The following is a 57,231-nucleotide window of genomic DNA, read 5'->3' on the forward strand; positions in this document are numbered from 1 at the left end:
TTGACAACGAACTCTTTGTTTGATCCAGCGCAGTATTTTCTTCACAAAGTTGATTGAAAATTGACCAGCAATCCCTATATTGCATGTGATACAACCTGTAACAGGAGGGCGTATGAACTGGCAAAAATTGAATCCGTGGAACTGGTTTCAGCATGAAGATGCCGAGCAGTCGTCGGTTCCGGTACAGCGAACTCAAACTGCGGAACCTTCGAATGCACCGCTGCATCCGATGCTGCAGTTTCATCAAGAGATGAACCGTTTGTTTGATGATGCCTTTAAACACTTTGGCACACCATCTTTGTTTGGCAGCAGTCCGCTACTGGGCGGCAACGACTGGTTTAAACCCAGTCTGGACTTATCCGCCAGCGATCAGAACTACTGCATCCGGCTGGAAGTACCCGGTTTGCAGGAGTCCGATCTGGCCATCGATCTGCAGGGTGATGTGCTGACCATCAAAGGCCAGATCAAGCAAGAGCAGGAAGACAAAGACCGGCACTTCTATCGCAGTGAACGCCGCTACGGCACCTTCCGCCGTACCCTGGCCCTGCCAGCCGATGCCGATAGCAACAGCATCGATGCCAGGCTAAAAGACGGCGTGCTGAGCATTACCATGGCGCGCAAAGAAGGCAGTGCTGATGGGGTAAAGCAAATTCCGATTAATCGGTAAACACCCATACAGAGACCGGCCTGTGTCTGGACGGTCTCTGTCTATTTTGTGTGGTCATAATGAAGCTGCAGTTGAGCTACACTGATAGACACAGTATGCTCAGTTTTTTACAGCAGTGGAGTGGTGCAATGTTAAATATCCAGATCGATAATCCGGTACTGGAAGCCGATTTAAAGCGGGCCTTTGGAGACAATCCGCAATCTGTTGCCCGGGCTTTTGCCGAGTTTGTACAGGCCAGAAAAATTAGTGACGATATCAAGGTGTCTGAGGCACAGTTAGCGCAAGGTCAGGGCATAGAGCTTGCCGATGTTTTTAACAATATCCGTGCCAAGTATGAATAAACGAACCTTGGTATTTTCTCCCAGGGCCATGGAGCGTCTGACTCAAATCGCAGACTACCTTTCTGAACAAGGCTTGCCCAATGCCTTTGTCATTGACTATCTGAATCAATTTGAGCTTTGGCTGCAAAAGGTACTGGTTCAGTTTCCAGACTCTGGAACCCCGATGCCAGAGCATGGCAAAAACATCCGGAAGATTTGCTATAAGCACTACAACTTTGTGTACCGTGTGACAAAGCAACACATTGAAATACTTACGGTGTATCGGGAAAACCTGCCTTAAAATCAGTTCTATCTCATGTCAGGCACCCTGCCTAATCCAAGCACTTGCATTTCCACCAGACTGCCGTAAAGTGGTTTTAGGAACACCAATGAGCAGCACAGGAGGTGGCATGCACAAATCCGAGCAGCAAAGCCGGTTGCGTTTTATCGAGTTTATCTTGTACTGGGAAGGAAAAATTCAAAACAAACAGTTGGTGGCGCAGTTTGGCGTCAGCCGCCAACAAGCCTGGCAGGACTTACAGCGCTACGCCGAACGGGTGCCAGCAAACCTGCAAGCACTGCAGCAAAACAAACCGTACCAGGCAGCCGCCAACCTGCAACCCACCTTGTTTACCCCCGACATCGATCATTATCTGCGCTGGGTGCAGCACCCCGCTTGTTTCGAGCAACCGGGCGAGGCTAAATCTAGCAACAGTGCCACCCTGCAGCTACCGCCCCGTCAGGTCAGTGCCGGCCTGATCCGTGTACTGGTGCAGGCGCTACGCGAACAGCAACGGGTTGAAGTGGATTATGTGTCCCTGACCAACCCAGACCGCGAAGGCCGCATTATCAGCCCGCATACCCTAATCAACACCGGCCTGCGCTGGCACCTGCGTGGCTGGTGCGAGAAGCACCGCGAGTACCGCGACTTTGTGCTCAGCCGTTTTCGTGGTGAAGCGGAGTTACTGGGCCCTGCCGAGAAAACCGGAGCTGACGATAGCGCCTGGCATACCGAAATCACCCTACAGCTGGTACCCGACCGCAGGCTCAGCCCCGAGCAACAAGCTGTGCTGGTGCACGACTACCAAATGCACAACGGCCAGTTGCAACTGACCACCCGCGCCGCACTGGCGCAATACCTGCTGCAGCAAATGCAGGTGAACGTAAAAACGCTGGACGCCATCCCCGAAGCCCAGCAGCTGGAGCTTGCCAACTTACATGACATAAAGCCCTGGCTATTCAGCTGATTTATCCGGTTTTTATCACAGAACCGTTAAGTCAGTTTACGTGGGTTTCTGTACAGTGGTTGTGTTGGTTGGGGGAGGGGGTAGAGTGAAGGAGACTAAAATAATGTGCTATGCGAGGAAGCTATGAGCCCTGAACAGCCTCTCTGGCAAGAAATTCTGGGTGGTGAAAGCAAAACTCTGGAGCTAAAAGGGCAGTTGCCCAAGGGAAACCAGCTTGCTAAAACCCTGATTGCCTTTGCCAACAGCAGTGGTGGCAAGTTGGTGTTGGGGGTGAATGATCAGCGACAGATTGCAGGTGTCCAGACCGACGAGTTCGAACTGATGGACCAGATTGCGTCCATTGCGCATGATCAATGCCATCCCAGTCTGATGCCCACTATTTATCTGGAAACCCTGCAGGGAAAAACGCTGGTGGTGATTCAGGTTTATCGGGGCAGTCAGCTGCCCTATCACCTCAGGGCCAAAGGTCGCGATGCAGGCACCTATATTCGTCTGGGTGCAACCAACCGTCAGGCCAGTCTGGAAATGATTCACGAGCTGGAGCGCCAGCGTCTGCACCAGAGCTTTGATGAACAAACTGCCTGGGACGCCTCACTACAGACGCTAGAACTGGCTCCGTTACAGCGGGCTTTTGAACAAGCGGGCAAGCCCTTAAGCACCGCCAGGATGCGTAGTTTGAAATTGATCCGAACCGAGCAGGGGCAGGATTATCCCAGCCATGGCCTGATGATCCTGTTGGGCCAGTACGAACAGGTGGAAATCAAGTGCAGTCGTTTTAAAGGCACCAACATGACAGTATTCCTGGATAAAAAGGAATACCGGGGTGATCTGTTTAGTCAACTGGAAGGCTCGGAAGCCTTCATCAAAAACCATCTGCATCTAAAGGCAGAAATCCATGGTCTGCAGCGTACCGAAACCTATGAAATTCCCATTCCGGCCATCCGGGAAGCGCTGGTCAATGCCGTGGTACACCGTGATTACAGCAACGCTGGACGGGACATCAAAGTGGGTATCTACGATGATATCGTCAACATCGTCTCCCCCGGTGGTTTGCCCAACGGCCTGACTTTGGGTGATGCACTGGCCGGGCGTTCGGAAATCCGCAACAAAGTCATCGCCCGGGTTTTTAGGGAGCTGGGCTACATCGAGCAATGGGGGAGTGGTATGGCCCGCATCCGCGATCTGTGCCAGCAGGCAGGTAGCGACGCCCCCACCTTCGCGGAAACTGGCGACTTTTTCGATATTGAGTTTCATCGTACGGAAGCTGCCGCAACGGGTGGCTCAATAGGTGGTGAAATAGGTGGTGAAATAGGTGGTGAAAAAGTAGTGCAAGCTAAACTCACCCATCGCCAGCAGGCTGTGTTGGCATTGATAGAGCAGAACCCACGCATGACCCATCAAGAGATGGCTGCTCAACTGGGTATTAACGCATCTGCGTTGCAAAAACACCTCAACAAATTGAAAGCAGCTGGTGCTATAGAGCGCATCGGCGGCACTCGTGGTTATTGGAAGGTAAATGTATGAGGAAGTCCATGCCGAAATCCGTCATTCAGGCTGCTGCCCGCAAAGCGCTGATAGCTGCTGATCCGGGCTACTACTCCTGGCCGGATGCTCAGCAGGAGCAGTTTCGCGCTACCATGGACAAACAGGTGCAAAACCGGGTGGACGCCGTGTTACTCAAAGCACTGCTCGGTATCGACTGCACGCCAGATAATGCCAACGCAATCTGGCGTGATCTGCCATTATCAAAGCTTAACCTGCTGAACTGGGCCAAGTTGCTGACGTGTGGTATTGGCGACTGCTATCTCTTTCTGAACGAGCCCATGGCCAAGAATACCAGTCTACTGGACTTTACCACCCTTTATGATTACGACTACAACGATCACCTGTTTCAGGAGCAAGCCAACAAAGCGCAATTGCCGGATTATCAGCCGCGTGACTACTACGCCTTTCGTTTTGCCCGCTGGGCGCGGCTGATTATTGACGGCGACTTTCATTACGCCACCCTGTATTCCCTAGCCGGTTATTTAACCGATGCAATAGACGATCAAGGCAGTGATCGGATCCAAAGCCTAATCCCGCATGAGTATGTTGACGGCAAAAACCATGGCAAGGCAGAGCAGGGTGGTTTTCTCTGGGACATCGAAGTTCAGGCCAATGGGTTGGAAGCACAGCTGGATGAACTCAAACACCGCTGGCATCACTACCAGCAACAGCGCTGGCTGGAACTCAGCCAGGCCCACTGTCAGCAAGCCCCGGTCATGTACTTCCAGCCGGTGGATCACTATGGCGATCCGCATCTCAACATTATTTTCAACAACGAAACAGCCCTGGAAAAAGTGCGCTGGCGTCACTTTCTGGCTGATTGCAAAGCCTTGCAAGGGAACCGCGCTGGGCTCGACGAGCTGGCCGCGCAGGAACTGGCAAAAGCCGAACAATGGTTGCAGCAAACCCACCAGGACATTATGGCTAACTTTGATCCCAAAGTGGTCAGGCTGAGGAAGAAGCGCAAAATCGTGATGGCGCCTGGGGCGTTGGATGATTTGTTGAAGGGGGATGAGGATGAATAAGTGCGGGAGTCATTTTGATGACATTGGATAAGAACAATCGCAAGCTCGGAGTGTTTGATACAGCCAGCACGGTTGTGGGGCTGCTAGATCAAGATTACATCTCATTGACCGATATGCTGAATGCTGAAGACAACGACTTTATTATTTCTGACTGGCTGAATAACCGCAATACGGTCGAGTTTCTGGGGATCTGGGAGTCTGTTCATAATCCAGATTTTAATGATAGCGAATTCGCCATCATTAAAAGTCAGGCGGGCTTGAACAGCTCCATAATTAGTGTGAAAGAATGGGTTGCCAAAACCGGCTCTATCGGCCTGATGACCAAGGCTGGCCGCAATGGCGGCACTTATGCCCATCCAGATCTTGCATTAGAATTCGCTAGCTGGTTAAGCCCAGTGTTTAAAATCTATTTTATGCAAGAGCTCCAACATCTGAAGAATGCTGAACAGCAGCAACTGGGCTGGGATACTCGCCGCTGCCTGGCAAAAATAAACTATTGGTTGCACACCGATGCTATCAAAGAGAATTTGATCCCACCGGAACTCAGCTCCCGGCACGTCAATCAGGTATACGCTATGGAGGCAGACGTTCTGAACATGGCGTTATTCGGTATGTCCGCCAAACAATGGTGCAACGCAAACTCGGATAAGCAAGGCAATATCCGCGATGACGCCAATATCTCCCAACTGGTTTGCCTGACCAATCTCGAAAATCTCAGTGCTGTTTTTATCAATGAAGGGCGCTCACAAAGCGAGCGGCTGACCCGGCTAAACCAAATTGCGATAACGCAGATGAACATTCTGGTGGCAGATCATCGGGCTGGGCGGTTAGAAAAAAGTGCGAAAAGTGATAGTTAATCTCTGGGCTGGTTAGGTTGGCTCGATAAGTCAATATTGGAGAATTAAGAATGCAATTCATAGCTCACCCAGCTAAAAATGGCTCTAATCATCAGAGCATTAAGACACATTTAACTGAAGTCAGTGAGTTGGCAGCAATCTATGCTGGAAAAATCGGGCATGGTAAAGCGGGAGCTTTGGTTGGTGTCTTGCACGATCTCGGTAAGTACAGCAAAGCATTCCAGGATTATATGCAGCTGATTATCCGTGAATTGGGCGCTAATTATGATCCTGATCTTGATGACGTTGATTCAAAAAGTCTAAAAGGCAAGATTGACCATTCATCCGCCGGTGCGCAGTGGGTTTTTCAAAATATACTTCCGATTGCGCTTAAAGCGTTTCCTGATAAAAACTCCACAGATCAACAGTTGTCTATTGCCGTAGTGCAAATTTTGGCTTTGTGCATTGCCTCTCACCACAGTGGTTTGATTGATAATTTGCCTTCAGAAAATGGTGCTGGTTTCCTTGCCAGAATAAAAAAAACAGATGAGCAAACTCATTTAAAGGAGTGTATCCAGGTTGCTGATACTGTAGTTATTAGTATGGTTGAAGCTATAGCAACAGCTGCATTTATTAACGATATGGTCAATAAACTTAAGCTGATAGTATCAAAGGATTTAGCAAATGGCAGTGATATCGTCGCTGCTTTCAATCTTGGCTTTTACACCAAGTTTTTGTTTAGCAGCCTGATTGACGCTGACAGGGTAAACAGTGCTGATTTTGAAAACCCAAATTATAGCCTGTACCGGCATTTAAAACCGGATTGGGCGTTAGCTTGTCAACGTATGGAAGCTTTTGTTACCACGTTGAAAGTCAGAAACACCGTAGACGATATACGCAAGCAAATCTCAGATAATTGCTTAAAACGCGCTGATGATGCGCAAGGTATCTACAGCCTTACAGTTCCTACTGGTGGCGGTAAAACCTATTCCAGCTTGCGTTTTGCTTTACACCACGCCAAAAAACATCAACTGGACCGGATTTTTTATATTATTCCATACACCTCAATTATTGAGCAAAACGCTGAGGCAATAAGAAGTGTATTGCAGCGTGATGATGATCCAAGACCATGGGTGTTAGAGCATCACTCAAATTTAGAGCCGGAGCAGCAAACCTGGCATAGCAAGTTGGTAAGTGAAAACTGGGACGCCCCTATCGTGCTCACCACTATGGTGCAGTTTTTGGAAACATTGCTAAGCGGTGGTACCCGTGGTGTCAGGCGGTTACATCAACTGGCCAACAGTGTGATTGTATTTGATGAGATCCAAACCCTGCCAATTAACTGCATTCATTTGTTTAATAACTCGCTTAATTTTCTGGCGGAGCATTGCAAGACAACGGCGGTGCTTTGCACCGCAACACAACCCTTGTTACATCAGGTCCAAAATGAACATAAAGGTAGGCTTAACCTGCCTGAAGGCAATGAACTTATGCCTGATATAGGCGAGTTGTTTCAGCAGCTCAAACGGGTAGAGATCCTGGACAAAACAACAGTCGCTGGCTGGTCTTTAGAAGAAATCACCGCGCTGGCGCTTGAGCAAATGCAGTTAAAGACAAGCTGCCTTATTATTGTAAATACCAAAAACTGGGCGCAGGCGCTGTTTAAATCTGCACACCAGACACAGCAAGTTGATACAGAAGCCTTAATCCATCTCAGTACTGCTCAGTGTCCTGCACATCGTAAGTTATTGCTTGCTAAGGTACGAAATCGTTTAGATGCCGGTTTGCCGGTACTGTGTTTTAGCACTCAACTAATTGAGGCTGGGGTCGATGTGGATTTTGCGTCAGTTATCCGTTTTCAGGCCGGGCTGGATTCTTTAGCGCAGGCCGCTGGTCGCTGCAATCGCAATGGTCGGCTGCACACAGCACAGGTTTATATCGTTAACCCAGACAAAGAAACCATTGATTTACTGCCAGACATCAAGGTAGGTCGTGATACCACAAAGCGGATATTTAACGAGTTTAAAGGTCAGGATTTCCTAAAACCGGAAGTCATGCAGCAGTATTTTCAGTATTACTTTTTTGATCGCAGTAAAGAAATGAGTTATCCGCTAAAAGCAACAGCTACAAATGGCGCTAATAATTTGCTTAACCTGCTAAGCGTCAATGCACGAAACCCTTATGGCAATACACCGCTGACTTTGCATCAGGCTTTTATGACAGCAGGTAAAGCCTTTAAAGCGATAGACGCACCCACACAATCACTAATAGTTCCGCATGGTGAAGGTAAAGCACTAATAACTGATCTTTGTGCTGTAAACAAAAAATTTGATGCGGCTAATTATTACAAATTGCTGCGTAGGTCACAGAAATACAGCGTTAATCTCTTTCCAAATGTCTGGGAAAAACTTCAGCAGCAGAAAGCTATTTACGAGATAGCTGATGGGGAGGGGGTCTACTACCTTGATGAGCGGTTTTACAGTGAAGATTTTGGCGTCTGCACAGAACCTTGTGCAGAGCAGCATAACTTTGTTTTCTAATTGAAAAGGACATAACAATGGCGACAAAACCAATGAAAAACAGCATTAGTTTTCGTCTGCGAGGGCGCTATGCATTATTCACCGATCCGATTACTAAAATAGGCGGTGAAAAATGCTCTTACCATCTGCCAACTTATGAGGCATTAAAGGGCGTTCTAAAATCGATTTACTGGAAGCCTACGCTAACCTGGTATGTCGACAGAGTAAGAGTGATTAAACCACTTCGCACCCAAACAAAAGGCACTAAGCCGTTGAACTGGGGCGGAGGCAATAGCCTAGCTATTTACACCTTTTTGCATGATGTTGAATATCAGGTTGAAGCGCATTTCGAGTGGAATGAGCACCGGCCAGAGCTTGAACAAGACAGAATTGACGGCAAGCATTTTAGTATTGCGACACGGATGCTGGAAAAAGGTGGGCGGCAGGATATCTTTTTGGGTACCCGTGATTGTCAGGCCTACGTTGAGCCATGTGAATTTGGAGAAGGTGCTGGTGCTTACGACGATATTGACGAGTTGGGCTTTGGTTTAATGTTTCACGGCTTTGACTACCCTGATGAAACCGGCGTTAATGAATTACATAGCCGGTTTTGGCACGCCACGATGAAACGCGGCATTGTTACTTTTCCCCGGCCGGAAGATTGCCAGATCAGGCGCTTTGTGCGCGAGATGCAGCCCAAGGAGTTTGTGCTTGATGTAAATCAACAGGCTGTAGATGAGCTGGAGGCAGCATTATGAGCTGGTTAGCACGTCTATATGAAACCTATGAGCAGGCGCAGCAGCTTTCGGCAGATTTACCGCAGGAACAGCAGTTAATGCCGGTTAGCCATACCCCGCAGAACGCTCATATTAATATTGTTATTGACGGCAATGGTGCTTTTCTCCGGGCTTCCGTACTGGAAAAAACACAATTGGTTTTACCAGCGACAGAGCAGTCAGCAGGCAGAGCAAGTGGGTTAGCACCACATGCTCTGGCAGACAAGATTCAGTATGTAGCAGGTGACTATGAGCAATTTGGTGGTTTAAAAAAGGCAGGGTTTGAGCTTTATTTTGAACAACTTAGCGGATGGTGCAATTCTGAATTCGTTTTACCCGCGATTAGTGCTATCCACAGGTATGTTGGTAAGCGAACTGTTGTTGCTGATCTGCTGCAACATGGCGTACTGCACGCCGAGAACGGTATTTTACTTACAAAGTGGCAATCTTCGGCAGAGGCACCTTTGTTATTCAAAGTTTTACCAAAGGAAGCAGGTTCATTGGATCAAGGCTCTGCATTGGTGTGCTGGACGGTTGAAATGCCTGGCATTGCACAATCAAAAACCTGGCTTGATCCGGCCATTCAGCAAAGCTGGATTAATTTTGACAGCTTAAATGGAGGTGAGCCGGGATTATGCCTGGTAAAAGGTGAGCAAACTGTTTTAGCATCAAATCATCCGGCGAAAATAAGGCACAGTGGCGATAAAGCCAAATTAATTTCTGCCAATGATAGCAGCGGCTTTACCTTTAGAGGCAAATTCACTGACAGCAGCCAGGCTGCGGCAGTTAGTTTTGATGTGACCCAAAAAGCACATAATGCATTGCGCTGGTTACTGGCACGGCAAAGCTTTCGCAATGGCGATCAAACCTATGTCAGTTGGGCAGTATCGGGCAAAACAATACCCAATCCATTCTCTGATCCCTGGGATCTATTAAATGCTGAAACCCTACCCGAAAAAGATCACTCGCTGGATCTAGGTCAAAGCTATGCGCTAAACCTGAAAAGTCATCTAAAAGGCACCGGTAAGGGTGAGCTGGAGCGCAACGAGAGCATTTGTATTTTAGGACTGGATTCTGCCACACCTGGCCGGATGGGAATTATCTATTACCGTGAAACGATAGCAGAAGAATTCTTAAGCTCGCTGGAGAAGTGGTACCGGGATTTTGCCTGGCCGCAGCGGCATAAACTAACGTCGAACGTTGCAGGTAAAAGCAAGCCCATAGAGAAAATCATTTGGTCTGCCAGTGCCCCTGCGCCTTATAAAATTTGGGATGCTGTTTATGGCGACGTTTTAAAAAGCACAGATTCACTGAAGAAGAACCTTACTGAGCGCCTGCTACCTTGCATTGTTGAAGGTCAGCCCCTGCCGATAGACATTGTTACCTATGCCATTAAAAGGGCAACTAATCGTTTAGCCTACAAAAGTGAAGATTCATGGAAGTGGGAGCAAAACCTCGGTATTGCCTGCGCGCTTTATAAAGGTTTTTGCAAACGCACACCTCATGTTAAATATCAAAAGGACTATGCCATGGCATTAGATGAAACCAGTACTTCGCGGGATTATTTATATGGCCGCTTACTAGCGGTAGCAGAAAATATTGAATCCTATGCACTTTACAAAGCGGGTGAAAAGCGCAACACCACGGCAGAGCGATTAATACAACGCTTTGCCGACAGACCATTTTCTACTTGGCGTAATTTAGAACTGGCATTAACGCCCTATATGCATCGTTTGCAGAATGTCAGCCCCGGCTTTTTAAAGTTACGAAAAGACCTGCTGGATAGCATTCAGTCGGCTTTCGATACAACAGAATTTAAATCAGATAAAGCGTTAAGCGGTGAGTTTTTACTGGGGTTTCACTGCCAGCGCTTAGTACTAAACAGTAAAAAAGACGCGGCAGACACCGCAGAATAAGGAAAACCACATGAGCTTACAAAATAAAATCGATTTCGCCATTATTTTCTCAGTAAAAAACGCTAATCCAAATGGCGACCCGTTAAATGGCAACCGCCCGCGCACAGACTATGATGGTTTTGGCGAAATTACCGACGTATGCTTAAAGCGCAAAACCCGCGATCGCTTACAAGATGCTGGCCAGGCTATTTTTGTTCAATCGGACGAGAAGAAAACCGATGGCTACCCAAGCCTGCGTGCCAGAGCTGAAGGCGTATTAGGCAAAGATGCACTTAATGCCAAGAAAACAAAACCAGAAGATGCTGCAAAGCTGGCCTGCGAAACCTGGTTTGATGTTCGTGCCTTTGGTCAGTTATTTGCCTTTAAAAGCGAGCAAAAAGACGGTGTATCCATTCCTATCCGTGGCCCTGTGAGTATCCATTCAGCTTTTAGTGTCGAGCCAGTAAGCATTACCAGTACGCAAATTACCAAGAGTGTTAGCGGTGATGGTGATGGCAGTAAAAAAGGTTCAGATACCATGGGCATGAAGCACCGGGTCGACCAGGCCGTTTATGTTGCTTATGGCGCTATGTCACCGCAGCTGGCAGAGAAAACCGGCTTTAGTGATGCTGATGCAGAGATTCTTAAATCGATCCTGCCAAAATTATTTGAAGGCGATGCATCCTCTGCCAGACCAGAGGGTTCTATGGCGGTCGAGAAGGTGATTTGGTGGCAGCACAATAGCAAGGCCGGTCAATACTCATCCGCAAAAGTACATAGAACCTTAAGTGTAAACCCTGACGGGAGTTACCAACTGAGCCTGTTGGATGGGCTTACGCCAGCAGAAATTGACGGCTTCTAAGCCCTTTGCACCAAAGCCTGCAAAAAGCAGGCTTTGGCCAGACTCTGGTTGTTATGGGCAGTAACTGTTTACTGATAACTCAGGTGCAAGTATGACCGAACCCAGGCTGATCCCAATTTCTGCATTACAGCATTATGCCTTTTGCCCACGCCAGTGTGCGCTCATTCATACCGAACAGGTGTGGGCAGATAACTTTTTGACGGCTCAAGGTAATGTATTGCATGAGCGGGTCGACAGTGGTGAGCCAGAAAGTCGGCGGGGTATACGCTATGAACGCGGTGTGCAGGTATCCGCACCAAAGATTGGCCTGGTTGGCAAACTCGACTTGGTTGAGCGGGAGCAGGCCACCGGCAAGCTGTTCCCTGTCGAGTACAAGCGCGGTAAGCCCAAACCAAGTGACTGGGATGAAATACAACTTTGTGCACAAGCACTGTGCTTAGAAGAAATGACTGGGCAGAATGTGCCAGAAGGCGCACTGTGGTATCACCAAACCCGTCACCGGCAAGTAATTACCTTTAGCGCTGAGTTACGACAGCGTACTTTGCAGGTAATAGCCGAAGTTGCTGCAATGCTGGCATCAGGCCAAACACCCAAAGCAGTTTATGGCAAGCATTGCCTGGCATGCAGCCTGTACGATTTGTGCAATCCTAAGTTGATGCAACAGGATACAAGTACTGCTTATACACAGCAGCTTTTCGCAACGGATACTGCCAATGAAGAAACTCCAGAATAGCCTTTACATCAGTACCCAAGGTGCTTACTTACACAAAGAACGGGAAACCCTGGTGATCGACATTAATAAACAAAAAGCGGCGCAATTCCCTATCCATGGGATTGGCGCTATTTTTTGCTTTGGCAACGTCATGGTGTCGCCCCAAGTGATGGGCTTTTGTGGTGAGCGTAGCGTCAATTTGGCCTTTTTCACCGAGTACGGCCGTTTTCTTGCCAGGGTGCAGGGCAAGCAAAGTGGCAATGTGCTGTTACGGCGCGAGCAATACCGCCGAACCGATTCCGATCCGGTCAGTATCGCCAGAAACATTGTGGCCGCCAAAATTCAGATGCAAAAGCAGGTATTGCAGCGGCAACAGCGCAATCATGGTGCTTCAGCCGCACTTTCCGAGCAAGTCGCTGCGCTAAACTACATTTTAACGAAGCTTCAGCACTGCACCGATTTAGACGCAATTCGCGGCTTTGAAGGCGATGCCGCTTCGCGTTACTTCTCTGTTTTCGAAAATCTCTTTACCAATCAGGAAACTGGTTTCACGTTTTCTGGCCGTATCCGGCGTCCACCAACCGATCCTGTGAATGCCTTGCTGTCATTCTTATATTCAGTGTTGGGCAATGATGTAAGTGCGGCTTTGCAAGGGGTAGGGCTTGATCCGCAGGTTGGCTTCCTTCATCGGGAGCGGCCAGGCAGAGACAGCCTGGCGCTGGACTTATTGGAAGAGTTTCGTGCATTTATCGCTGACCGGCTGGTGCTCACCTTAATTAACCGGCAGCAAATAAAAGCATCCGACTTTGTGCATGAAATTGGCGGTGCTGTGAAGCTGAAAGATGATGCCCGTAAACTGGTATTGCAGGAGTATCAGCGTCGTAAGCAACAAAGTATCCGCCACCAGTTTATTGGTGAGGAGGTCGAGATTGGTTTGTTGCCTCATATTCAAGCCATGTTGCTGGCGCGTCACTTACGAGGTGATCTTGCGGAATATCCGGCATTTTTCAGCAAATAAAAGGGAAGCCAGCCTATGATGGTGTTAATTACCTACGATGTTTCTTTTGATTCAGACGATGGCAAAAAGCGACTCAGACAATTGGCGAAGCTGTGCCTGGATTACGGTACCAGGGTGCAATACTCGGTGTTCGAATGCGATATTGATCCTGCACAATGGGTGCAATTTAAGGCAAAGTTATTGGCAACCTTTGATCCAGACGTCGACAGCCTTCGATTCTATATGTTGGGGAAGGGATGGCGGAAAAAGGTAGAGCACCATGGTGCAAAGCCAGCACTGGACTTGTTTGCTGATACTCTCATTATTTAACCGCTAACCCAGAGTGCTCTTTAAAAGCCCAGCAGATTAGCGGCATATCCAAGTCATTGATAGTATTTAATATTGGCTGGGGATGCCGTTTCCAGTTACTTTCGGTTGTAGTTTTTCGCGACGTTAGCGCTTACTCGCTATTCGCGGTAGACTAATCATGCCTTTGCAAAAAGGCGGTCGCACCCTTCGCGGGTGCGTGGATTGAAACCTGTTGACGCTGTTATTATGCGCAAGGATGCAAAGTCGCACCCTTCGCGGGTGCGTGGATTGAAACTCATGCGACAGGATTAGAGACTACGATGGCTATGGTCGCACCCTTCGCGGGTGCGTGGATTGAAACTAACGTTTACTTTGCCCAGGGATACCGCGGATAAGTCGCACCCTTCGCGGGTGCGTGGATTGAAACGCCGCCCCGACTTCCAGTTAGAAGGTATTGCTGCGTCGCACCCTTCGCGGGTGCGTGGATTGAAACTCGCATTTTTGCTATCCAGTCTGATTCTATTTCGTCGCACCCTTCGCGGGTGCGTGGATTGAAACCATGAGAACCATATTTGAGAGCCTGGCGCACGAAGTCGCACCCTTCGCGGGTGCGTGGATTGAAACGTGTAGATGGCTCTTGCGGCGCATTAACGACACAAGTCGCACCCTTCGCGGGTGCGTGGATTGAAACACATGAGCCGCGAAGATGCGTGGCTTGCCACAATGTCGCACCCTTCGCGGGTGCGTGGATTGAAACCGGCGTGTTAAGCTCAAAGGATATCTGCGCTGGCGTCGCACCCTTCGCGGGTGCGTGGATTGAAACAGTAACGCCGCAAGTCGAGGCTGCTATTGCCAGCGTCGCACCCTTCGCGGGTGCGTGGATTGAAACCCTAACCGCCTTGATGATTTTGAGCGGGACGAGTAGGTCGCACCCTTCGCGGGTGCGTGGATTGAAACGTGCAGGGTCTTTTTCTGGTGGTGGTAGTGCAATGTCGCACCCTTCGCGGGTGCGTGGATTGAAACTCTAACGCACCTAAATCTGGACCTATATTAGCTTGTCGCACCCTTCGCGGGTGCGTGGATTGAAACAACAACACCATGCGACACTAAATAATTTGGTCTGGTCGCACCCTTCGCGGGTGCGTGGATTGAAACAGAATCCCCTATTCTCAGATTACAGATAAGACAAGTCGCACCCTTCGCGGGTGCGTGGATTGAAACAGCTTATCAGCGCATTAGCCCCGACCACGCGCCCGTCGCACCCTTCGCGGGTGCGTGGATTGAAACTCATTCTCAATGGTACGTCTACGGTGAACAAGTGGTCGCACCCTTCGCGGGTGCGTGGATTGAAACCACAGCATCCTGATTGGTCTAGTCTAACGGAGTCGCACCCTTCGCGGGTGCGTGGATTGAAACTAAACTTCCGCAACATTGGCGTTAGTTCATTTGAGTCGCACCCTTCGCGGGTGCGTGGATTGAAACACGCTATAACGCTGTGACCATCCGGTTCCCAAACCGTCGCACCCTTCGCGGGTGCGTGGATTGAAACTGCTATAAACACCGATTGGAAAGCTATTGGTGCTGTCGCACCCTTCGCGGGTGCGTGGATTGAAACAGCTTATCCAGCGCCAGGCTCGGCAGCTCAGGCCGTCGCACCCTTCGCGGGTGCGTGGATTGAAACCCCGACGCCGTTGTGCTTGATAAAGACCCCGAGTCGCACCCTTCGCGGGTGCGTGGATTGAAACCCGTCCAACTTGGCCCGACTTCCAACGGTCGGGAGGTCGCACCCTTCGCGGGTGCGTGGATTGAAACAACCTTATCATTTAACGTGGTTTGTAAGTTAGGTAGTCGCACCCTTCGCGGGTGCGTGGATTGAAACGAGCTGCCAAAAGCCGTAGCCGAAGAAATGCAAAGTCGCACCCTTCGCGGGTGCGTGGATTGAAACAAAGCTTTACATCGAAAACACCACCGCAGAGCAGGTCGCACCCTTCGCGGGTGCGTGGATTGAAACAGACTGGGTTCCTGATGGATCCTGATTTGGAGTGGTCGCACCCTTCGCGGGTGCGTGGATTGAAACTAAGGGGGCGTTATGTACGTACCTACAGCAGTACGTCGCACCCTTCGCGGGTGCGTGGATTGAAACGATCAAAGGCCGCGCGTTGATGCGCTTTCGGCTTGTCGCACCCTTCGCGGGTGCGTGGATTGAAACATAGGTTCCTAATGCCATATCCCACTTCACTATTGTCGCACCCTTCGCGGGTGCGTGGATTGAAACACGCATTATAAAAATGATTTTTATGTGCAAGACCGGTCGCACCCTTCGCGGGTGCGTGGATTGAAACGTCTTTTCTGGCTTTGCCCAGGCGCGGAGCCACGTCGCACCCTTCGCGGGTGCGTGGATTGAAACAGGGCGGCCAGCTCCGTTTCATAACTTCTACGGGGTCGCACCCTTCGCGGGTGCGTGGATTGAAACTCCGGTATCGCCAAAGGTGACATACACGACAATCGTCGCACCCTTCGCGGGTGCGTGGATTGAAACAGTGCAGAACCCGCTTGCGCGAAGTTGCCTTTCAGTCGCACCCTTCGCGGGTGCGTGGATTGAAACAGGAGGTGTTATGATTTCGGTGACGCCACAGGTCGGTCGCACCCTTCGCGGGTGCGTGGATTGAAACAGGCTCTGGCAACTCGCATTCATCGACCCAAAACGTCGCACCCTTCGCGGGTGCGTGGATTGAAACGGTGGGCTACACAGTTGATTACGCTGCAGCGCTAGTCGCACCCTTCGCGGGTGCGTGGATTGAAACGACCAACAAACGGCAATCCAAGTCCAACCACCGCGTCGCACCCTTCGCGGGTGCGTGGATTGAAACCCTTGCAATAGTTTCGTCCATGTCGTCAAGGATGTCGCACCCTTCGCGGGTGCGTGGATTGAAACGTGAAACCATGGAACACACTGCAGGCGCAGGGCGTCGCACCCTTCGCGGGTGCGTGGATTGAAACAGGGTATTTAGGGAAATACTTTGCATCGGCGTTGTCGCACCCTTCGCGGGTGCGTGGATTGAAACCTCAAACCTTACCTGAAGCATTGCGGCTACCTCTCCAGATTTCCATCCCGCCTACATGTTGAATGTAGCATGGCGCAATGCTGCTCAAGTCTAAGCTTTGTTGAGTGGTACGGTGTACTTCGCTAGGAAGTCATCAAAATGATCGGCGATCTTTGTTACTGCATCCTCACTTCCATCTTCCTCGCTTGGAAATACCAAAACCACTGGTGGATCGTCGGGTTTAAAGCGGTAATCCAAACAGTAGCGGACTCCTCCGCCGTTGTCAGCGAACTGCAAAAGCCTATCTCCGTATCCCCAAGCTTCCAGTTCGCTGACATTGACCTTATGCCCTGCATCACTGTCTAGAAATACATGGTTGAAACAACGGAACCCCGGTTGATATCCGGATTTCAACCTAACTCTCAGGTTCATTGGGCTCCAGCCAGCCCCAACTAGAAGTAACTGCCTGTAGGTAAAAGGAAAGCTCACTTTTAAGATTGCCTCCGCGGCGTTAATATCAGCCTCCGAAGGAAGATCTTCGTAAAGGTACTCTTCAAGTTGCAGGTTTTTGAAAGTAGTATAATTCATGGACGACCTCCTCCCCATATTTCCATTCCACCTACGTGCTGGAAGCGACCATGCAGGTCAGCAGAAACCAATTGCATCTTCCCAGCATCTTGGTGATGGTGCCAGGTTAAATCGGGTGGGCTTGTAGTCTTAGCTGGTGTTGCACTACCGTAGTAAAGTGATGCTTCATTCGAATTGAAGCATCACTTTTGTTCAATTATCTAGCGCACTATATGGTTTAAACTTTAAGCAGCCATCGCCATGCTAATAGGCAAGTTACGGATAGCTTCGGTTCGGTTCAAATCATACTCATTTAGCCTCACGCTGTAGCAATTACCCCGGCACATCCAAAATCCGCAGCGCCATTTGCAGATGCTCGGCGCAGTGCACACCGAGATCGGTAAGGTAGCCGCCGTCTGGCTGGGTCAGCAAGCCTTTGTGGTGCAATCGGGCGATGGCGGCTTTGGTGGCTTCGTCGGCGTCTTTGTGGACTTTCAGGCCTTCGCGCACACTGTCGAGGTTGTACAGGTTCAGAATACGGATTTCGGCATTGAGTTCGGGGGTAATAGGCATAGCGCTTCCTTGGTTCTTATTCTTCTCCAACCTTAGTTGGTTTTGCTGGTTTTACCATGCCGAAATGAAAAAATTTAGCGTTTTGCCGACAGTGCCTGCCCCAGGCTTACGAAGTAGCGAAACCAGTGTGTGCTGAGTGATCGCAGTAGCTCTGCATCCGGATAGGCGCCGGCTTTGGCCAGCTCGCTCTGGCGGGTACCGCTGACCAGAAAGTGGTTCTTCAGTGGTTGGGCTTGCAGCATGGCCTCAAAAGCGCGGGCGCACAGCTCCTCTGGTTGCGACAGATACAGCTGATTACGGGCGCGATCCAGGGAAGCGCAGTGCACAAACCAGCTGCTGGGCTGGCTGCCATCTGGGGATAGCAGCAAGGTTTTAAAACCATCCAACAGCAATTGGTTTAATGGGTGGGGCTTGATGCGCTGTGCGTGCAAAAAGCAGCGGCTGGCAAAGTCTTGATTGCCGGCACCCACGAAAACCTTACCGGCGATGTAATGATCAAAGGCAGGCCATTCATGCGCCAGGCTACCGGCACCGGCGTTTTTCGCCAGGGCTAAAATACGGCCTCGTGGTTGGTAATGAGCGCAGACACCGGGCTGACCGCCAATGCCAAAGGTCAGTGTGAGGGTTTGGTTCAGCGACAGCACCTGCTCGGGTACCTGCAGTAGCTGCTGCAAATCGCACAGCGCATCAAAAAACAGGTTGGCAGCACGCTGCTGTTCTTCAGCCGTCACCCAGCGACCGATGCGAATACCACGAAAGCCAAACAACTTGACGATATCGGTGAAGCTGACGTCGGCCCCGGCCCGGTGATTGGGGCCATTGCGGTAAAAAGACTGGTCCAGTCGCTGCATCGGTTATGGTTGCCAGCTGTGCGCTTGCAGCAATGCCAGAGGGATCTTGCTCAGTGCTTCCTGATGGCAACTGGCAAGCATTAAAGGCGGTGCCACACCGGCATCCTTCGCTTCCAGCCAACGGCTGACACACAGGCACCAACGATCACCGGCTTTTAAACCAGGGAACTGAAACAAGACTCTGGGGGTGATGAGATCATTGCCCTGCTGCAGGCTGAAATCCAAAAACGCCTGGGTCACTTCGGCACACAATAAATGTTGCCCTCTGTCCTGCGCAGCATGGTGGCAAAAACCATCGCGGGAAAAGCCGGTGGCAGGTTCGAAGCAGCAGGCTTCAAGGGGTTGGCCGAATACGTTAAGAGCATTAGAGGTCATGCTGGTTACTCTGATTGACTTTCGATGCTGTGGAGTATGCATGCGTGCATCGAAGCGATCACTTTGCGTATCGATTAGCTATACTGAAAAACACGGCCGCGATGTGAGAATAACCTATGCTTCATGATGCAGCGCTAAAGGTTCTTGGGCAAACAACCAGTTTAGTCGAAAAGTTGCAGCACATACATGACTATTTAAAGCGCCATCATCCCTTTATTTCCCGGATTGCCATTGCCTTGTACGATCACAGTACCGACATGGTGCGCACCTTTATTTACAGTGGCGAAAAAACGCCTCTGAATCATTACCATGCCAGGCTATCGAGCTGCTATTCGCTGCAGCAGCTGGCCGAGCAGCGAAAAGCCAGGCTGGAGCAAGACTTATCGGTTTTTAACGGCAGCCAGCATCTGCATGCGCAGCGAATATACGCGGCTGGCTTTCGGGGCAGTTACACCATTCCAATGATTTGGGGCAATGAGTTGCTGGGTTTTTTATTTTTTAACAGCCAGCAAATCAACGCCTTTGATGATTTTTCCATTGAAAACATGGATGTGGCAGGCCATTTGGTCACGCTGATGCTCTACAACGAGCGGGCGCAGATAAAAACCTTATCCGCTACTCTAAAATCTGCCCTGGATTTAACCCACAGCCGTGATCCGGAGACTGGGGCTCATCTGGAGCGAATGTCGCGTTACGCCCGTCTGATTGCAAGGCATTGTGCGGATGCATTTCATTTGGACGATCACTTTATTGAGCATGTTTTTTTGTTTGCGCCTTTGCATGATCTGGGAAAAATGGCGATTCCGGATAAGGTGTTGCTTAAGCCTGGCCCTTTGACCGAAGAGGAGTTCAACGTGATGAAAACGCACTCTGAAGCTGGCCTGGCGATGGTGGATAAACTGATGGAGAACTACGGCCTGTCCGGGTTAAGCCATTTGAGTGTGCTGCGCAATATTGTGATGCATCATCATGAAGCCATGGATGGTAGCGGCTACCCCAGTGGCTTACAAGGCGATGCCATTCCGATAGAAGCACGTATTGTGACCGTAGCGGATGTGTTTGATGCGCTCACCAGCCGACGGCCTTACAAAGAAGCCTGGACAAACCAGCAAGCATTTGAACACCTGCAGCGTTTGTCCGGCTCCAAGCTCGATGGGCGCTGTGTGCAGGCCCTTTTGGACAACGCTGCGGAAGTGACGCAGATCCAGGCGAGTTTCAACGACAATGTGTTTGGTTAAGGCAGCTTAGCAGCGCACCGACACCACCGAGTTTTCCACGCCAAGTGGCGTGGGCCGGTAGCCATCGGCCTGCCAGTCGTTGTCGTAATGCTCGTTGCCGGCCTCATCCAGCAGGCAATAACGGAATTCAAAGTCGTCCTGCTGATCGGTCGGCAGTTCCAGTACGGTTTTGAAACTGCCATTTTTAAGTCGTTTCAGTGGCTCTTTTTGCCAACCCTGGGCTTCGCACAGCAAGTAAGCACTGCTGGCTTCTTTAGCGGCTTCGGCCGGGATCTCAAAAGTCACTTTCACCACAGGGCGGCTTTTCAGAAATTGTTTCTTCAATGGCATCGGGAGCTCCTTGGTGCAACAGTTCATCAGGCCCTGCTGCCTGGCTTTGGTGCAAAAGGCACCATCAGCAAGCAGCGACAACAGCTTTGCAGTTGGTTTTAACCGCTACTGGCAAGGAATACAGAAACTGTGCCAGCTTGGCAGCTGCTGGCTATGCTGCCAGCGCAGCATGACAACAGCGTGACAAAACCCGGCCAGATGGCCGGGCTGATTAAGCATAGCAGAGACTCAGCGCAGTGGGGTGGCGTGAGCAGCGCCGCGGAACACGGCATTGATGTACAACAGGTGCATGCCATCGACATAGGCGCGGAAGTTCGGCTCCTGGGTAAAGGCAATCACCTGGCCGCGGCCGCGTGGCTGGACCATCAACAGCGGTTTGTGGGCAATTTGCAGCCGGTTTTCATCCCAGACAAAGCCACCGGCCAGCAGCTCATCCGGGCCTTTGAAACTGACCACATTGCGCCCGTCGTTGATGCGCAGCGGCTGGTACACCTGATTGCCCACATAGATGCTGCGCACCGTCGGGGCGATGCCGGCGGTTAGCCAGTGGTTCTGATCCACCCTGGCATTGGCCAGGAAGCCCGGCACCCAATCGGGATCGACCCGGTAGGGCTCCAGCATTGCCTGCAGCTCCTGCTGCTCGGCCAGCAAACGCCCTGGCACCCGTGGCTCGTCCAGTGGCTTTTCCTGCTCACTGATGCGGTATTCCCGCTTACTGGCCAGCAAAGGTTGTTCGCCTTCCAGCAGCCACTCTGTGGCATTCCCCAGGGTGATCAGCACACCACCGCGCTCGACAAAGTGGCGCAGATTGTTCTGGCCGGCCTGGCCAAGGGCGGCGCTGTAGCCAGCGCGGCTGGTCGCCGGCAAAATCAGTACCTGGTAATGGCTTAAATCGGCCGTGCGCAACTGGGCGGGTCGGATCGCCGTCACCGGGTAGCCGATGCCTTGCTCCAGCACAAAGCGGGCACTGCCGGCGCTTAACGGGTTGGTGGGTTCGTCCCAGACCATGGCTACTTGTGGTGCATGCAGGGTTTTGACATTCATCGAGCCAAAGTTGGGGCCATCCAGCACCCAGCTGCTGTCAATGCCTTCCACCAGAGCGCCGCTCTCAAGTGCCAGCTGCTGCACCAGCTCGGTGAGTTCGCTGGTGTTATCGGCCCGGCTGAGTATCAAGGTACCTGCCGGGTAGCGCTTGCCATTTTGATGGGTAAATGCCAGATCACTGCTGCGCAGATGCAGGCCTTGTTGCAGCGCCCGGCTCATAAAACGGGCACTGGCCATATCGCCCCAGGGCACCAGATAGCCAAAGCGTGCATCCGGCTGCTTCACGCTGCCAGGCAGCACTGTCTCTGGCCCGACACGGCTGCTGCTAACCCGAACCGCCCGGTTGCAGCGATCAAGCTCCAGGTTGTACATCAATGGCAGTGACCAGGCGGTGACGTCGTAAATTTGATCGGGCAGGTTGTTGGCGCGCCGCTCTTCCTGGCGGGCAATAAAAGCGCTGTCCATCGGCACCGTATCATCCAGCAGGGTGCGGATCAGGTGGTAGCTCGGCTGGTTGGTGTGCACGATGTAGGCACCGGGCTGGTAACTGTTGCCGCAGGCCCGAAAGCCTTCCGTCGCCTGGTCGACTTCAATGCCATGCTGGGTTAACACGCCCATCAGCTTCTGATGGCCCGCTGCATCCCGTTGCGCCGGGAAAATGTAACTGCGAATGCCGTCCTTTTCGCCTTGCTGGCTGGCCGACAGGCGGTACTGGTAGAAGTTTTGCAGCAAGGTATTGGCCTCGCGGCTGGCGGTTTCCAGCGTGGCTTTGAAGGCCACAAAGTTGCGCTGGACCCCATCGGCGAAGGTCAGGATGCTGCCATCGCGTTTGCGGAACTGATGACCGCGGGCTGATGCCATTTCATAGGTCATGGCGATGCTGCCGTAATACAGTGGCCAGCTGGCGCCATAGCCAGGGTAGAAGGCATCAAAAATTTCCCGGGTAAAGTAGTCGTAACCCAGCTCATCAAACCAATGGGCGTTGTTCTGGCCAATTTTATGCAACACAGCACGTTGCTCTGCCTGAATATGGGGGTTGTAGGGTTCGGCTTCCGGGCTGAAGTAATAGCCCATGTCGCCGCCCATTTCATGCGAGTCGACAAAGATCAGTGGATACATCTGCTGCATGGCCTGGACGCGACCCCGGATTTCCGGCTGTGTCAGTGAAATCCAGTCGCGGTTCATATCGAACAGGTAGTGGTTGGTGCGGCCATTGGGCCAGGGTTCATTCTGCTCGGCCGACAGGCGATCGCTGGAGTGCGCCAGGCCAACGGTGGCGTAGTAGCGGCTGACAAAGCGGTGGTGGCCATCCGGGTTTTGCAGCGGATCAATGTACACCAGGGTATTGGCCAGAATGGCCTGGGTGCGTTCACTGCGATCAGCCAGCAAGTGGTAGGCCAGCGCCATGGCGGCATCGGCCGGGCTGATTTCATTGCCATGCAGGGTGCTGGCAATCCAGACGCTGGCAGGCAGCCGTTGCAGCAAGGCGCGGGCCTCGGCGGTGGGCAAGCTGCGCGGATCCGCCAACCGGCGCATATCGGCTTCAATCTCATCAAGCCGGGCAATATGGTCTGGGCTGCCGATCACCGCATAAAATAACGGCCGGCCTTGCCAGCTGGTGGCATAAGGCACCAGCCGCACCTGCTCAGGATGATCCTTGGCCAGCTGCTCAAAGTAACGGGCAATGGCGGCGGGCTCTGAAATACGCGCACCCAGCGGGTAGCCCAGTACCTGCTCTACTGAAGCGACAGCAGGATTGTGGTCGCTGCCTGGAAAGTGGGGCGTAGGAACTGGCTCGGCGGCAAAGGCTGGTAAACAGCAAGCCAGCAGCCAAAGCAGCGGGCGACGAAAGTTTGGCATTGATTTCTCACAAAGAACATAAATTATTATTACCTTAAATGCAGAGCTTGGTACCGGCAAGGGCCGGTCGAAGTGGTTGCGATAAATACAGGCCGGGATGCGGCTGATGTCAGCTGCCTGTGATCAAGGTAGAAGGAAAAAATGAGTCACTGCGCAACGAAAGTCAGCTATCTTTAACTGCATGAGGCAGAAACGATAATTCAAACCACAAGCCTTGTGTATAGGAGACGCGGATGAACTTTTTTTCAACAGTTGCTGGCCGTTTGCTGACGATACCACTTTTGGCTTTAATCGGCTTTTTGTTGTTGGCCTCCGTCGCGCTAAACGCACTCAACCGCAGTTTGGTGGAAGGACGTGAAGCCCGGGTGATGGCTATTATTGAAGCAGGCTTGCATCTGGTGCAGCATTACCAGCAGTTGGAAGCCCGTGGCGAGCTCAGCACAGAGCAGGCGCAGCAGCAGGCATTGCAGGCCATTAAAGCCATTCGCTACGATGGTACCGAGTACATCTGGATCAACGACATGGGGCGGCCCATCCCGCGAATGATCATGCACCCAACCGTACCCAGCCTGGATGGTACTATTTTGGACCGACCCAACTTTATGCACGCTACCCAGATGCGTAGCAAAGATGGCAGTCGCTCACAACGGCTGGATAATGCCAACCTCTTTGTCAGCTTTGTCGATGCGGTCAATCGTTATGGCTCGGGCTTTGTCGAGTACGAGTGGCCCAAGCCCCTGGCTGGCGGTGGTGTGACTGAGGAACGTTACACCAAGCTGTCCTTTGTCGATCGGGATCCACAGTGGGGCTGGGTGCTGGGCTCGGGTATTTACATTGATGATGTCAAAGCGGCGTTTTGGGCCGTTGCTGCCCGTATTGCCCTGGTGGTGGTGCTGATTATCGCGGTGACCGTGGGGTTATCCCTGTACATCCGGCAGTGGCTGCTGGCGCAATTAGGCGGGGAGGTGGCTTCTGCCCGGGCTCTGGTGCGCCAGGTGGCCGGCGGTGATTTCCGAGCCGAATTTGCACTGAAGCCGGGCGATAACAGCAGCTTGCTGGCAGCATTGAGTGGCCTGGTGCAGCGATTGCGGGACATCATCCGCCAGCAAACCGAGATGGCGGAGCAATTGGCTGAACAATCGGAAATGCTGGATGAGACCAGCCAGCAAACCCAGCAGATCTTGCAAAGTGTGATGGACCAGACGGCGCAGGTGGCAACCGCAGTCAGTGAAATGACCGCTACCTGTGAGGACATGGCACGCAATGCCGCTACAGCAGCGCAGTCAGCCCGGGAGGCCGATCAGCAAACCCGCTCTGGTACCAAGGCGGTGGAAGACACCATTTTGGCGATTGAGGCCTTAAAACAGAAAATTGAGCAGGTCGGTGAAGTGATCCAGCAGTTGTCCAAGCGCAGTGAAGAAGTGGGGGCGGTCACCGATGTGATTGGCAACATTGCTGAGCAAACCAATTTGCTGGCATTAAATGCCGCCATTGAAGCAGCCCGGGCGGGTGAAATGGGCCGTGGTTTTGCGGTGGTGGCCGATGAAGTACGTACCCTGGCCAGCCGCTCACAAGAATCAACACAAGGCATCAATCAGCGTATTCAGGACATCCAGCACGACTCCGAACAAGCGGTGCAGTCGATGGCCTCCAGCCAGCAGGAAACAGAGCAAACTATAGAGCGTTCGCAGCAGGCTGGTAAAACCCTGGCGCAGATCAATCAGGCGGTGTCCAGCATCACCGATGTCAATGATCAGCTGGCCAGTGCGACCGAAGAGCTGGCCACAGTATCTGCCACCATCAACGAAAATATGGAACACATCGCCAATGCGGTGCAGGATACCACCGCCAAATCGACTGAGTTGTCTGGCGCCAGCCAGCAATTGCGCAGCATGGCAGCACGAATGAAGGCATCGTTGCAGGGTTTTAAGCTCTAACGCTGGTTTTGTGGCTGGCAGCCTGTAGTGGTTACAGCTGCCAGGCCCGGAAATTAAGGCCTTTCATTTTGTCGTGATTGAGAATCTGCAGCGCTTTTTTCGCTGCACTACGCTTGACTGCCACATAGGCCCATAAATCATGCAGCTGAATTTTACCAACGTCCTCAAAGGCGATTTGCTGATCGCGGGTTAAAGCACCGACAATATCGCCGGGGCGCAGTTTTTGCTTTTTACCGCCCTGGATCTGGAGGGTCACCATCTCGGCTTTGGCCGGCGCTTGTTCCAGTAAGCTCAGGGGCGGCAGAGGTTGTAGCTGGATAGCATCGCTCAGCGTGTCCTGCAGCAGGCTTAATTTGTAGTCATCTTTGTTATCGGCCAGGGTAACCGCCAGGCCTTTAGCTCCGGCGCGGCCGGTGCGGCCAATGCGATGGGTGTGGGTGTCGGTGTCGTGCGCCAGCTCGGCATTGATCACCAGGTCCAGCTCACTGATATCCAGGCCACGGGCGGCCACATCGGTCGCCACCAGAATACGGGCGCTTTTGTTGGCAAATTGCAGCAGGGTTTGATCGCGGTCTTTCTGCTCCAAATCGCCATGCAAGGCTTTGGCACTAAAGCCCTGTTGCTGCAGGGCATCGGCCAGTTGCTGGGTCACCCGTTTGGTGTTGCAGAACACCACGCAGCTGGCCGGTTGCAACTGCTGCAATACCAGCATCACCGCTTGCTCACGGGTACTGTTGTCAAGGGCATAAAATTGCTGCGTGATGCTGCTTTCTTGTTGGCTGCTGCTGACCGACACCCTTACCGGTTGCTGCATCAGACTGGCCGCCAGTTGTTCAATTTTGTCCGGATAAGTTGCGCTGAATAACAGGGTTTGCCGTTTGGCAGGCATGGCCGCTGCGATTCGGGCCACCTCGTCCAAAAAGCCCATATCCAGCATGCGATCGGCCTCATCCAGCACCAGCATCCGCAGCTCGGATAAATCCAGCCGCTGCTGCTGCAGATGATCCAGCACCCGGCCGGGCGTGCCGACAATAAAATGAGCACCATGCTCCAGCGATAGGATCTGGTGTTTGCTTGGCACCCCGCCACACAAGGTCAGTACCTTGATGTTGTGAATGCTGCGGCCGAGGGTTCGCAGTTCTTTCGCGACCTGTTCGGCCAGTTCACGGGTAGGGCAGAGCACCAGCCCCTGAATACGGAAGCGTTTTACCTGCAGGGCACTGAGCATACCCAGCGCAAAAGCGGCAGTTTTACCCGAGCCGGTTTGCGCCTGGGCAATCACATCCTTGCCGGCCAAAATAGCCGGCAGGCTTTGCTGCTGAATGGGGGTCATCTGCTGGTAGTTCAGCTCCTGCAAAGTAGAAAGCAGGGCTGGGGCTAAGGCAAGTGTGGCAAAATCGGTAACAGGCATAAGTTCTGGCTCCGTGACGATGGCAAAGAGCCAGCGGTTATTTTTTCGGCTGCCAGTATAGCAGATTGCATGCCTTCACAGCATGGCTTTTAAATGCGCCACCACACTGCGCCCAAGCGAGCTTAAATCGTAGCCGCCCTCCAGCATCGACACGATGCGGCCATGGCAATGACGATTCGCCAATTGCTTTAACTCCCCGCTGAGCCAGGCGTAGTCGTCTTCTTTCAGTAAAAACTGCGACATCTCGTCTTCAGCATGGCCATCAAAGCCGGCGGAAATAAATATCAGCTCGGGGGCAAAAGCCTCCAGCGCGGCAAACCAGCGCTGCTGCACCGCCGCGCGCCATTGCTCACCCTTGCAGCCAGCTGGCAGTGGCAGATTCAGTATGTGTTCGCTGCTGGTGTCATCGCCGCTGTTCGGGTACAGCGCCTGCTGATAGGACGAGCAAAACAGCACCCGATCGTCGTGACGGAAAATCGCCTCGGTGCCGTTGCCATGGTGCACATCAAAATCCACAATGGCTACCCGCTGCAGTTGGTACTTATCCAGTGCATAGCTGGCGGCAATGGCGATGTTGTTCAGCAGGCAAAAACCCATCGCCTGATCGGCGGTGGCGTGATGGCCTGGTGGCCGTATGGCGCAAAAAGCCTGTTGGTTGTCGGCCTGCATCACTTCGTCCACAGCCTGGATGCCGGAGCCTGCGGCCAACAGGGCTGCCGGCAGGCTTTTGGGGGTCATGGTGGTATCGGGATCCAGCCAGATCTGGCCCTCACTGGGCGCTTTGGCAAAGAGCTCGTCAATATAGAGCTTGCTATGGGCCCGGTACAAATCGCTGACCTCGGCCGGGCGGGCATCCACTTGCTTGATCACATACTCAAGGCCAGAGCGCACCAGCTGATCATTGATGGCATGCAGCCGGGCCGGTTGTTCCGGGTGCTCCGGATCCGGGTTGTGCAGTGCGCAGCGGGCATGGCTGAACAGGGTCAGTGGCATCAGTTACTCCTTGGTCTTTGGTCGCAACGTCAGTTTCAGCGTGATTTCACCCGGCTCATCGGCTGGCAGCCGGACAAAGCCGGCTTTTTCAAATACGCTGAGCATCGGCTGGTTATCGGCCCGCACATAGGCCAGCATGGCGTCCAGGCCGCGCGCTTTGGCAATGGCAATCATTTCATCCAGCAGCCGTTTGGCCATGCCCTGGCCCTGGTATTTTTCCCGGGTGACAAAGGCGACTTCGCAGCTGTTGGCTGCAGGCAGCAGGTAATAGCGACCCACCGCCTGAATCTGTACCGCCGAGCCTTTTTGCCGCACGATGCATAGCGCCAAATCTTTCGATTGATCGACACTGACCAGGTTGCAGGACTTTTCCCGGCTCATCTGGGTCGGCACGGCGTTGTAGCGCAGTTGCAGGGTTTCTTTGGTGTGCGAATAGAAAAATTCCTGCAAGCGCCGTTCATCGGATGGATTGAGCGGTCGTAAATCAAAGTGTTCGCCGCCAATAATGAGCTCCTTAAAACCCACCTTGCCAAGCTCCGGCACTTCGACCGGGGTTTGCTGCTGGTAATGCGGCACCCAGTAATGCTCGCGTACTTTTTGCAACAACTGGTGGCGAAACTTGGGGTGGGCAACCCGGATCAGCTCCAGCGCCCGCTCGCGGATGCTTTTACCACGCAGGGAAGCCACGCCAAACTCGGTGACCACATAGTGCACGTGGGCCCGGCTGGTCACCACACCGGCGCCTTCGCGGATATGCGGTACGATGCGCGACGTTTTACCATCTTCGGTGGTGGACGGCAGGGCGACTATGGGTTTTCCGCCCACACTCATGGAAGCCCCCCGACTGAAATCGACCTGGCCACCAATGCCGCTGTAAAACTGATGCCCTATCGAGTCTGCCACTACCTGGCCGGTTAAATCGACCTCAATGGCGCTGTTAATTGCCATCATCCGTTCGTTGCGGGCAATGTTGGCCGGGGAGTTGACGTATTCGCTCGGGTAAAAGCCAATATGCGGGTTGTGATGGACAAAATCGTACAGCGCTTTACTGCCGACGCAAAAGCTGGTCACTACTTTGCCCGGATGAAAGGTTTTGCGCCGGTTGGTGATCACGCCCTTTTGAATCAGTGCCATAATGCCATCGGTGATCATATCGCTGTGTACACCGAGGTCTTTGTGATTGCCCAGGTACTTCAGTACCGCAGTGCAAATGCGGCCGACACCGAGCTGTATGGTGGCACCATCCTCGACCAGCAACGCAATGTACTGGCCGATGCGCTCACTGACCTCGTTGTCGCTATCCACTTTTGGCAGTTCGGGCAGTGGCTGCGCACATTCAATACTAAGGTCAATCTGGTCACGGTGAATAAAGCTTTGGCCATAGGTCACCGGCATCAGCGGGTTCACCTGGGCAATCACAATTTTAGCGGCTTTGGCAGCAGCGGCGACGACATCGACCGACACCCCGAGCGAATGGTAGCCATGTTGATCGGCCGGGCTCACCATAATAAGCGCCGCATCCAGGGGCAGAATGTCGTCGGTAAACAGATGTGGGATATCCGACATAAAGCAAGGGGTGTAATCGGCACGCCCTTCGGCCACTGCCTGACGGATGGTATCGCCGCCAATGAAGAAGGTATTTACTTTAAAACGGTGCTGCTGGTCCGGGTTGGCCCAGGCATTGTCAGACAGGGTGAGTAATTGAACAATTTCAATGTCATGCAGCTGACGGCCATGGGCTATCAGATCGTCCATCAGTGCGCCTGGCACAGCCGCATGCGAGCCAATAAAGATGCGCTGGCCGGATTTGAGGTACTGTTTCCAGTCGATACCAAGGGCTGAGGGCATAAGGGCTCCTGTTTTTTGCAGTATCCATCAAGTGGCAGTAGGTCACCATTCGACTTTAGGTTTAGGTCGACTTTAGGCGATTGCCATCGGCAGCTCAAGCCAACTGTGGTAGGCTAGGGACTATGATACGCATCAATCAACAGTTAGAACTGGCCGACGACGAACTGGAGTGGCAGTTTATCCGTGCCAGTGGCCCGGGTGGCCAGCATGTCAATAAAACCTCAACCGCGGTGCAGCTGGTGCTGGATATCCGAGGCAGCTCGCTGCCGGATTGGTTGAAACAACGGTTGCTGAACCGGGCCGATCACCGCATTACCCAAAGCGGCAAGATCTTAATCAAGTGCCAGCAAAGTCGCAGTCAGGAGCAAAACCGGGAACAGGCACTGGCGCAGCTGATCCAGTTGCTGGCAGTAGCCTCGGTGCAGCAGAAAAAACGCACCGCCACCAAGCCAACCTATGGCAGCCAGCAACGGCGCATTCAGCAGAAAAAGCAGCGTGGTGCCACCAAGGCGCTGCGGCAGGGTAAGCCGCAGCTGGATTAGGGGGGGTTACTGGGCGCTGAGCTGCCGCACCTGATAGCCGCGTGCTTTCAGCAAGTCCAGTACATTGTCCGGGCCTGCCAGGTGCAAGGCGCCCACCAGCACAAATTCAACTTGCGGGGTTTGCAGCATGGCATCGATTTGCTCAACCCAGTCCTGGTTGCGCTCGGTGAGCAGGCGTTGGTAAAAGCGCTGGCCAACTTCGGTATCGTGCATTTCGCTGACCAGTTCGGTCAGAGCCTCGCGATCGCCGCTGCGCCAGGCCGCCAGCGTTTGCTGCATAAACTGTTCGGTTTCATCCAGCTGGTCCAGGTTTTGCGCCACCCAGTCGTCTTCATAGCCGTCTGAGATGGAAAACAACAGGGAAAATTGTTGCTCCAGGGTTTCCAGGTAGCCTTTGCTTTTGCCGTCTTGTGCACCTTTGGTGTAATAGTACATATCGACACCTTCGCCCGCCATGCCCAGTTGTTGCAATTTGAGCTGCAGCATTTGGATCAACACAAAGTCCGGCTTGAACGGGGCCAGTGCCTGAGTATCCACACCAAGGTCAGCAGCAGACTGTCGCAGGCGCTGGTAGCTTTCCGGGCTTAGTACGGAGTTCAGGGTACGGCCATCTTGGTACATGGCATAGCTAAGCACCATAGGGCCAATGCTGGGATCTGCCATTTGGGCTAAATCGACTTCAAACACTAGTTTTTCTGCTTGCTGGTAGGCTTTATCAAATTCAGCCGGGAGAGGAAATTCACTGGCTGGCAGCAGGTGGACGGTCCCACCAATAAACAACTGATGCTGGTCGTTGCTGACTTGCCAGACAGCACTTTGCGCTAGCAGTGCCTGGCTGCAAAACAGCAAGCCAACGGCAAGCAGTCGGGTAATCGTAGGTGTAAACATTGGACGCTTCCTTAGACAATAAAAGCATTATCATAATGATAAATTGCCGATAACAAAAGCGCTGTCTGACTGCGAAAAGGCAGAATGTCGCTGCTGCGGTAAGCTATCATGCTTGAGTACAGTCTGGCTTAGTATTAGGGTGGGTATTTATTAGGCAGTGTGGAGAGAGTCATGGAGCATTATGCAGCTTTAAGGGCCAATGTCGGCTTACTGGGAACTCAGCTAGGCGATTTGATCCGGCAGCACTTAGGGGATGATGTTTACCAGCGTATTGAGCAAATTCGCCAACTTTCCAAAGAAGCGCGGGCTGGTGACAGTGGTCGTGAGCAGCAATTAAAACAGTTGCTGCAATCGCTAAGCGATGAAGAGCTGTTGCCGGTTGCCCGTGCTTTTGCGCACTTCTTAAACCTGGCTAATCTGGCCGAGCAGCAGCACAGTACCAGTCAGGAAGTACTGGCGGAAGATCCTCAAGCTGCACCCTTGCAGGCAATGCTAAGGCATTTGCAGGCGGCCAGGTTAAGTCCGGAAGCAATCGCCACAGCCGTGGATAAGCTGGCGATAGAGCTGGTGTTGACAGCACATCCGACAGAAGTTTCTCGGCGCACCGTGATCCACAAACTGACAGAAATCGCCGATTGTTTAACTGCGCTGGAGCAACAACGTGCTGATTGCCAGCAGCAGCGGCTGCGAGACCGTATGCAGGAGCTGATTGCTCAGCTGTGGTTTACCAATGAAATTCGTGAGCAGCGACCAACCCCGGTGGACGAAGCCAAATCTGGTTTTGCCATCATTGAGAGCTCACTGTGGCAGGCGGTGCCGGCCTTTTTACGCGAGCTGGACAGCTGGATGCGTGATGCTGCTGGTCAGGCGCTGCCGCTTGCGGCCACGCCGGTGCGTTTTGCCTCCTGGATGGGCGGGGATCGCGATGGCAACCCTTTTGTTACTGCCAAAGTGACGCGGCAGGTTCTGCTGTTAAGCCGCTGGAAAGCCGCCGATTTGTTTATGCAGGACCTGGATGTGCTCAGCAAAGAGCTGTCGATGAACCAGGCCAACGATGAGTTGCAGCAGCTCAGTGACGGCGCCTTTGAACCCTACCGGGCAGTACTCAAACAATTGCAACAACAACTGGCCTATACCCGTGATTGGCTGACCGAAGCGCTGAACCGGGACCGGCTGCAGCGCCCAGCCGATCTAATCTGGCAGCAGGAGCAATTGCTGGAACCTTTGCTGCTGTGCGATCGCTCCTTGCGTGAATGTGGCATGGCACAAATTGCCGATGGCCGGCTGCAGGATACCATTCGCCGGGTCTATTGCTTTGGGGTGACGCTGTTAAAGCTCGATATCCGCCAGGACGCGGCCCGCCATACCGGGGTATTCAGCGAGCTGACCCGCCATTTGGGGCTGGGTGATTACGCTGCCTGGAGTGAAGACGACCGCCAGGCGTTCCTACTGCGTGAGTTGCCCAATCGCCGGCCGCTTTTTCCAAAGCAATGGCAGCCATCCGAAGAGGTACAGGAGGTACTGGATACCTGCGAGATGGTGGCACGCCATGGCGAAGAGGCTTTGGGCACCTATGTGATTTCGATGGCGGGCAAGCCGTCGGATGTGTTGGCGGTGCAGCTACTATTAAAAGAAGCCGGCATCGGTTTTGCGATGCGGGTGGCACCTTTGTTTGAAACCTTAAGTGATTTGCAGCAGGCACCGGATTGCATCCGACAGTTGCTGGCGATTGACTGGTACCGTGGTTACATTCAGGGCCAGCAGGAAGTTATGATTGGTTATTCGGACTCGGCCAAGGACGCCGGGGTGCTGGCTGCCTCCTGGGCACAGTACAGCGCCCAGGAGGCCTTGGTGCAGGTCTGTGCCGATGCTGGCGTGCAGCTGACTCTGTTCCACGGCCGTGGTGGCACCATCGGCCGCGGTGGGGCGCCGGCCCATGCCGCCATTTTGTCGCAGCCCCCAGGTTCCCTGGATGGTGGTTTCCGCGTGACCGAGCAGGGCGAGATGATCCGCTTTAAGTTTGGTTTACCCAAGCTGGCTGAACGTAGTTTGAGTCTGTATGCCAGTGCTGTGCTGGAAGGTATGCTGTTGCCACCTCCGGTACCCAAAGACAGCTGGCGCCGGGTGATGACGGAGCTGGCTGAAAGCTCTTGTCAGGCTTACCGGGCTATGGTTCGCGAGCATCCGGATTTTGTGCGTTATTTTCGGGCGGCAACACCAGAGCAGGAATTGGGCCAGTTGCCGCTGGGCAGCCGGCCTGCCAAACGCAACCCCAAAGGTGGGGTCGAAAGCTTACGTGCTATTCCCTGGATCTTTGCCTGGTCGCAAAATCGCCTGATGCTGCCGGCCTGGCTGGGCGCTGGCAATGCCTTGCAGCAGGTGCTTGATCGCGGTGAGCAAAAGGTGCTGGCTGACATGCAGCAACAATGGCCGTTCTTCGCTACCCGTTTATCCATGCTGGAAATGGTGTTTTTAAAAGCCGATGCTGCTATTTCAGCTTACTATGATCAGCGCTTGGTGCCCACTGAGCTGCATGGGCTTGGCGAGCAACTGCGTCAGCAGCTGGCGCATGATCAGCAATTACTGCTTAGCCTGACGCAGCATCGTGAGCTGATGGAAAATGAAAGTTGGATCCGCGAGTCCATTATGCTGCGCAACACCTATGTTGATCCGCTGCATTTACTGCAAGTGGAGTTATTGCACCGGCAAAGAAACCAGTCCGGGCAATTGAGCCCATCAATCCAGCGGGCTTTGATGGTGACCATAGCCGGTATTGCGGCGGGGATGCGGAACTCAGGCTAACCGGGCCCGCCCCGGGACGGCATCAATGCGATTCCGGGGCCTTGGTTCACGACTCAAACAATTCTTGCAGCACCTGGCGGTAATTGCGGGACATTTGCAGCAGTTGGCCGCTTTTTAGCACCAAAGTGGCATCGCCCTTGTCGCCGGGCCGCAGCTCAATGATGTCGCTTTTTCGTACCAGAGTGCAGCGGTGCACTCTGGCAAAGATGGCCGGGTCCAGTTGTTGCTCCAATCGGGTCATGGTTTCGCGTAGCAGATAGCTGCGTTCGTCGTTTTGCAGATGAAACTCGACATAATTACCTGAGCTGCCTACCCAACTGATATCGTTTACCTGAATGATTTTCACCCTGCCAGGATCGCGGATGATGATCTTTTCCTTATAGCCAGACTTTGTCGCCAACTGCTGCGAAATGTGCTGCAGTTGTTGCCAAGTCAGGCTATCCCGTTGTTGCAGCTTGTGGCGGCAACGACTGAGCATCTGCAAAAAACGCTCATCAGTAAAGGGTTTTAACAGATAGTCCTGGGCCGATAATTCAAAGGCGGTGACAGCGTGCTCGGCATAGGCAGTGCAAAATACCACCACCGGTGGGTGCTCCAGTTGTTGCAGCAGTTCCAGCCCATCCATACCAGGCATATCTATATCCAGAAAGAGTAGCTCAGGTTGCAACTGCTCGATGGCTTCCAGCGCTTGCTGTCCATTCTCTGCTTCAGCAACAATATCCATATCAGCTTGCTCGGCCAGCAAATAGCGAATGCTGGCGCGGGCCAGCGGCTCATCATCGACAATCAGGCAGCGATAATTCATCGGGTAACTCCAGCGTCTTTTGTATCCAGTTGCATTGGAAAGCGCAGCGTAGTGCTGTATTGATCCGGCCCACTTTGGCCATGTTGTAAGTTGGCGCAGGGGCCAAAGAATGCCTGTAAGCGGGCGCGAGTGTTGCTCAGTCCAATGCCAAAACCCTGTCGTGGGTTATGCGATGCATAACTGTTCCGCACTCGTACCATCACCATTTGCTGCTTAGGCTCCAGGCGGGCCCGGATCGCAATCACGGTGGTGGTACTGACCAGCTTGCTGCTGTGCTCTATGGCATTCTCAAACAAAGGTTGCAACAACAGTGGCGGCACCAGACAGTTGTCCAGTTGTTCATCCAGTTCAATATCCAGCTGCAAACGCTCACCAAAACGTAGCCGCTGCAAGGCAAAGTACAATTCCATAAATTGCCACTCATGCCGCAGTGGCACTGCTTCTTGTTGTTGGGTCTGCAATACAAAGCGCAGCAGCTGACTAAGCTGGTTGGTCGCTTGTAAGGCTTTGGCTTTATCTTCGGTGCGGATCAGGCTGACAATGGCATTTAAGGTATTAAATAAAAAGTGCGGGTTTAACTGGGATTTGAGTGCTTGCAACTCAGCTTTTAACAAGCCTTTTTCCAGTTGCTGTGTGCGAAGTTGGCTTTGATGAAAGCTGCGGTAATACTGCAGCAGGAAACAGGCAGTGACGGTACCCAGATACACCCCCCAGTGAATATGGAAGGGATTGGCGAAGTACCGACTGAATGCATCAGCAAAACTCAGCTGTTGCTCCGGATTGAGCAGCCAGAACACATAACTGACAATCAATAACCAGTTCAGTGCCAGAAATAGGACCGCAGCAATGATTTGTGTCAGCAGAGATTGCCAGCGTTTGGCATCATTCCAGGGATAATGCTGGGTAAAGAGCACAATAAAAGGCGTTAGCAGTGCCCAGACCAGCCAGTTGGGAGCGACCCTGGCAAACACCAGGCTCCAGTCGCGTTGCACGCCCATACTGAGCAGGGAGTGGTAATTATGACTGGTGGCAATCAGCGTGACCAGCAAATAAGCCAGGCTCGCCAGTAAAAACCAACGTAGTGGGGGTAGCCAGGACAGGCCAGCTGTCTTTACAGAGGATCGCTTCATCAAATTACTTTACGCAAAAGCCAGCAGGAATGGAATTCTGTTTCGCACCGCTACGCCACCATTTCAGCCCTGGCAATTAAGTCAGCCGCCGAACCGCGAAAAACGTTCATGACGTGATGCCCCCATTCGATCACGATGCAGCTCCCTTTGGTGGAATAGCACTAGAGCCGGGGAACTCTCAGGTTTAGTTTCTGCAGGCAGGTGCGAATACGGCACCCCAGCTGGACAAGCATTTGTCTGCAACCATGGGAGAATTACATGAAAAGCTATAATAAATTAACGCTGGCAATCCGTACGGGATTGCTTACTTCTGTAGCCGCCAGCCTGAGTCTGGTTGCTGCGCCTGCGCTGGCGCAAGAGGACAGCGAAGCCAGGGTCGAGCGTATTGAGGTCACAGGTTCACGCATCAGGCGGACCGATTTTGAGAGTTCAGTACCGGTTACTGTTATTTCTGCGGAAGAAATTCGCCTCACCGGCGCTACCAACGTGGCTGATGTACTGCAAAAAACGCCAGTTGCAATTGCGGGCACGGATCAGTCCAATTCGACTTTTTCACTGAACTCATCAGGCTTAAATACCACAGCTCTGCGCAATGCAGGTACAGCAAGAACACTTGTGTTGGTTAACGGGCGCAGGTTTGTCTCGGGCTCAGCACCATCAGTGGGCTATGCAGTCGATTTAAACATGATACCGACATCCACGATTGAACGAATTGAAATCCTGAAAAGTGCCTCTTCGGCTGTGTATGGTTCTGATGCTGTAGCTGGCGTTATCAATATTATAACTAAAAGTGATTTTGAAGGTGCAGCTTTAAATGTACAGGCTTCACAGTCGGCAAAAAATGATCGTGAGCGGTTAGATCTTGACTTGACGGTCGGAAGTAGCTGGAACTCTGGCTCAGCATGGTTTTCATTTGGCTACCATGACGATCAGGGGATAGATGGACCAGACCGCCCAGACCAGACGACTGATATGGCTTTGGTTAATGGTGAGTGGGTGCCGGTTCTATCTTCATATGCCCCCATTGGATGGTTAAATACTGGAACAGGTAAGCCAAATTTTCGTGGTGATGGTGAGGTATTTACTAGCGATGATCAGTACGACCGAGGCTCACGTCGTCAGTTAATTATTCCTTTGGAACGAAAGTATTTTGCTGCTAATTTGCAGCAAGAGCTAAGTGATAGCGTGAACTTTTATTCTGAATTTAATTGGATGCAGGTCGACTCATCATCGCGCTTTGAGCCAACGCCTCTCAATGTTCTGGATATTTGGCTAAAATCACGTGGTGGTGAGGGTGGTCATGATGTTGAAAGTTCACTCATTATGCCTCAGTTACTCAAAGACAATTTATTGGCAAATGATATCACCGACCTGAATCAACTTTCTGCGTTTGGACGGCGGTTAACTGAATTCGGTGACCGAGGTTCAGATGCAACTCGAACTTCATCCAGATTTGTTGCCGGCTTAGATTGGTTTATCAATGACAACTGGCGTTTAGATACCCACATCAATTGGGGGCAGACCGTGTCCAACCAGTTTAGCTGGGGCGAGCTGAATATGGATCGTGCGCTTTTTGCGCTTGATCTGATTGAGCGGGATGGTGAAATTATCTGTCGTGATCAAACTGCTCGAATTCAGGGGTGTGTTCCATTTAATTTATTTGGCGAAAATACCATCTCATCCGAAGCCGTTGAGTATCTATCTGCACCTTCAAAAACCATTGGGCTGGTTGAACAGCGTGTTATTGGTACTGTTTTATCTGGCGAGCTGGATTTTGAATTACAGGGTGGAGCTATTGGTCTTGCGGCTGGCATTGAGTACCGTAAAGAGCTCGGTCGTCAGGAGCCAGGTGATTTGGCTCAAACTGGAGGAACTTCGTCAAATCGACAGTTTCCAACCAATGGTAGTTTTACGGTAAAAGATGCTTTTATCGAAGCTCGTCTGCCAGTTCTGGATAACTTGGCAATCGATGCTGCCGTCCGGCATGGTAATTACTCCACAGTGGGTAATATATTTACCTGGAACTTTGGTGTTGAATTCACTCCTTTTGAACGCTTAAAGTTACGTGCCTCTGCTGCAGATGCGGTTCGTGCTCCAAATGTTTCTGACTTGTATGCAGGGAACACCGAGACATTTGCAACAGTGACGGACCCATGCAACGGTACCAAAGTGGGTGATACTGGCACCGTGGCTGAGAACTGCTTATCCATTTCAGAAATTGCTGCTCGCGCAGCCGCCTTTCCAGAAACTGGTTTTGTATTAAGTCAGACAGAAAGTCAATCAACAGGTGGCTTTATTGGCGGTAATCCGGATGTGCAGGAAGAAACCGCAAGAACTTATAGCTTGGGCGCTGTAATGGAAATTATGGATGGCCTATCAGCAACGGTGGATTGGTACTCTATCTCTATTAAAGATGCGATTGCCAGAACTACACGTACGTTGGTTGTACGTCGCTGCTTTGAAGCTGTCGATTTTGATCCAAGCTGTGGAGGTCTTGTACGTCGTGATCAGGATGGAGTGCTGATTGAAGTAAGTACAGCATCAGCCAACGAAAACAATATCGACGTTGAAGGTTTTGATGCGGAAGTCCGTTATCGAATGGAGCTGGGCTCCTATGGAATCCTAACTACAGATTTGGTGTATTCCTATTTGCATGAGTATAACTTAACAAGCATTGCAGATGGTGAAGTTAATAAGTACGCAGGTGAGACATTGTACCCACGTCATCGGGCAACTCTGAATCTTAATTATAAGGTTAAGGACTTTAACGCTGCTTGGCGTATGCGGTATTGGCACTCAAATTACAGTGGGCGACCTGATCAACCTCAAAGAAGTACCGACTGGGGTACTGGCCGCCGTTTTGATGACGAAGCTAATAGCGTACCGGCTGTAGTATATCACGACTTGCAGCTTGGTTATCAGTTTACAGAGTCAATACATATTTATGCGGGTATGAATAATGTCTTTGATAAAAAGCCGCCTTTACTAGGCCAAAATGCCCAGTATGCTGGAACAGGGACTAATACAGTGTCAGAAGCTTATGATATTACCGGTCGTTACTATTACCTTGGCCTGAGAGCATCATTCTGATTGATAGCGTAAAGCAAGGCGGTACGCTTGGGGGCAGACTGTAAAGTTTGCCCCCGCTTATATCTGCAGTCTATGTGTGTCAAGGGGTGACAAAAGACAGCAGTTCCTTAAATTTTGTTACCAAATCGGTTCGTTTTACGGCAGATCTTTACAGTCATTTAGGTACAGAATAAGCGATAAAACAGCCATTGGAGCAAGTTATGATAACGCACAAACAGAGCCGGATTGCATTGGTTGCCAGTAGCTTCATTGTACTTTTGATCATTGTGCTGCTGATGAGGCAGGGCGATGGGCGAATGCAACAAGAAACAACCGGGCACGCACTGGCCCCATGCTGTATGGAGCCGGAAGCTGGGTTGTTTGCCCGTTGGTATTTGCAGTGCGATCCTGCCGCCTATCACACCGACTGGCAATTGCTGATGTGAGTACTCAGTTTGAAAGCCACGTGAAGATCACCCTTTAAGAGGCAGCGATGGCTTCACCTGCGATTAAATAACCTTACTTGGTAGATGAAGTGATTTCTTCAGAACCCTTAACTAGTACCCGACTTCGTAAGCAGCACACTGCATACCAACCTTATGCTCGCTTGTTGGTCAATCTGACCCATTGGTTGGTGATTCCGACCAATGCAATCGGGTTAGTCACAGTTGGCTTAATGTATCATATTGATTTTGATAATAATTAAATTTGGCATGAAGTTTGATTATGACGGTTTCGTTATGATGAACCCTCGATAAAGGACAAGACATGAATGTAAGTATATGGGCAGGCATCTGCCTGACAGTAGCAAGTATCAGTGTGCCAGCCATCACAGCAGAAGCAAGTTACCGTGATTTGTTCAGTGCGCATTTTGCAGCCGATGAGCCCGGCGCTGTGGTGTTGGTAAGCCGGCAAGGTGAGACTTTATACCGGGCCGCTTTCGGCAAAGCAGATTTAAGTCTGGATGTTGCGATAACGGATGATATGGTGTTCCCCATCGGTTCTGTGAGCAAGCAGTTTACCTCGGTTGCCATTTTGCAGCTGATGGAGCAGGGGAAACTAACGCTGGATGATACCATACAGCAGCATTTGCCGGATTTTCCGCAGTTATCCCACCCAATCACTATCCGGCAGTTGCTAAGCCATACCTCTGGGCTTGAAAACTACATTGCACGGCATGAGTGGCGTGAACACTGGCGCAATGACTTTACCTTATCAGAGATGCGTCAACATTATGTGCATTACCCGCTTAAGTTTGCCCCTGATCAGCACTTTGATTACAGCAACTCCGGCTATCTGGTGTTGGCGGAAATTATTGAGCACTTGTCGGGTCTGTCGTATGGCGACTATGTGACTGAGCGGTTGTTTGCTCCGGCAGGCATGAAACAAAGTTATCAGCTGGACAATTACACTGTGATCCCAGGGATGCCCCGCGGCTACATCCCGCACGGCTCAGGATACCGGTTGGCTGACTTTGTCAGCATGACGCACATGATAGGGCCAGGATCACTGGCCAGTACTCTGGATGATCTGCTGCGCTGGGATCAGGCCCTCTTTAGCGGACAGCTGATTGCAAAAGAGAGTCTGCAGCAGGCGCTGAGTTCTCACACCTTAAGCAATGGTTCTGCTACCGGTTATGGTCTGGGCTGGGAAGTGCGTTCTATTCGTGGACGTCCTTCGTTTGAGCACGGTGGCTATATGTATGGTTACTTTAGTGCGGTCCTGACTATGCCGGAGCAAGGCATTATGGTCGCTATTTTAACCAACAGCCGTAAAACCGACCCACGCGAGCTTGCAGTGCAGGCCGCGGCGATGGCACTAAATGAGCCGTTCCCTCAGCCGGAGTTGGTTGCCTTAACCAGCGACATGGCAGAGCAATGGGTGGGCGTCTATCTGGACGAGCATGGCGTGGAGCGAACCATTGGACTGTTTAATGATGAGCTCTATATCCGTCGGGGTGCTGGACGGATGTGGCCATTGCAGCCCTCAGCAGCCGGATACCTGCATTACGAAGAAGGGCTGAGTTATCTGGCTTTAACCGGAGATGGCACGCTCGAACTGCACCAAAGGGAAGGGGTGATGTCCCGTTCTCAGCGGAAAACGGCTCAGGTTGCGCCTTTGAATACCGTGTCTTTAACCCCTGCCCAGCTCAAAGCACTGACCGGTGTTTATCAATTGGCTGAAACTTTTTCGCTGCACGTTTTTACGGAAGACAATCGATTATTTATTCAGGGTACCGGGCAAAATGCCGGTGAGGTGTTTGCGTTATCCGCCACGCATTTAATATCGATCACGGATGCGGTGGAGTTTGAGTTCGAACAAGACGAAACCGGCGCAGTGACAGCGTTGCGCCTTTTGCAAGGTGGGCAGACCTTCCGCGCGCCGAAAATATAACTAATAACGTTGGCTACTGCGTTCTGAGATGAGCGCAGTGATTGGATACGATGAGTGACACTGTGAGAAGTTGCGATAATTCAGCGGTCTGGTTAAACAAGCACTGGTATTTTGATGCCAGGCATAACATTTTGCGGACAAAAGATGGCACAGTACAAGACATGGAGCATCAGTTGTTTGTGTTGCTTGACTATTTTATCCGGCGTGAACAGCAGGTGTTGTCTAAGGACCAGCTGCTGCAGAATAATTGGCCAGGACGGGTGGTCAACGAAGACAGCCTGACGGTCGCCATCAGCAAGCTGCGCAAAGTCTTTGGTGAAAAAGCCAGGCAACCCCGTCTTATTAAAACCATACCTGGTGTCGGTTACCAGTTTATTGGTCAGGTGCAGCCTGCAGAGTATGTGACAGAATTCAGTACAGCCCAATCGAATCGCGCTTCGTTGCTTAGAGCATGGCCGTTGTTTGCTGCAGTATTGTTGATGAGCTGGCTGGCAGTGCCACTGCTGTTGCATCAGCCCGCCCCCTCGCACACGATGCATCCGGATGCGGTTGCTAAGAAAGATTTAGTCATACTGCAGGAGTTAACGCAACAATCGGAGCAGGCTGAGCTTAGCCAGATCCCAGAGCTTTTAGCGCAGTGGCGCACTTTTTTGATTGCAGAACCAGAGCAGGTGCAGGGGTACTGGTATCTGGCCTGGTTAAAAATACGTTTGCTGGGTCAGCAGTTGCCTGAGCAACCGCAGCACTTTGGCGAACTGAACGCCTTGCTGCAAAAAGTGGTGACGCTGGAACCCACGCATGCAGAAGCATGGAGCTGGTTAGCGCGGTTGCATTTTTGGCACCAGGCGGATTATGCGCAAGCTGCCAGCTATTACCAGCAGGCGCTGCAGCTCAAAAAAGATGCGGGTTTCTACTATGGCTATGCCGAAATGCAATTGGCTCGGGGCAAATTTGACGAGACCATCGCCCTGGTGGACAAGGCGCGGCAGCTAAGACCGCATGATTTTGCTTTTCCCGGGCTCGCCTGGGCCTATCAGCTGAGCGGCAGAAGCGAAGAGGCCTGGCAAGAATTGCTGCGCATCAGGCAAACGGAGCGGGCCAGCGGGTTGTGGCACCGCTCAGCGCTGCGGATTACTCATGAACTCGGGCTTGATCAGCAAAGCTTTGCCTCAATGCGCTGGTTGTTGCAACAAACGGATGAAGGGCAGGAACAGCTTGCTGCAGTAGAGCATCATTTTCATCAAGGGGGACTCACCGCGGTTTACCGCTACTTGCTTGGTGTGCAATTTAGCGGGGATATCGGCCACTACCGGCCACCTTTATCCTGGGCGCGTTACGCGATCCTGGCGGATAAAAACGAAACTGCTCTGCAGTATTTTGAGCAGGCGGCAGCTATCCGGCAGGCTCCGCTATTGTGGGCGGCTGTGGATCCATTTTACCAGCCTATTCACTGCAGCCCTCCCTTTCATCGCTGGCTGGAAACGCTTCAGTTGGGTGATTTTCAGGAGCAAAGCCATGTTTGCCTATTCCTGGAGCATAGGTTTTAAGGTTATACAAGGCTAAGCCGGCTCTTTGATGGGGTTATGCATTTAGCTACCGATAAGTTTACATAGTGGCTGCCATGTGCTTTGCTATTTATTAGTGCAGCAAAGCGCATTCGATTGAGGAAGTATGAAAACTCTAAAAAGGTTTCTGCTGTTAGCGTTATTCTTTCATGGGAATCCTCTTGCATCTGACTTTGAGCAAAATCTGACCTTATGGCTGCATGAAGTTAATGACTCTATTTATGAGAATGGCAAGCCGTTAACCAAAGAATTGCAGCAAGTCGCAGCTGAACTTGGCATAACTCGACCAGACAAGATCAGAATACTTATTGTCGATGAAATCCCTACTCCTATGGCTTTACCTAAATTGTACCGTGAGGGAAAGCAACGGAAACTATGGGGACCAGACATCAAAGGTAATGCGCAGATATTTGGTTATAGTATAGCGGTCACCCAGGAGGTATTTGATGATATGGGTAAAATGGCTCATGAGCTGATGCATGTCAGGCAAGTTGAGCGTTTTGGGTCGCTGGAAAAGTTTGTCGTGGAGTACTTGCGTCAAATTGAGCATTACGGCTATTTTGATGCCCCACTTGAAGTTGAGGCATTTCAGCAAAATAGTCGCTATGGTGGCAGTCAGGTGCTCGAAAAATAATTCAGGTGTGACTTTAGCTAAATGCTGCTGCACAAGCAAAGCACCCTGATGCAGTCCAACTGCTGCATGTTTCGGCTTGATATCAGAATGTGTAAGCCCAGCCGGCTACCAGGGTGTAAAAACTCTGGCTGTCTACCATCTCACTACGATGTTCTCCGATGAAGCGGGCAAACTGGCTGCTGACAATCAGCTTGCTGTTAGTGGACGTTGCTTTTATCAGGGTGATGCCCGATTGCGCTCTAAAACGGCCTTTGGCCTGATAGTGGCGCAATCCGGTTCGGTCCGATTCGGCCTCACTGATGCCAAAGTAATAATTGCCGATCTTGCTATCCCAGTAATGCACACTGAGTTCTGGCACAACGACTAAACCAAGGGTATCCCACTGAATAGCGCGCCCCACTGTTACGGCCGAGGTCATTCCATGGTGAGTCCCGGTGATGTCTGTCATCAGCGAGGCTTTGGTATGGTAATCGCCGTATTGATAAGCCAGCTCAATGCCTGCCAGGTAACTGAAGCGGCGTTTATCCAGAGCACTGATCGCTGGATCGCTGGCTTTTTTGGGATCAAAGTAACCCGCAGCCGGGGCTAACCTGGCGGAAAGCCGGATCGGCTGGTTCTTATTCAGCTGGTAAGCTGCTTCCAAGCCATGAATACTGAATCGATCGCCCTGATAGCTGAACCAGGGGAGTACAAATTGCTCCGAAGTAACGCTTTTGTAGGGGGTGGCATAGTGAATCATGCCAATACCCAGCTCGCGTTCGGCAGCCTGCGCTGCTATAAATTTACCAGTGATGATCATGGCCACCGCTGTCCAAAGAGTCATAGATTTCATAGGCTGTCCTGTTACTGTATACTGATTAAATCAAGGTGGCCTGGTATACACAATGAGCCAGGCCGGGAGCGCGGATTGTAGAGAACTGGTGTGCAGCTGGCTTATTAAATGCTCTGAATCATTTTGAAGCATGGTCTTCAGAATTCTTAACTGGCTGAGAGTCAGAGCAACAGCAGAATTCGCGTCTCAGCTATGAGCCCAGCCAGGGCTCTGCCAGGCTGCTTTCGGGTTCCAACAATGAGTAGGATCATGAATCACAATGCAAGTCGCCCAGTTTGGCTGAACGATGATTGGTATTTCGATGCAACCCGTAATATCTTGCGAAAAGATGGGGTCCAGTATGAGATGGAGCATCAGCTGTTTGTATTGTTGGACTACTTTGTGCAGCGTGAACTACAGGTGCTTGGTAAAGATCAGCTTATTACCGACAACTGGCCGGGCAAGGTGGTGAATGAAGACAGCTTGACGGTCGCCATCAGCAAGCTGCGTAAAGTCTTCGGTGAGCAGGTCAAGCAACCTACCCTGATTAAGACTATTCCTGGTATTGGGTATCAGTTTATTGCCTCTGTACGCCAGGCTGAAGATGCTGCGCAGGAGGCAACATCAGAGGCCAAAGGTGGTTCTATCCTGAAAGCCTGGCCTTTGTTTGCAACGGTATTGCTGATGAGTTGGCTGGCGTTGCCCTGGCTGTTGCAAGAGCCTGAGCCCATGGCCCAGCAGGATGCCGGAGTTAGCGCAGACATGACACCACTGCAGCGGTTGATACAGCAGTCGGAGCAGGCTGAGCGTGCACAGATCCCTGATTTGTTGGAGGAGTGGCGGAAGCTGTTGCTGCAGGACCCGGAGTTGGTACAGGGGTACTGGCATCTGGCCTGGCTAAAGATCCGCTTACTGGGCAATGACTTGCCAGAGCAGCCGCAGCATTTTGCCGAACTGAATGCCTTGCTGCAACGGGTGGTTGCGCTGCAGCCTGAGCATGCCGAGGCCTGGAGCTGGCTGGCACGCATTCATTTCTGGCACCGCTCAGACTATGCTCAGTCGGCGGCCTATTTTGAGCAGGCTTTGCAACTTAAAGAAGATGCAAATTTCTATTACGCCTATGGCGAAATGCTGCTGGCCCATGGCCAGTTTGAAGCAACCTTTGAACTGGCCAACCGGGCGCTGCAAATGCTGCCCCATCTGTATGCCTTTCCGGGGATGGCCTGGGCCTACCAGCTGAGTGGCCATACCGATGAGGCCTGGCGCGAATTGCAGCGCATTGGCCAGACTGAGCGACAAACCAAGATGTGGCATTGCTCTGCACTGCGTATCAGTTACGAGCTTGGTTTGTACGATCACACTTTCCAGTCATTGCACTGGTTATTGCAGCAAAGTGACGAAGGCCGTGGTCATCTGCAGCAGGTCAGCACACTCTATCAAACCGAGGGCATGCCGGCGGTATTTGGTTACTTACTGGCCCATGAGTTTACCGACGATATTGGTCATTACCGGCCTCCCTTGTCCTGGGCACGCTACGCCATTTTAACCGGTGACCTGGAAACAGCTGAACAGCTTTTTCAGCAAGCCGTAGCCCTCAGGCAGATCCCTTTGCTATGGGCGGCCGTCGATCCTGTGTATGCCCCCTTGCATCAGAGTCCGGTGTTCAGCAACTGGCTGCAGAGCATTCAGCTCTCAGAGGCGATGCTGGCGCGTTAGTTCGGTTGTGTATTGGCCTCTAGCCATTGGCGGATTTGGTCTCTGCTCTGTGTGGAGAATGAAAGCTCACGCCAGCTACCCTGATAACAGGAAGGCGCTCTTTTAAACGAATGCTCTTCGCCTGCGGCAACGTAATAGCTGATGTTATCGGGCAGCTGGTCGGGGAAAAGACGATCCAACGCTTGCAGGCTCCATGCCGGGCTAACCAAGGGATCGTTTTCGCCAAACATCATGAAAAACGGTTGATGAATGGCTTTGAGGTAAGCATCTGGCTCGAAATCTTTGATCAGATTCAATTGGCGCAAATTCCCTTTCCAGCCCACCAGCGAAATGAAGAACAGATTGCGGCTGACTTGACGGCTGGCTTTACGCTCAGCCTCTTGCTGCGACAAGCCTTGCTTGCATTGCAGTATGCTGGCGGCATCATTAATCATTTGCCGCCGCACGCCAAAGGTTGGTCCGGCCATGCTGATGCCACCGGCAAACACTTCCGGATACTCTGCCAGGGCAATCTGTACGATCCAGCCGCCCTGGCTATGGCCCACGACAAACACCTGCTCATGGTCAATAAAGTCGTACTCCTGCAGGTGAAGCGCGACATTGCGTGCATCCAGCGCTCTTTGCTCAAAGCTGGTGCTGTACCAGACACCTTCGGAATCACCTAAGCCCCGTTTATCAAAGTACACCATGGTGAATCCTTGTTCGACCAGGTTGTGGTCGAAAAAGAACTCCGTAGTGCTTTGGTAGTTTTTAAGGGTGGATCCTGTGCCAGAACCAACCAGAAAAATAATCGCTGGTTGCTTCTTGCGAATGGTGTGGTCACGGACCATATAGCCATCCAGTAAATAACCTTCGCTCGGCGCTTTAAATGGGATCCGTTCTATAGTGCTTGTTGCGTTTGCTGTATTGGCCTGGGCTGGTGCAATAGCAAGGCTTACCGTCAGCATAATCACAATAGCCAAAGTCTGTTTGAACATAAGTAAACTCCTGAAGCAAAAGGCTGGTTTGTTTCGTTCAGCCTGGGTTGCTGGCTATTTTCTATACCACTCTGGTCGTAGCAAGTTAAATCTGCTTTTTGGAAGACTTAATAAGCTTTAATGCTAAGCCGTTGCATGGCCAGGTTTAGAATTCCCGCGGAATAATTGATAGAGGAGTTCGGACATGAATAGGTTGATAATTCTAAGTGTTCTCATGGCAATCTGCTTGTTACCTTCGACCTGGCTGCAAGCTGAGTCTATGAGGGATCTACAAAGCATTTTGATGGACATTAAGCAGCGGTCGATTGATACGCGCTCCGATGCGGTACTTATTTTACAGGGTGATAAACAGCTTTTGTCTTATACCTCAACAAAGAGCGAGCAGCCAATAGAGCTTATGTCTGCTTATAAGTCGATCGTGGCAATGGCCATTGGCCGGTTGCTATTCAATGAGCAGTTAACCTCACTTGATGAGCCTGTTTCAAGTTTTTATCCTGAGTGGAGGCAGGGTGATAAAGCGAGCATCACAGTGCGCCACTTGCTCAATCACACATCAGGTTTACAAGATGTCATGAATGCAGGCGAAGAAATTTATCCAAGCCCCGATGTGATCAAATTGGCTCTGGCTGCAGAGTTGAGTGAGCCGCCAGGTTCAAAGGTTCGCTATAACAATAAAGCCGTCAATCTGCTGGCAGGAATTATTGAAAAGGCATCGGGTACTGCTATGGATCAATTCCTGATGGCTGAGTTTTTCGAACCGCTTGGGATTGAGCAGTACAAATTTTACTATGATAGTGCCGGTAATCCACATGCTATGGCTGGGCTGGAGCTTACCGCATCCGATGCAGCCAAATTCGGACTTGTCGTAGCAAATGGCGGTAGCTGGCGTGAGCAATCGCTTATACGCTTCGAGTTCATTGAAGAGATGCTGGCACAAAGCCAGCCCTATAGTGCACGACTTGGGTTGCTCTGGTGGCGTCATGAATACAAAACAACCCAAGGTGACACCAAGTTATTGTATTACGCAGATGGCTATTTAGGGCAATACATTGTTGTGGTCCCAGAGTTGAGTTTGGTTGGGGTACGACAGCTTAAGCGAACCGAGCAACCTGGCAGCAATGAGCATGCATTCAAGGACTTTAAAGAGTTGATGGCCCAGTTGGCTGATTATCTGGCTCAGTAATACAGACGGTCAGAAGGGCTGCACCCTGCCATATTTTGCTTGCAGTTGACTGGCATTCGAATGCACTGATAAAGCAACGAATGCAATTGTAATCAGTTATTTCTGCAATAAAGTCTTACAATCGGTGACAATGTTCAGCGGCGATGAGCATTACAATAGGTATTGTTTAACGTGGGACGATTTGGAGCAAACCCGATGCGTTTCTTACTGATGTGTTTTACTTTGCTGCTGGCAGGCCCCTCCCTGGCAGCGACTGCTTTGTTGAATGGTCACTGGTATCAGGAGGGCACCTTTGTTGCCCAGACCTGGTATGTGCGGGATGGTGTGCTGACCCAGCAGACACCTGCTGAAATCCACCGAAGTGTGGATTTACAAGGGGGCTTTGTGGTGCCCCCTTATGCCGAAGCGCACAACCACAACCTGCAAAACCCCTGGCTGGCGCAGAACTTTCATCAGCGTTATCTGCAGGATGGCGTCTTTTATGGCTTGATGATGTGTGGCAGCCATCAGAGCTATGGCGATACCCAAGCGGTGCTGGCAGAGCTGACCTTGGATATCGAGCTGGTTGGGGCCTGCATTTCCAGTTCCGATGGCCATCCGCTACGCATGGCGCTGCGCACAGAGCCGGGCCAGCCTGAAGTCCGCCCTGAAGAGGTCTATGACCAGTCCTTTATTGTGATCGACACCCTGGACGACATTGCTGCCAAGTGGCCATTATTCGCGGAAAATCAGGCCCGTTGGGCGAAGATTATTCTGGTGCATCATGAGCGCTCAGAGCGTCGTGGCGAGCAGCGCTACTTTGGTGTCAATGGTTTGCAGCCAGAGGTGGTGAAGCCGCTGGTGGCTTTTTTGCAGCAGCAAGGGGTGCGGGTAGCCGCGCATGTCGAGTCGGCGGCAGACTTTGCTCTGGCGGTGGAAGCCGGTGTGGATTTGATTGCCCATCTGCCTGGTTATCAGTGGTGGCAGGGCTATGCGCCAGAACTGTACCGACTAAGCGATGAAGCCATTGCAATGGCTGCAGACAAACAAATTCCATTGGTTGCTACGGCTGGTGTCAGCCCACTGTTTTATGCCAGCCAACCAGAACAGCTGGAGCGCGTGAAGGCATTGCAGCGGCAAAATCTGCAGCGCCTGTTGCAAGCCGGGGTGCCCATCCTGATGGGGTCGGATCGCTTTGATGCCAATGTGTTGGCCGAGGTGGATTATCTGCATAGCCTGGCTATTTTTAGCAAGCCGCAGCTATTGCAATTGCTGGTAGCGGACACAGCACGCTTTCTGTTTCCCGGGCGGGCTCTGGGCCGGTTTGCGGAGGGGTACGAAGCAAGTTTGCTGGTGTTGGATGCTAACCCACTGGAAGACTGGTCGGCCCTTCGACGTATTCAATTAAAGATGCGGCAAGGTCAGTTGCTGGATTAGCGTTTTAGTATTCTTCAACAGATTTAAGCAGCTAATTAAGTGAGTCTGATGCAAGCTGCCGCTTCTGAAGTGACTTGATGGACCTTTCTATGATACGAAAAGCAACACCGGATGACTTTGCTGAGCTGACTGAGCTCTGGTTGCGGGCATCCTGCCAGGCGCATCCCTTTATAGTGGCTGATTTTTGGCAGCAGCAACAATTGGCGATGCAGCAGCATTATCTGCCGCAGGCCAAAAGTTATGTGTATCAACCTTCACCTGCTGCACCTTTAGCTGGCTTCGCCTCCGTTGTGCAGCATAAGCTGGCGGCTTTGTTTGTCGCCCCGGAGCAACAGGGGCAGGGCATTGGCTGGGCTTTGCTTACCCATGTGACGCAACTGCAGCCTTTGCTGGAGCTGGATGTATTTGAACAAAACCTTGATGCACTGCGGTTTTATTACCGCTTTGGTTGTCGCTTGAAAGAACGTGGCCTGCATCCGGAGACACAGGCCTGGCAGCTGACGCTGGCTTATCCCTGAGTCATTCTTTGGCGGTTAGCAAAGGAAAGCGCAGCAAGACGCCATCGGTACTGGTGATGTACAGCAGGTGGTTGTGCACGGTTGGCGTTGCCAGAAAACCGCCATTGTGCAGGATACGCTGCATAATGGCGTAGCTATCGTGGCGCCAGTCGTTTTGCACCAGGCGCTGATAATCGAAGCGGCCGGTTTCTGCCTGCATCACCTGATAGCTGTCTGCTGTCGCTGTCTCGGTGCGATAACCTTGCAGCAGCTCACCACTGCTGCTATCCAGCAAAAACATATCACCACGCATACTGGCGATCAGCACCTGGCCGTTGAACACCACAGGGGAACTGAAAGTCCAGACAAAGGTACGGTGGCGCCAGCGCTCTTGCCCCGTTGTTTTGTCCAGTGCCAGTAACCAGCCACTATCCGAAGTGCCGACATAGAGGCTGTGGTCATCAAACGATGGGGTGCCAACAATCCAGGAACGCTCCGCATCGTAACGCCACTGTTTAGCACCCGTCTGAAGATCAAGGGCATACAGGTAGCCATCGCGGGAGCCAATATAAACACGGTCGCCATCCACCACCGGACTGGATTGAATACCGAACCAGACTTTTAACTTTTGCTCGGTGTTTGTCTGAAAGCGCCATTGCGCTTCGCCACTGTGTCTATCCAGAGCGTACAGTGCGCCATCCCAACTGCCAACCAGTACCAGCTCACCCGCCTGCGCCGGTGAACTGTGTACCATCCCACCGGTTTTAAAGGCCCAGCGCATTTTGCCGGTATCGGCATCCAGCGCATACAGGTGCTGATCGCTGCTGCCAAAGTACACCACGCCATCGTGAACCAGTGCGGACGACAGGAAGAAATCCCAGGGATCGATGACAGGATGATCGGCTTGAATGCCCAGGTAGTTCCAGCCGGCGAAACGCTGTTCCCCTAGGGTGTTAAAGCGCCAGAGCTCGAGGCCGGTGATTAAATCAATCGCATAAAAGCTCCCATCCAGACTGAGCTGATAGACGGTGTTGCCATGTACTGCCGGGGTAGCACTCAGGGCACCTCCAGTTGGAAAAATCCACTGAATGGCTTTGGTGTGGTGGTTCAATGCATAGAGGTTGCCATTTTCTGAGGCCAGCAACAGGGTATCGCCAGCAATCACCGGTGAGCTGACCACCAGGCCTGGTAATCTTAGCTGCCAGTCGGGCTTATCCTGCCAACCCTGAATCGAGGCATGAATATAACTGTTACGGTCTGTGTTGTGTTTGAAGCCGCTTTGCTCATTAGCCGATAGCAGCAAGCTATGGCTCAGCAGGTACAGCGCCAGTAGATAGTGTGTGATTGTTTGCATAGGTTGAACTCCATTAGAAGGAGCGGACAGTCTGCTGGCAGTTGGCGGCTATGTCCTGAAGACCGCCTTAAATCGTGCCTTTAGCTTTCTTAAGGCATGGTTTAAGTGAGCTTCAGGACTATTTATCCGCTCAGGGTGCATCTTGCAGTGATGAAGATGAACCAAGGTGCCATGCGATGACAAAGCGCTATGCAAGGCTGGCAATCATCTGTCTGGGACTACTAAGTGGGTGTCGGGCAGGCTGGCATGACCATGTTGCCAGCATGCCGGTAGGGGAAGATGAGAAGGTTTGCACTCTGGGCCCGGTTAAACCGGCCGAGTCGGTGGTGTGGCCGCTGTTGATGTAACAATCCTATGATGTAACAGTAACCAGCCCGGCATCCTGCCGGGCCTGGTTTCCCTGTAATGATATCAACGCTGAGCAGTCAGGCCTTCCAGTCGGCTGGAAAACTGCTGTAAATTGTGTTGTACCAGTTCGCTGTCGCTTAGTTTGGCGGCACGCTGAAAGTCTTGTTGTGCCTTAGCTAAATCCTGCGCCACCCAGTGCATCACGCCGCGGTTGCTGAGTGCCAGCGCTTGCATTTCGCGTCGCTCGGCTGCCGAAGCCTGCGCCTGGCTGCGAGCCAGAGTGATGGCGCGGGTACAGGCCGAGCTGGCACCGCTGATATCGGCCAGCTGGGTATTGGCGACACAAAGCGCCATGGTCCTGGCAAAGGCATCGGTATCGGCTTTGCTAGTTTGTAAGGTATTCAGGCCTGTTGCCGCATCGCCCTGCTGGATCGCGCTGGCGCCTGGCGTTGTTTCAACAATGGCCATTTGATAAAGGTTACTGGCACTCACCAAGCCTGCGTAGCAGGCAAGCAGTAAAGCTGCCACAGGTAAACCAATCATAGAATATTTCGCGTTCATGGTGACTCTCCAGTTGCTGTCAGCCAAAGGTGCTGACAGCCCTAACTGTAGAGACTACCCTCTAATCCTACAAACGATAAAAAAAAGACCGATGGTTGAGCAAAACTCATCTGTACTGCTCAAAACTGGCCAGCACCCAGTCAATCAACCACTGGATTTCTGGCCGCTCCGGCTGTTGCCGGTGCTGGATTAGGTAATACTTATCCCGGGTAGTCCAGCTGCCATCAAACAGAGCGACCAAAGCGCCGCTATGAAACCAGGCCTGGCTGATCGGCATCGGGATCAGCGCAATGCCCAATCCTTGCTCTGCCGCACGCGCCATGCCAAACATGCTGTCGAGCTGCAGGATTTGTTTGGGGCGAAAATGCTCGATGCCGGCAAACTCGGCCCACTGATGCCAGGCATGGGGCCGGGATTGATGCAGCAGCAAGGGCAATTGATTGAGTGCATCTAGCCCCAACCGGCTGCACTGCTCATACAGGCTGGGGTTGCAGGCGGGTTGGTAACTGATGGCAAAAAGCTCATGGCACAGGGCTGCCTGCGGCGGACTGCCAGAAAGGATAATGGACACATCGGTTGGGCGGCTGGGATCGCTGCGGGTCTTCACGGTATCCACCCGCAAGTTGATAGCTGGATATTGCGTCGACCAACCCCGTAAACGTGGCATAAAGAGTTCGCTGGCAAAAAACTCCGGCATACTGATACTGACCTCCTTGCTGCCGGCATTTTGACTGAACTCGCTGATGGTATGTACCAGCTGCTGCATCACAGGCTGAATGGCCAGATAAAAGCTCTTGCCAGCCGGCGTCAGCTCCAGCGCCCGGGTCTTTCGTACAAACAGGCTTAGGCCCAAATCCTCTTCCAGTTGCCTGATCTGATGGCTGACCGCCGATGGGGTGATGTACAGCTGTTCGGCGGTATGTTTGAAACTGAGATTGTCGGCAGCCAGACAAAAACAGCGCAGGCCTCGCAGGGGCGGCAGGCGTGTCGACATTACAAACTCCTGATAGTCATTTGGACAATGGTAGCCGAAAAGGTACAGCAAGACTTGTGCCTTTCTGTCAGGGCTGTTTTTTTGTTTTAATGTTAAGCAAATTTCGCGTTGTCGGTGCACTCTTTTGGTGCGTATCACCGACGTGGTGCAGCCGGGGCTGGTCGTTTTTTCTTGGGGCCTAGTCGCAGAAAAGCCCTGGAGCTTGATCTCCCCCCTGCAGGATGGCGTACACTGAACTGCCATGTTATTCGATGTGTGACCCCATGATCCGACAGCTACTGATGGTTATATTGTATCTGCTACTTTCCGTGCTGGCAGCAAGCGCGCAGGCAGTTTCGACGGGCTGGAAGCAGGCACCGCATATACAGGTGGAGCTGGTGAGCTCGCACCAGACGGTTTCTCCTGGCCAGACATTTTTGCTGGCGCTGCATTTATTACCGCAAGAGCATTGGCATACTTACTGGCAAAACCCCGGTGACTCAGGGATGCCGACCCAGATCCGCTGGCAACTGCCAGAAGGGGTGACTGTTTCTGATATTCAGTGGCCAGCGCCACAGGCTTTTTCCATCCCACCTTTGATGAATTACGGCTTTGAAGGCTCCACAGTGCTATTAAGCGAAGTGACCTTACCGGCTGATTACACCGGTACCGGCTTGCTCGTTAAAGCCGACGCCTCCTGGCTGGTGTGCGAAGAAATTTGTATTCCGGGTGATATGGCGTTTGAGTTGCCGTTGGCGGTGGCACGCCAGCCGGCAGTGTCAGAGCACCACCGTCCGCTGTTTGAGCAAGGTAAGGCAGCGCAACCGGTGGCTTTGCAGCGGGCTGCTTCCTATCAGCTGCAGGATGGCGTGTTTTCGGCAGTGATCGAGTCCAAAGACGATTTGCTGGTGGACGCTTTTTTTGTGGCGGCAACCGATCTGGTTGAGCATGCCCGTGAGCAGGAGATCAGCTGGCAGGATGGTAGTTTACTGATCCGTCAGCCACAGAATACCTATTTTCATCAGGCACCAGAGCAGATTGAGATTGTGCTGACCAGTGGCCCGCAATCCTTTGTGGTGCAAGCGCAGCGGTTGGATGCAGCTGGCGCTGCGCAGGCAGCTGCCGACTTTGGCCTGGCCGCATTTTTACTGGCGCTGCTGCTGGCGGCGGGTGGCGGCCTGATCCTGAATTTGATGCCCTGTGTTTTTCCGGTGTTGTCGTTAAAGGCCATCAGCCTGGCCAACAACAGTGGCGATGCTGCCCGGCAAAAGCGCGACGCCTGGAGTTATACGCTCGGTGTGCTGGCAATGTTCGCTGTGCTGGCTCTGGCGTTAATAGGCTTGCGAGCGGCAGGTGCTGCAGTGGGCTGGGGCTTTCAGTTGCAAAACCCCTGGCTGGTTGGGGCACTGGCTTACCTGTTCTTTGCGTTGGGCCTGAGTTTATCCGGGTTGGTGCATTTTGGCAGTCGCTTAATGCAATTGGGATCGAACCTTGGTCAGCAGCAGGGCGCTAAGGGCTCGTTCTTTACCGGAGTACTAGCGGTGATTGTGGCCAGTCCCTGTACGGCGCCTTTTATGGGCGCAGCCCTTGGCTATGCGGTCACCCAATCGGCCCCGGTGGCCTTGCTGGTGTTTTTAGCGCTTGGCTTTGGCATGGCATTGCCGTTCTTGCTATTGGCGTACAGCCGCCGTCTGGCCCGCTTATTACCAAAGCCCGGTGTCTGGATGGATACCTTGAAGCAATGGCTGGCATATCCTTTGTATTTAACCACGGTCTGGTTGCTGTGGGTGCTTGGCCGTCAGGCCGGAGTGGATGCACAGGCGCTGGTGCTGGTCGGTTTGGTTTGCCTTGCCGCTGCACTGTGGCTCTGGGGCCGGCAACAGCTGGGGCAGGGCTTTCGGTTGGCTCCGCAGCTGAGCTGGGTGTTTGCTTTGCTGGCTATCTTACTGCTGGTGCTGTTGCAACCACAGCAAGGGGCGCAGCAAAGTGCGGAGAACCGGCACTGGGAACCCTGGAGCCCGGCGCGCTTGGCTGAACTGCAAGCGGATCAGCAACCGGTGCTGGTGAATATGACCGCTGACTGGTGCATTACTTGTCTGGTCAATGAACGGGTGGCGCTTAATACTGACAGCAGCCGCCATGCACTGACGGACTATGGCGTGACCTACTTAAAAGGTGACTGGACGCTTAGAGGCGCTGAAATCCATGCTTATTTGCAACAGTATCAGCGCGATGGTGTGCCCTTGTATGTGCTGTACTGGCCGGGACAGGAGCCAAAAATTCTGCCACAGATTTTAACGCCAAATACGCTTCGCGATCAGCTGGCGCAGTTGGCAAATGCATCGTCGGGTAGTTAGTGCCTGGCACTTAATCATGCAGCCAGAGCCGTAGTGGCTGCTTACGTAAACATGAAACGGAGTAATACCATGAAACTGAAGCAACTCTTTAGCGCCCTGGCGCTGGCTGGTACGGTGACAGCGGTGGCTGCCGCGCCACAAATTGGCGCTCCGGCTCCGGATTTTACCGTGGTCGATAGCCATGGCCAAACCCACTCACTGGCCGATTTTGCCGGCAAGAATGTGATTCTGGAGTGGACCAACCACGAGTGTCCCTTTGTCGTGAAACATTACGTCAGCGACAACATGCAGGGACTGCAGCAGCACTTTGTGGATGCTGATACGGTCTGGCTAAGCGTGATTTCATCCAAGCCAGGCAGCCAGGGCCATGTTAGCCCGGCAAAAGCCAACGAGCTGACCGCCAGCCGTGGCGCCCAGCCTGCGGCCGTATTGTTGGATGAAAGCGGCGATATGGGGCGCGCCTTCGATGCCCGTGTCACGCCACATATGTATGTAATTGGTGCCGATGGCAACCTGCTGTACATGGGCGGCATCGACAGCATTCCAACGGCCAATCCAGAGGATATTCCAAGAGCGGAAGCCTACCTGGCCAATGCTGGTAACGAAGTCCTCGCCGGCCAGCCGGTGAGCAAACCAGTCACCCGGCCTTATGGCTGCAGTATTAAGTACTGATCCCTTTCTGCGGTATCAGGAGCCGCCTGATACCGCAACGCTTTAGACCGTCAGTCTTGCCAAATAAATCCGGCTCTGGCCTTCATGTGACGAGTAGTAGCTGATATAGACTTTACTGCCCAGCAGCACCATGCCGGCATAGCTGCAGTCGCCGCCGGAGGGCAGGGTCTGCCATTCAGTCAGTTGGCCACTGTGCCGGTCTATCCAGCACAAGCTGGTGCGCACTCGGCCATCGTACAGCCGCACACAGGCCAGCAAGCGGCCATCTGGCAGCTCCAGCCACTCGGGTCCGCCGATGCGACAACCAATATCGCGCCAGTCCCATTGCTGATAGGGCGGCCTGGCGCGGCCATAAAGGCCATGGTGTGGATCGCGGCGCAGCAAGCATAGCGCGGTGCCATCCGGCTCGAACAACAAGCCACTTTCGTTGGCGTAACTGCCGCTGTAGCTATCCGGGTGAATCGGCTGGTAATCGCAACCGTTTTGCGTCAGATAGCTGCGGATAAAGTGTGGTTTGCCACATTTGTAGCCAATGGCCAGCCCTTGCTGCTGGTGCCAGCTGAGCCGCCAGATCCAGATATTGGGCTCGCCAATTGGCACAGCCTTTGACCAGTGCAGGCCATCATCCGAAAACCAGGCATAGCTTTGGTGGCTGTGCTGGCTGCGGTCGTGCAAAGCGCCGGCACCATACAGCATCAAGCGGCCATCGGGCAAAATACTGAATTTGGCATCACGCAAATCCGCCTTTTTGCTCGC

48 protein-coding genes, 1 pseudogene and 1 CRISPR repeat array (1 of these 50 only partly in view) are annotated in these 57,231 nt (G+C 52.3%); of the genes and pseudogenes, 30 read left to right on the forward strand and 19 right to left on the reverse strand.

All coding sequences use genetic code 11. The annotated features are described in order from the left end of the window. Positions 1 to 112 precede the first annotated feature (112 nt). From QWY20_RS11710 to cas2, 14 genes are all read left to right on the forward strand, one after another. Positions 113 to 667: an Hsp20/alpha crystallin family protein gene (locus QWY20_RS11710; protein ID WP_330129195.1), complete on the forward strand. Its 555-nt coding sequence runs from the start codon at positions 113 to 115 to the stop codon at positions 665 to 667. 128 nt (positions 668 to 795) lie between these two features. Beyond that, the gene (locus tag QWY20_RS11715) at positions 796 to 1,008 is read left to right on the forward strand and encodes a hypothetical protein (protein ID WP_330129196.1); all 213 of its coding nucleotides are present in this window, start codon (positions 796 to 798) and stop codon (positions 1,006 to 1,008) included. Next, a complete protein-coding gene (locus tag QWY20_RS11720; RefSeq protein WP_330129197.1) occupies positions 1,001 to 1,288 on the forward strand; it encodes a type II toxin-antitoxin system RelE/ParE family toxin in 288 nt (95 codons plus the stop codon). The genes QWY20_RS11715 and QWY20_RS11720 overlap by 8 nt, the downstream gene beginning before the upstream one ends. Before the next feature lie 88 nt (positions 1,289 to 1,376). After that, the gene (locus QWY20_RS11725) at positions 1,377 to 2,234 is read left to right on the forward strand and encodes a helix-turn-helix transcriptional regulator (RefSeq protein ID WP_330129198.1); all 858 of its coding nucleotides are present in this window, start codon (positions 1,377 to 1,379) and stop codon (positions 2,232 to 2,234) included. A gap of 123 nt (positions 2,235 to 2,357) precedes the next feature. Next, positions 2,358 to 3,758 carry a helix-turn-helix domain-containing protein gene (locus QWY20_RS11730; protein WP_330129199.1) on the forward strand — a complete coding sequence of 467 codons (1,401 nt, stop codon included), beginning with the start codon at positions 2,358 to 2,360 and terminating at the stop codon, positions 3,756 to 3,758. An 8-nt stretch (positions 3,759 to 3,766) separates the two neighbouring features. Beyond that, positions 3,767 to 4,804, forward strand: a complete 1,038-nt coding sequence (locus QWY20_RS11735; RefSeq protein WP_330129200.1) for a hypothetical protein — start codon at positions 3,767 to 3,769, stop codon at positions 4,802 to 4,804. 17 nt (positions 4,805 to 4,821) lie between these two features. Next, positions 4,822 to 5,661, forward strand: a complete 840-nt coding sequence (locus tag QWY20_RS11740; protein ID WP_330129340.1) for a KilA-N domain-containing protein — start codon at positions 4,822 to 4,824, stop codon at positions 5,659 to 5,661. A gap of 50 nt (positions 5,662 to 5,711) precedes the next feature. Beyond that, entirely contained in the window at positions 5,712 to 8,180 is a 2,469-nt protein-coding gene (cas3, locus tag QWY20_RS11745) for a CRISPR-associated helicase Cas3' (protein WP_330129201.1), read from the forward strand. Positions 8,181 to 8,212: 32 nt separating this feature from the next. Continuing rightward, positions 8,213 to 8,917 carry a type I-C CRISPR-associated protein Cas5c gene (gene cas5c / locus QWY20_RS11750; RefSeq protein ID WP_330129341.1) on the forward strand — a complete coding sequence of 235 codons (705 nt, stop codon included), beginning with the start codon at positions 8,213 to 8,215 and terminating at the stop codon, positions 8,915 to 8,917. Further along, positions 8,914 to 10,851 carry a type I-C CRISPR-associated protein Cas8c/Csd1 gene (gene cas8c / locus QWY20_RS11755; RefSeq protein WP_330129202.1) on the forward strand — a complete coding sequence of 646 codons (1,938 nt, stop codon included), beginning with the start codon at positions 8,914 to 8,916 and terminating at the stop codon, positions 10,849 to 10,851. Before cas5c ends, cas8c begins: the two co-directional genes overlap by 4 nt. A 10-nt stretch (positions 10,852 to 10,861) precedes the next feature. Next, positions 10,862 to 11,692, forward strand: a complete 831-nt coding sequence (gene cas7c / locus QWY20_RS11760) for a type I-C CRISPR-associated protein Cas7/Csd2 (protein WP_330129203.1) — start codon at positions 10,862 to 10,864, stop codon at positions 11,690 to 11,692. Positions 11,693 to 11,783: 91 nt separating this feature from the next. Next, the gene (gene cas4, locus QWY20_RS11765) at positions 11,784 to 12,425 is read left to right on the forward strand and encodes a CRISPR-associated protein Cas4 (RefSeq protein WP_330129204.1); all 642 of its coding nucleotides are present in this window, start codon (positions 11,784 to 11,786) and stop codon (positions 12,423 to 12,425) included. After that, positions 12,406 to 13,422: a type I-C CRISPR-associated endonuclease Cas1c gene (gene cas1c / locus QWY20_RS11770; RefSeq protein WP_330129205.1), complete on the forward strand. Its 1,017-nt coding sequence runs from the start codon at positions 12,406 to 12,408 to the stop codon at positions 13,420 to 13,422. Before cas4 ends, cas1c begins: the two co-directional genes overlap by 20 nt. A gap of 15 nt (positions 13,423 to 13,437) precedes the next feature. Then, on the forward strand, positions 13,438 to 13,731 hold the full coding sequence (cas2, locus tag QWY20_RS11775; RefSeq protein WP_330129206.1) for a CRISPR-associated endonuclease Cas2: 294 nt from the start codon (positions 13,438 to 13,440) through the stop codon (positions 13,729 to 13,731). Between the two features lie 176 nt (positions 13,732 to 13,907). Continuing rightward, positions 13,908 to 16,775: direct repeats of the CRISPR family, unit length 32 nt; unit sequence GTCGCACCCTTCGCGGGTGCGTGGATTGAAAC. A gap of 90 nt (positions 16,776 to 16,865) precedes the next feature. Here cas2 and QWY20_RS11780 read toward each other — a convergent pair. The 5 genes and pseudogenes from QWY20_RS11780 to QWY20_RS11800 form a co-directional block, all read right to left on the reverse strand. Next, positions 16,866 to 17,342: an SMI1/KNR4 family protein gene (locus QWY20_RS11780; RefSeq protein WP_330129207.1), complete on the reverse strand. Its 477-nt coding sequence runs from the start codon at positions 17,340 to 17,342 to the stop codon at positions 16,866 to 16,868. Continuing rightward, positions 17,339 to 17,464: pseudogene (locus tag QWY20_RS11785) on the reverse strand (HNH endonuclease); the annotation flags it as partial. The pseudogene QWY20_RS11785 and the gene QWY20_RS11780, both read right to left, overlap by 4 nt. A 190-nt stretch (positions 17,465 to 17,654) precedes the next feature. After that, a complete protein-coding gene (locus QWY20_RS11790) occupies positions 17,655 to 17,894 on the reverse strand; it encodes a TIGR02647 family protein (RefSeq protein WP_330129208.1) in 240 nt (79 codons plus the stop codon). A 74-nt stretch (positions 17,895 to 17,968) separates the two neighbouring features. Continuing rightward, positions 17,969 to 18,745: a CLCA_X family protein gene (locus QWY20_RS11795; protein WP_330129209.1), complete on the reverse strand. Its 777-nt coding sequence runs from the start codon at positions 18,743 to 18,745 to the stop codon at positions 17,969 to 17,971. Positions 18,746 to 18,748: 3 nt separating this feature from the next. Next, positions 18,749 to 19,120: a DUF2237 family protein gene (locus QWY20_RS11800; RefSeq protein WP_330129210.1), complete on the reverse strand. Its 372-nt coding sequence runs from the start codon at positions 19,118 to 19,120 to the stop codon at positions 18,749 to 18,751. A gap of 116 nt (positions 19,121 to 19,236) precedes the next feature. Here QWY20_RS11800 and QWY20_RS11805 point away from each other — a divergent pair, with 116 nt between their 5' ends. Then, positions 19,237 to 20,358 carry an HD domain-containing phosphohydrolase gene (locus QWY20_RS11805; RefSeq protein WP_330129211.1) on the forward strand — a complete coding sequence of 374 codons (1,122 nt, stop codon included), beginning with the start codon at positions 19,237 to 19,239 and terminating at the stop codon, positions 20,356 to 20,358. Positions 20,359 to 20,364: 6 nt separating this feature from the next. On the opposite strand, the gene QWY20_RS11810 is transcribed toward QWY20_RS11805, so the two are convergent. Together QWY20_RS11810 and QWY20_RS11815 are read right to left on the reverse strand one after the other, a co-directional pair. Then, complete coding sequence (locus tag QWY20_RS11810) at positions 20,365 to 20,688, reverse strand: isoamylase early set domain-containing protein (RefSeq protein ID WP_330129212.1); 324 nt, start codon at positions 20,686 to 20,688, stop codon at positions 20,365 to 20,367. Between the two features lie 228 nt (positions 20,689 to 20,916). Then, on the reverse strand, positions 20,917 to 23,592 hold the full coding sequence (locus tag QWY20_RS11815) for a M14 family zinc carboxypeptidase (RefSeq protein ID WP_330129213.1): 2,676 nt from the start codon (positions 23,590 to 23,592) through the stop codon (positions 20,917 to 20,919). A 233-nt stretch (positions 23,593 to 23,825) separates the two neighbouring features. Here QWY20_RS11815 and QWY20_RS11820 point away from each other — a divergent pair, with 233 nt between their 5' ends. Next, on the forward strand, positions 23,826 to 25,529 hold the full coding sequence (locus QWY20_RS11820; protein WP_330129214.1) for a methyl-accepting chemotaxis protein: 1,704 nt from the start codon (positions 23,826 to 23,828) through the stop codon (positions 25,527 to 25,529). A gap of 31 nt (positions 25,530 to 25,560) precedes the next feature. On the opposite strand, the gene dbpA is transcribed toward QWY20_RS11820, so the two are convergent. From dbpA to QWY20_RS11835, 3 genes are all read right to left on the reverse strand, one after another. Further along, entirely contained in the window at positions 25,561 to 26,940 is a 1,380-nt protein-coding gene (gene dbpA / locus QWY20_RS11825) for an ATP-dependent RNA helicase DbpA (protein ID WP_330129215.1), read from the reverse strand. A gap of 75 nt (positions 26,941 to 27,015) precedes the next feature. Beyond that, entirely contained in the window at positions 27,016 to 27,933 is a 918-nt protein-coding gene (locus tag QWY20_RS11830) for a histone deacetylase family protein (protein WP_330129216.1), read from the reverse strand. 3 nt (positions 27,934 to 27,936) lie between these two features. Beyond that, the gene (locus QWY20_RS11835) at positions 27,937 to 29,781 is read right to left on the reverse strand and encodes a GNAT family N-acetyltransferase (protein WP_330129217.1); all 1,845 of its coding nucleotides are present in this window, start codon (positions 29,779 to 29,781) and stop codon (positions 27,937 to 27,939) included. Positions 29,782 to 29,903: 122 nt separating this feature from the next. On the opposite strand from QWY20_RS11835, the gene arfB reads away from it, so the two are divergent. After that, positions 29,904 to 30,323, forward strand: coding sequence for an alternative ribosome rescue aminoacyl-tRNA hydrolase ArfB (gene arfB, locus QWY20_RS11840; protein ID WP_330129218.1), 420 nt, complete (start codon positions 29,904 to 29,906; stop codon positions 30,321 to 30,323). 6 nt (positions 30,324 to 30,329) lie between these two features. Here the strand turns inward: arfB and QWY20_RS11845 are convergent, their stop codons facing one another. Next, positions 30,330 to 31,211, reverse strand: a complete 882-nt coding sequence (locus QWY20_RS11845) for a TraB/GumN family protein (protein WP_330129219.1) — start codon at positions 31,209 to 31,211, stop codon at positions 30,330 to 30,332. A gap of 171 nt (positions 31,212 to 31,382) precedes the next feature. Between QWY20_RS11845 and ppc the strand changes: the two genes are divergently transcribed. Then, complete coding sequence (gene ppc / locus QWY20_RS11850) at positions 31,383 to 34,013, forward strand: phosphoenolpyruvate carboxylase (protein WP_330129220.1); 2,631 nt, start codon at positions 31,383 to 31,385, stop codon at positions 34,011 to 34,013. 46 nt (positions 34,014 to 34,059) lie between these two features. On the opposite strand, the gene QWY20_RS11855 is transcribed toward ppc, so the two are convergent. Together QWY20_RS11855 and QWY20_RS11860 are read right to left on the reverse strand one after the other, a co-directional pair. Beyond that, positions 34,060 to 34,818 (reverse strand): LytR/AlgR family response regulator transcription factor, encoded by a 759-nt coding sequence (locus QWY20_RS11855; RefSeq protein WP_330129221.1) that lies wholly within the window; start codon positions 34,816 to 34,818, stop codon positions 34,060 to 34,062. Continuing rightward, complete coding sequence (locus QWY20_RS11860) at positions 34,815 to 35,948, reverse strand: sensor histidine kinase (RefSeq protein WP_330129222.1); 1,134 nt, start codon at positions 35,946 to 35,948, stop codon at positions 34,815 to 34,817. Before QWY20_RS11860 ends, QWY20_RS11855 begins: the two co-directional genes overlap by 4 nt. 258 nt (positions 35,949 to 36,206) lie before the next feature. Here QWY20_RS11860 and QWY20_RS11865 point away from each other — a divergent pair, with 258 nt between their 5' ends. From QWY20_RS11865 to QWY20_RS11885, 5 genes are all read left to right on the forward strand, one after another. After that, complete coding sequence (locus QWY20_RS11865; protein WP_330129223.1) at positions 36,207 to 39,038, forward strand: TonB-dependent receptor plug domain-containing protein; 2,832 nt, start codon at positions 36,207 to 36,209, stop codon at positions 39,036 to 39,038. Positions 39,039 to 39,238: 200 nt separating this feature from the next. Next, positions 39,239 to 39,463, forward strand: coding sequence for a hypothetical protein (locus QWY20_RS11870; protein ID WP_330129224.1), 225 nt, complete (start codon positions 39,239 to 39,241; stop codon positions 39,461 to 39,463). A 322-nt stretch (positions 39,464 to 39,785) separates the two neighbouring features. Further along, complete coding sequence (locus QWY20_RS11875; RefSeq protein ID WP_330129225.1) at positions 39,786 to 41,411, forward strand: serine hydrolase; 1,626 nt, start codon at positions 39,786 to 39,788, stop codon at positions 41,409 to 41,411. 50 nt (positions 41,412 to 41,461) lie between these two features. Further along, complete coding sequence (locus QWY20_RS11880) at positions 41,462 to 42,958, forward strand: winged helix-turn-helix domain-containing protein (RefSeq protein ID WP_330129226.1); 1,497 nt, start codon at positions 41,462 to 41,464, stop codon at positions 42,956 to 42,958. A gap of 124 nt (positions 42,959 to 43,082) precedes the next feature. Further along, on the forward strand, positions 43,083 to 43,610 hold the full coding sequence (locus QWY20_RS11885; protein WP_330129227.1) for a hypothetical protein: 528 nt from the start codon (positions 43,083 to 43,085) through the stop codon (positions 43,608 to 43,610). A gap of 82 nt (positions 43,611 to 43,692) precedes the next feature. On the opposite strand, the gene QWY20_RS11890 is transcribed toward QWY20_RS11885, so the two are convergent. Then, complete coding sequence (locus tag QWY20_RS11890; protein WP_330129228.1) at positions 43,693 to 44,442, reverse strand: MipA/OmpV family protein; 750 nt, start codon at positions 44,440 to 44,442, stop codon at positions 43,693 to 43,695. Positions 44,443 to 44,691: 249 nt separating this feature from the next. Here QWY20_RS11890 and QWY20_RS11895 point away from each other — a divergent pair, with 249 nt between their 5' ends. Further along, positions 44,692 to 46,137, forward strand: coding sequence for a winged helix-turn-helix domain-containing protein (locus tag QWY20_RS11895; protein WP_330129229.1), 1,446 nt, complete (start codon positions 44,692 to 44,694; stop codon positions 46,135 to 46,137). Here the strand turns inward: QWY20_RS11895 and QWY20_RS11900 are convergent. Next, positions 46,134 to 47,114, reverse strand: coding sequence for an alpha/beta hydrolase family protein (locus tag QWY20_RS11900; protein ID WP_330129230.1), 981 nt, complete (start codon positions 47,112 to 47,114; stop codon positions 46,134 to 46,136). The two genes, QWY20_RS11895 and QWY20_RS11900, sit on opposite strands and share 4 nt — an antisense overlap. A 184-nt stretch (positions 47,115 to 47,298) precedes the next feature. Between QWY20_RS11900 and QWY20_RS11905 the strand changes: the two genes are divergently transcribed. From QWY20_RS11905 to QWY20_RS11915, 3 genes are all read left to right on the forward strand, one after another. Then, the gene (locus QWY20_RS11905) at positions 47,299 to 48,297 is read left to right on the forward strand and encodes a serine hydrolase domain-containing protein (protein ID WP_330129231.1); all 999 of its coding nucleotides are present in this window, start codon (positions 47,299 to 47,301) and stop codon (positions 48,295 to 48,297) included. Between the two features lie 195 nt (positions 48,298 to 48,492). Next, positions 48,493 to 49,713, forward strand: a complete 1,221-nt coding sequence (locus tag QWY20_RS11910; RefSeq protein ID WP_330129232.1) for an amidohydrolase family protein — start codon at positions 48,493 to 48,495, stop codon at positions 49,711 to 49,713. Positions 49,714 to 49,802: 89 nt separating this feature from the next. Continuing rightward, entirely contained in the window at positions 49,803 to 50,231 is a 429-nt protein-coding gene (locus QWY20_RS11915) for a GNAT family N-acetyltransferase (protein WP_330129233.1), read from the forward strand. A gap of 1 nt (position 50,232) precedes the next feature. On the opposite strand, the gene QWY20_RS11920 is transcribed toward QWY20_RS11915, so the two are convergent. Further along, entirely contained in the window at positions 50,233 to 51,564 is a 1,332-nt protein-coding gene (locus QWY20_RS11920) for a PQQ-binding-like beta-propeller repeat protein (RefSeq protein WP_330129234.1), read from the reverse strand. A 176-nt stretch (positions 51,565 to 51,740) separates the two neighbouring features. Here QWY20_RS11920 and QWY20_RS11925 point away from each other — a divergent pair, with 176 nt between their 5' ends. After that, positions 51,741 to 51,911: a hypothetical protein gene (locus QWY20_RS11925; RefSeq protein WP_330129235.1), complete on the forward strand. Its 171-nt coding sequence runs from the start codon at positions 51,741 to 51,743 to the stop codon at positions 51,909 to 51,911. Positions 51,912 to 51,975: 64 nt separating this feature from the next. Here QWY20_RS11925 and QWY20_RS11930 read toward each other — a convergent pair whose 3' ends face one another. After that, positions 51,976 to 52,473, reverse strand: a complete 498-nt coding sequence (locus QWY20_RS11930) for a hypothetical protein (RefSeq protein ID WP_330129236.1) — start codon at positions 52,471 to 52,473, stop codon at positions 51,976 to 51,978. A 106-nt stretch (positions 52,474 to 52,579) separates the two neighbouring features. Next, positions 52,580 to 53,467 (reverse strand): LysR substrate-binding domain-containing protein, encoded by an 888-nt coding sequence (locus tag QWY20_RS11935; RefSeq protein WP_330129237.1) that lies wholly within the window; start codon positions 53,465 to 53,467, stop codon positions 52,580 to 52,582. Positions 53,468 to 53,748: 281 nt separating this feature from the next. On the opposite strand from QWY20_RS11935, the gene QWY20_RS11940 reads away from it, so the two are divergent. Both QWY20_RS11940 and QWY20_RS11945 read left to right on the forward strand, forming a co-directional pair. Then, a complete protein-coding gene (locus QWY20_RS11940; RefSeq protein ID WP_407935428.1) occupies positions 53,749 to 55,803 on the forward strand; it encodes a protein-disulfide reductase DsbD family protein in 2,055 nt (684 codons plus the stop codon). A 69-nt stretch (positions 55,804 to 55,872) separates the two neighbouring features. Beyond that, complete coding sequence (locus tag QWY20_RS11945) at positions 55,873 to 56,475, forward strand: redoxin domain-containing protein (protein ID WP_330129239.1); 603 nt, start codon at positions 55,873 to 55,875, stop codon at positions 56,473 to 56,475. Positions 56,476 to 56,517: 42 nt separating this feature from the next. Here QWY20_RS11945 and QWY20_RS11950 read toward each other — a convergent pair whose 3' ends face one another. Continuing rightward, positions 56,518 to 57,231: the 3' portion of an exo-alpha-sialidase gene (locus tag QWY20_RS11950; RefSeq protein ID WP_330129240.1), read on the reverse strand. It continues 183 nt past the right edge of the window; the window shows 714 of its 897 coding nt (coding positions 184-897); its start codon lies off the right edge, out of view — the gene reads right to left on this strand; the stop codon is at positions 56,518 to 56,520.

The organism is Alkalimonas cellulosilytica, assembly GCF_036325985.1.
Lineage (GTDB): Bacteria > Pseudomonadota > Gammaproteobacteria > Enterobacterales > Alteromonadaceae > Alkalimonas > Alkalimonas cellulosilytica.

What these genes read in the sequence shown, in the direction of transcription:
- QWY20_RS11910 (WP_330129232.1), top strand. Translation starts at nt 48,493, where the DNA reads ATGCGTTTCTTACTGATGTGTTTTACTTTGCTGCTGGCAGGCCCCTCC.
- QWY20_RS11845 (WP_330129219.1), bottom strand. Translation starts at nt 31,211, where the DNA reads ATGTTTACACCTACGATTACCCGACTGCTTGCCGTTGGCTTGCTGTTT.
- cas7c (WP_330129203.1), top strand. Translation starts at nt 10,862, where the DNA reads ATGAGCTTACAAAATAAAATCGATTTCGCCATTATTTTCTCAGTAAAA.
- QWY20_RS11805 (WP_330129211.1), top strand. Translation starts at nt 19,237, where the DNA reads ATGCTTCATGATGCAGCGCTAAAGGTTCTTGGGCAAACAACCAGTTTA.
- QWY20_RS11865 (WP_330129223.1), top strand. Translation starts at nt 36,207, where the DNA reads ATGAAAAGCTATAATAAATTAACGCTGGCAATCCGTACGGGATTGCTT.
- QWY20_RS11725 (WP_330129198.1), top strand. Translation starts at nt 1,377, where the DNA reads ATGAGCAGCACAGGAGGTGGCATGCACAAATCCGAGCAGCAAAGCCGG.
- QWY20_RS11940 (WP_407935428.1), top strand. Translation starts at nt 53,749, where the DNA reads ATGGTTATATTGTATCTGCTACTTTCCGTGCTGGCAGCAAGCGCGCAG.
- cas4 (WP_330129204.1), top strand. Translation starts at nt 11,784, where the DNA reads ATGACCGAACCCAGGCTGATCCCAATTTCTGCATTACAGCATTATGCC.
- cas2 (WP_330129206.1), top strand. Translation starts at nt 13,438, where the DNA reads ATGATGGTGTTAATTACCTACGATGTTTCTTTTGATTCAGACGATGGC.
- QWY20_RS11935 (WP_330129237.1), bottom strand. Translation starts at nt 53,467, where the DNA reads ATGTCGACACGCCTGCCGCCCCTGCGAGGCCTGCGCTGTTTTTGTCTG.
- cas5c (WP_330129341.1), top strand. Translation starts at nt 8,213, where the DNA reads ATGAAAAACAGCATTAGTTTTCGTCTGCGAGGGCGCTATGCATTATTC.
- QWY20_RS11885 (WP_330129227.1), top strand. Translation starts at nt 43,083, where the DNA reads ATGAAAACTCTAAAAAGGTTTCTGCTGTTAGCGTTATTCTTTCATGGG.
- QWY20_RS11715 (WP_330129196.1), top strand. Translation starts at nt 796, where the DNA reads ATGTTAAATATCCAGATCGATAATCCGGTACTGGAAGCCGATTTAAAG.
- QWY20_RS11905 (WP_330129231.1), top strand. Translation starts at nt 47,299, where the DNA reads ATGAATAGGTTGATAATTCTAAGTGTTCTCATGGCAATCTGCTTGTTA.
- QWY20_RS11740 (WP_330129340.1), top strand. Translation starts at nt 4,822, where the DNA reads ATGACATTGGATAAGAACAATCGCAAGCTCGGAGTGTTTGATACAGCC.
- cas1c (WP_330129205.1), top strand. Translation starts at nt 12,406, where the DNA reads ATGAAGAAACTCCAGAATAGCCTTTACATCAGTACCCAAGGTGCTTAC.
- QWY20_RS11895 (WP_330129229.1), top strand. Translation starts at nt 44,692, where the DNA reads ATGAATCACAATGCAAGTCGCCCAGTTTGGCTGAACGATGATTGGTAT.
- ppc (WP_330129220.1), top strand. Translation starts at nt 31,383, where the DNA reads ATGGAGCATTATGCAGCTTTAAGGGCCAATGTCGGCTTACTGGGAACT.
- QWY20_RS11720 (WP_330129197.1), top strand. Translation starts at nt 1,001, where the DNA reads ATGAATAAACGAACCTTGGTATTTTCTCCCAGGGCCATGGAGCGTCTG.
- QWY20_RS11870 (WP_330129224.1), top strand. Translation starts at nt 39,239, where the DNA reads ATGATAACGCACAAACAGAGCCGGATTGCATTGGTTGCCAGTAGCTTC.
- QWY20_RS11800 (WP_330129210.1), bottom strand. Translation starts at nt 19,120, where the DNA reads ATGACCTCTAATGCTCTTAACGTATTCGGCCAACCCCTTGAAGCCTGC.
- QWY20_RS11795 (WP_330129209.1), bottom strand. Translation starts at nt 18,745, where the DNA reads ATGCAGCGACTGGACCAGTCTTTTTACCGCAATGGCCCCAATCACCGG.
- QWY20_RS11830 (WP_330129216.1), bottom strand. Translation starts at nt 27,933, where the DNA reads ATGCCACTGACCCTGTTCAGCCATGCCCGCTGCGCACTGCACAACCCG.
- cas3 (WP_330129201.1), top strand. Translation starts at nt 5,712, where the DNA reads ATGCAATTCATAGCTCACCCAGCTAAAAATGGCTCTAATCATCAGAGC.
- QWY20_RS11835 (WP_330129217.1), bottom strand. Translation starts at nt 29,781, where the DNA reads ATGCCCTCAGCCCTTGGTATCGACTGGAAACAGTACCTCAAATCCGGC.
- QWY20_RS11810 (WP_330129212.1), bottom strand. Translation starts at nt 20,688, where the DNA reads ATGCCATTGAAGAAACAATTTCTGAAAAGCCGCCCTGTGGTGAAAGTG.
- QWY20_RS11710 (WP_330129195.1), top strand. Translation starts at nt 113, where the DNA reads ATGAACTGGCAAAAATTGAATCCGTGGAACTGGTTTCAGCATGAAGAT.
- QWY20_RS11920 (WP_330129234.1), bottom strand. Translation starts at nt 51,564, where the DNA reads ATGCAAACAATCACACACTATCTACTGGCGCTGTACCTGCTGAGCCAT.
- QWY20_RS11790 (WP_330129208.1), bottom strand. Translation starts at nt 17,894, where the DNA reads ATGCCTATTACCCCCGAACTCAATGCCGAAATCCGTATTCTGAACCTG.
- QWY20_RS11900 (WP_330129230.1), bottom strand. Translation starts at nt 47,114, where the DNA reads ATGTTCAAACAGACTTTGGCTATTGTGATTATGCTGACGGTAAGCCTT.
- QWY20_RS11820 (WP_330129214.1), top strand. Translation starts at nt 23,826, where the DNA reads ATGAACTTTTTTTCAACAGTTGCTGGCCGTTTGCTGACGATACCACTT.
- QWY20_RS11880 (WP_330129226.1), top strand. Translation starts at nt 41,462, where the DNA reads ATGAGTGACACTGTGAGAAGTTGCGATAATTCAGCGGTCTGGTTAAAC.
- QWY20_RS11875 (WP_330129225.1), top strand. Translation starts at nt 39,786, where the DNA reads ATGAATGTAAGTATATGGGCAGGCATCTGCCTGACAGTAGCAAGTATC.
- QWY20_RS11815 (WP_330129213.1), bottom strand. Translation starts at nt 23,592, where the DNA reads ATGCCAAACTTTCGTCGCCCGCTGCTTTGGCTGCTGGCTTGCTGTTTA.
- QWY20_RS11860 (WP_330129222.1), bottom strand. Translation starts at nt 35,948, where the DNA reads ATGAAGCGATCCTCTGTAAAGACAGCTGGCCTGTCCTGGCTACCCCCA.
- cas8c (WP_330129202.1), top strand. Translation starts at nt 8,914, where the DNA reads ATGAGCTGGTTAGCACGTCTATATGAAACCTATGAGCAGGCGCAGCAG.
- QWY20_RS11945 (WP_330129239.1), top strand. Translation starts at nt 55,873, where the DNA reads ATGAAACTGAAGCAACTCTTTAGCGCCCTGGCGCTGGCTGGTACGGTG.
- QWY20_RS11925 (WP_330129235.1), top strand. Translation starts at nt 51,741, where the DNA reads ATGACAAAGCGCTATGCAAGGCTGGCAATCATCTGTCTGGGACTACTA.
- dbpA (WP_330129215.1), bottom strand. Translation starts at nt 26,940, where the DNA reads ATGCCTGTTACCGATTTTGCCACACTTGCCTTAGCCCCAGCCCTGCTT.
- QWY20_RS11780 (WP_330129207.1), bottom strand. Translation starts at nt 17,342, where the DNA reads ATGAATTATACTACTTTCAAAAACCTGCAACTTGAAGAGTACCTTTAC.
- QWY20_RS11890 (WP_330129228.1), bottom strand. Translation starts at nt 44,442, where the DNA reads ATGAAATCTATGACTCTTTGGACAGCGGTGGCCATGATCATCACTGGT.
- QWY20_RS11915 (WP_330129233.1), top strand. Translation starts at nt 49,803, where the DNA reads ATGATACGAAAAGCAACACCGGATGACTTTGCTGAGCTGACTGAGCTC.
- QWY20_RS11735 (WP_330129200.1), top strand. Translation starts at nt 3,767, where the DNA reads ATGCCGAAATCCGTCATTCAGGCTGCTGCCCGCAAAGCGCTGATAGCT.
- arfB (WP_330129218.1), top strand. Translation starts at nt 29,904, where the DNA reads ATGATACGCATCAATCAACAGTTAGAACTGGCCGACGACGAACTGGAG.
- QWY20_RS11930 (WP_330129236.1), bottom strand. Translation starts at nt 52,473, where the DNA reads ATGAACGCGAAATATTCTATGATTGGTTTACCTGTGGCAGCTTTACTG.
- QWY20_RS11855 (WP_330129221.1), bottom strand. Translation starts at nt 34,818, where the DNA reads ATGAATTATCGCTGCCTGATTGTCGATGATGAGCCGCTGGCCCGCGCC.
- QWY20_RS11730 (WP_330129199.1), top strand. Translation starts at nt 2,358, where the DNA reads ATGAGCCCTGAACAGCCTCTCTGGCAAGAAATTCTGGGTGGTGAAAGC.